The sequence below is a fragment of the Thioclava dalianensis genome, from assembly GCF_000715505.1.
GTDB lineage: Bacteria > Pseudomonadota > Alphaproteobacteria > Rhodobacterales > Rhodobacteraceae > Thioclava > Thioclava dalianensis.
Genome location: NZ_JHEH01000014.1, coordinates 1 through 57,516 on the forward strand (window position 1 = coordinate 1; position 57,516 = coordinate 57,516).

At 63.1% G+C, this 57,516-nt stretch carries 49 protein-coding genes, 1 tRNA gene and 1 pseudogene (1 of these 51 only partly in view); 24 read left to right on the forward strand and 27 right to left on the reverse strand.

The window, feature by feature from the left end; genetic code table 11:
- The 4 genes from DL1_RS11935 to DL1_RS11950 form a co-directional block, all read left to right on the forward strand.
- On the forward strand, window positions 1–485 hold a 485-nt coding region (locus tag DL1_RS11935; protein ID WP_038066466.1), incomplete at its 5' end, for a hypothetical protein.
- A 117-nt stretch (window positions 486–602) separates the two neighbouring features.
- On the forward strand, window positions 603–2,558 hold the full coding sequence (parE, locus tag DL1_RS11940) for a DNA topoisomerase IV subunit B (RefSeq protein WP_038066468.1): 1,956 nt from the start codon (window positions 603–605) through the stop codon (window positions 2,556–2,558).
- A gap of 27 nt (window positions 2,559–2,585) precedes the next feature.
- Complete coding sequence (locus tag DL1_RS11945; protein WP_038066470.1) at window positions 2,586–3,191, forward strand: type VI secretion system-associated protein TagO; 606 nt, start codon at window positions 2,586–2,588, stop codon at window positions 3,189–3,191.
- A 120-nt stretch (window positions 3,192–3,311) separates the two neighbouring features.
- Window positions 3,312–3,818, forward strand: coding sequence for a gamma-glutamylcyclotransferase family protein (locus DL1_RS11950; protein ID WP_038066472.1), 507 nt, complete (start codon window positions 3,312–3,314; stop codon window positions 3,816–3,818).
- Here DL1_RS11950 and pdeM read toward each other — a convergent pair.
- Together pdeM and DL1_RS11960 are read right to left on the reverse strand one after the other, a co-directional pair.
- Window positions 3,791–4,441 (reverse strand): ligase-associated DNA damage response endonuclease PdeM, encoded by a 651-nt coding sequence (pdeM, locus tag DL1_RS11955; protein WP_038066473.1) that lies wholly within the window; start codon window positions 4,439–4,441, stop codon window positions 3,791–3,793. The genes DL1_RS11950 and pdeM overlap by 28 nt on opposite strands.
- Window positions 4,438–6,846 (reverse strand): ligase-associated DNA damage response DEXH box helicase, encoded by a 2,409-nt coding sequence (locus tag DL1_RS11960; RefSeq protein ID WP_038066626.1) that lies wholly within the window; start codon window positions 6,844–6,846, stop codon window positions 4,438–4,440. The genes pdeM and DL1_RS11960 overlap by 4 nt, the downstream gene beginning before the upstream one ends.
- A gap of 195 nt (window positions 6,847–7,041) precedes the next feature.
- Here DL1_RS11960 and ilvD point away from each other — a divergent pair, with 195 nt between their 5' ends.
- On the forward strand, window positions 7,042–8,877 hold the full coding sequence (ilvD, locus tag DL1_RS11965) for a dihydroxy-acid dehydratase (RefSeq protein ID WP_038066474.1): 1,836 nt from the start codon (window positions 7,042–7,044) through the stop codon (window positions 8,875–8,877).
- 89 nt (window positions 8,878–8,966) lie between these two features.
- On the opposite strand, the gene DL1_RS11970 is transcribed toward ilvD, so the two are convergent.
- The 12 genes from DL1_RS11970 to DL1_RS12025 form a co-directional block, all read right to left on the reverse strand.
- Window positions 8,967–10,010, reverse strand: a complete 1,044-nt coding sequence (locus DL1_RS11970) for an FUSC family protein (RefSeq protein ID WP_162178750.1) — start codon at window positions 10,008–10,010, stop codon at window positions 8,967–8,969.
- An 81-nt stretch (window positions 10,011–10,091) separates the two neighbouring features.
- Window positions 10,092–11,807, reverse strand: a complete 1,716-nt coding sequence (locus tag DL1_RS11975) for a thiamine pyrophosphate-dependent enzyme (RefSeq protein ID WP_038066476.1) — start codon at window positions 11,805–11,807, stop codon at window positions 10,092–10,094.
- 1 nt (window position 11,808) lies between these two features.
- Window positions 11,809–13,455, reverse strand: a complete 1,647-nt coding sequence (locus DL1_RS11980) for an FMN-binding glutamate synthase family protein (RefSeq protein ID WP_038066478.1) — start codon at window positions 13,453–13,455, stop codon at window positions 11,809–11,811.
- Window positions 13,456–13,503: 48 nt separating this feature from the next.
- The gene (locus DL1_RS11985; protein WP_038066481.1) at window positions 13,504–13,689 is read right to left on the reverse strand and encodes a PLDc N-terminal domain-containing protein; all 186 of its coding nucleotides are present in this window, start codon (window positions 13,687–13,689) and stop codon (window positions 13,504–13,506) included.
- 134 nt (window positions 13,690–13,823) lie between these two features.
- Window positions 13,824–16,925 (reverse strand): efflux RND transporter permease subunit, encoded by a 3,102-nt coding sequence (locus tag DL1_RS11990; protein ID WP_038066483.1) that lies wholly within the window; start codon window positions 16,923–16,925, stop codon window positions 13,824–13,826.
- Between the two features lie 7 nt (window positions 16,926–16,932).
- A complete protein-coding gene (locus tag DL1_RS11995; protein ID WP_051693516.1) occupies window positions 16,933–18,159 on the reverse strand; it encodes an efflux RND transporter periplasmic adaptor subunit in 1,227 nt (408 codons plus the stop codon).
- Window positions 18,160–18,360: 201 nt separating this feature from the next.
- Entirely contained in the window at window positions 18,361–20,328 is a 1,968-nt protein-coding gene (locus DL1_RS12000) for a bifunctional 2',3'-cyclic-nucleotide 2'-phosphodiesterase/3'-nucleotidase (RefSeq protein WP_038066487.1), read from the reverse strand.
- Between the two features lie 147 nt (window positions 20,329–20,475).
- Window positions 20,476–21,492, reverse strand: a complete 1,017-nt coding sequence (locus DL1_RS12005; RefSeq protein ID WP_074854840.1) for an ABC transporter ATP-binding protein — start codon at window positions 21,490–21,492, stop codon at window positions 20,476–20,478.
- Window positions 21,489–22,463, reverse strand: coding sequence for an oligopeptide/dipeptide ABC transporter ATP-binding protein (locus tag DL1_RS12010; RefSeq protein WP_038066488.1), 975 nt, complete (start codon window positions 22,461–22,463; stop codon window positions 21,489–21,491). The genes DL1_RS12005 and DL1_RS12010 overlap by 4 nt, the downstream gene beginning before the upstream one ends.
- 1 nt (window position 22,464) lies before the next feature.
- On the reverse strand, window positions 22,465–23,367 hold the full coding sequence (locus tag DL1_RS12015) for an ABC transporter permease subunit (protein WP_038066633.1): 903 nt from the start codon (window positions 23,365–23,367) through the stop codon (window positions 22,465–22,467).
- Window positions 23,368–23,390: 23 nt separating this feature from the next.
- Entirely contained in the window at window positions 23,391–24,314 is a 924-nt protein-coding gene (gene oppB / locus DL1_RS12020; protein WP_038066489.1) for an oligopeptide ABC transporter permease OppB, read from the reverse strand.
- 64 nt (window positions 24,315–24,378) lie between these two features.
- Window positions 24,379–25,998 carry a peptide ABC transporter substrate-binding protein gene (locus DL1_RS12025; protein ID WP_051693518.1) on the reverse strand — a complete coding sequence of 540 codons (1,620 nt, stop codon included), beginning with the start codon at window positions 25,996–25,998 and terminating at the stop codon, window positions 24,379–24,381.
- A gap of 577 nt (window positions 25,999–26,575) precedes the next feature.
- Between DL1_RS12025 and DL1_RS21610 the strand changes: the two are divergent.
- Both DL1_RS21610 and DL1_RS12040 read left to right on the forward strand, forming a co-directional pair.
- Window positions 26,576–26,707: pseudogene (locus DL1_RS21610) on the forward strand (DapH/DapD/GlmU-related protein); the annotation flags it as partial.
- 337 nt (window positions 26,708–27,044) lie between these two features.
- Complete coding sequence (locus DL1_RS12040; protein WP_038066494.1) at window positions 27,045–28,157, forward strand: zinc-binding dehydrogenase; 1,113 nt, start codon at window positions 27,045–27,047, stop codon at window positions 28,155–28,157.
- Window positions 28,158–28,185: 28 nt separating this feature from the next.
- Here DL1_RS12040 and DL1_RS12045 read toward each other — a convergent pair whose 3' ends face one another.
- Both DL1_RS12045 and DL1_RS12050 read right to left on the reverse strand, forming a co-directional pair.
- Window positions 28,186–28,869 (reverse strand): SDR family oxidoreductase, encoded by a 684-nt coding sequence (locus DL1_RS12045; protein ID WP_038066497.1) that lies wholly within the window; start codon window positions 28,867–28,869, stop codon window positions 28,186–28,188.
- 66 nt (window positions 28,870–28,935) lie between these two features.
- The gene (locus DL1_RS12050) at window positions 28,936–29,619 is read right to left on the reverse strand and encodes a type 1 glutamine amidotransferase domain-containing protein (protein WP_038066498.1); all 684 of its coding nucleotides are present in this window, start codon (window positions 29,617–29,619) and stop codon (window positions 28,936–28,938) included.
- A gap of 143 nt (window positions 29,620–29,762) precedes the next feature.
- Here DL1_RS12050 and DL1_RS12055 point away from each other — a divergent pair, with 143 nt between their 5' ends.
- Window positions 29,763–30,671, forward strand: a complete 909-nt coding sequence (locus DL1_RS12055) for a LysR family transcriptional regulator (RefSeq protein ID WP_038066499.1) — start codon at window positions 29,763–29,765, stop codon at window positions 30,669–30,671.
- Between the two features lie 37 nt (window positions 30,672–30,708).
- Here DL1_RS12055 and DL1_RS12060 read toward each other — a convergent pair whose 3' ends face one another.
- The 5 genes from DL1_RS12060 to lsrA all read right to left on the reverse strand — a co-directional run bounded on the left by DL1_RS12060 (window position 30,709) and on the right by lsrA (window position 36,534).
- Entirely contained in the window at window positions 30,709–31,950 is a 1,242-nt protein-coding gene (locus DL1_RS12060; protein WP_038066503.1) for a class II aldolase/adducin family protein, read from the reverse strand.
- Between the two features lie 70 nt (window positions 31,951–32,020).
- Window positions 32,021–33,040 (reverse strand): autoinducer 2 ABC transporter substrate-binding protein LsrB, encoded by a 1,020-nt coding sequence (gene lsrB, locus DL1_RS12065; protein WP_038066505.1) that lies wholly within the window; start codon window positions 33,038–33,040, stop codon window positions 32,021–32,023.
- Between the two features lie 35 nt (window positions 33,041–33,075).
- Entirely contained in the window at window positions 33,076–34,059 is a 984-nt protein-coding gene (locus DL1_RS12070) for an ABC transporter permease subunit (RefSeq protein ID WP_038066508.1), read from the reverse strand.
- Entirely contained in the window at window positions 34,056–35,066 is a 1,011-nt protein-coding gene (locus tag DL1_RS12075) for an ABC transporter permease subunit (RefSeq protein ID WP_038066511.1), read from the reverse strand. Before DL1_RS12075 ends, DL1_RS12070 begins: the two co-directional genes overlap by 4 nt.
- On the reverse strand, window positions 35,059–36,534 hold the full coding sequence (gene lsrA / locus DL1_RS12080; protein ID WP_038066513.1) for an autoinducer 2 ABC transporter ATP-binding protein LsrA: 1,476 nt from the start codon (window positions 36,532–36,534) through the stop codon (window positions 35,059–35,061). The genes DL1_RS12075 and lsrA overlap by 8 nt, the downstream gene beginning before the upstream one ends.
- Window positions 36,535–36,738: 204 nt before the next feature.
- On the opposite strand from lsrA, the gene DL1_RS12085 reads away from it, so the two are divergent.
- The 3 genes from DL1_RS12085 to DL1_RS12095 are packed head-to-tail and all read left to right on the forward strand — an operon-like array spanning window position 36,739 to window position 39,539.
- On the forward strand, window positions 36,739–37,677 hold the full coding sequence (locus DL1_RS12085) for a sugar-binding transcriptional regulator (RefSeq protein ID WP_038066516.1): 939 nt from the start codon (window positions 36,739–36,741) through the stop codon (window positions 37,675–37,677).
- Window position 37,678: 1 nt separating this feature from the next.
- Window positions 37,679–39,208 (forward strand): autoinducer-2 kinase, encoded by a 1,530-nt coding sequence (gene lsrK, locus DL1_RS12090; RefSeq protein WP_038066518.1) that lies wholly within the window; start codon window positions 37,679–37,681, stop codon window positions 39,206–39,208.
- Between the two features lie 22 nt (window positions 39,209–39,230).
- Window positions 39,231–39,539: an antibiotic biosynthesis monooxygenase gene (locus DL1_RS12095; protein WP_038066520.1), complete on the forward strand. Its 309-nt coding sequence runs from the start codon at window positions 39,231–39,233 to the stop codon at window positions 39,537–39,539.
- A 294-nt stretch (window positions 39,540–39,833) separates the two neighbouring features.
- Here DL1_RS12095 and DL1_RS12100 read toward each other — a convergent pair.
- Together DL1_RS12100 and DL1_RS12105 are read right to left on the reverse strand one after the other, a co-directional pair.
- Window positions 39,834–39,910, reverse strand: a tRNA-Arg gene (locus tag DL1_RS12100).
- A 97-nt stretch (window positions 39,911–40,007) separates the two neighbouring features.
- Window positions 40,008–41,432, reverse strand: a complete 1,425-nt coding sequence (locus DL1_RS12105; RefSeq protein ID WP_038066523.1) for a sensor histidine kinase — start codon at window positions 41,430–41,432, stop codon at window positions 40,008–40,010.
- A gap of 279 nt (window positions 41,433–41,711) precedes the next feature.
- Here DL1_RS12105 and rpmH point away from each other — a divergent pair, with 279 nt between their 5' ends.
- From rpmH to yihA, 8 genes are all read left to right on the forward strand, one after another.
- Entirely contained in the window at window positions 41,712–41,846 is a 135-nt protein-coding gene (rpmH, locus tag DL1_RS21220) for a 50S ribosomal protein L34 (protein WP_074854838.1), read from the forward strand.
- Window positions 41,847–41,992: 146 nt separating this feature from the next.
- Entirely contained in the window at window positions 41,993–42,436 is a 444-nt protein-coding gene (gene rnpA / locus DL1_RS12110; RefSeq protein WP_074854836.1) for a ribonuclease P protein component, read from the forward strand.
- Window positions 42,433–42,717 carry a membrane protein insertion efficiency factor YidD gene (yidD, locus tag DL1_RS12115; protein WP_051693519.1) on the forward strand — a complete coding sequence of 95 codons (285 nt, stop codon included), beginning with the start codon at window positions 42,433–42,435 and terminating at the stop codon, window positions 42,715–42,717. The genes rnpA and yidD overlap by 4 nt, the downstream gene beginning before the upstream one ends.
- Complete coding sequence (gene ttcA, locus DL1_RS12120) at window positions 42,710–43,591, forward strand: tRNA 2-thiocytidine(32) synthetase TtcA (RefSeq protein WP_038066525.1); 882 nt, start codon at window positions 42,710–42,712, stop codon at window positions 43,589–43,591. The genes yidD and ttcA overlap by 8 nt, the downstream gene beginning before the upstream one ends.
- An 80-nt stretch (window positions 43,592–43,671) precedes the next feature.
- The gene (locus tag DL1_RS12125) at window positions 43,672–45,225 is read left to right on the forward strand and encodes an EAL domain-containing protein (RefSeq protein WP_162178751.1); all 1,554 of its coding nucleotides are present in this window, start codon (window positions 43,672–43,674) and stop codon (window positions 45,223–45,225) included.
- A gap of 188 nt (window positions 45,226–45,413) precedes the next feature.
- A complete protein-coding gene (gene yidC / locus DL1_RS12130; protein WP_038066528.1) occupies window positions 45,414–47,255 on the forward strand; it encodes a membrane protein insertase YidC in 1,842 nt (613 codons plus the stop codon).
- Window positions 47,252–48,022, forward strand: a complete 771-nt coding sequence (locus DL1_RS12135) for an MOSC domain-containing protein (RefSeq protein ID WP_038066530.1) — start codon at window positions 47,252–47,254, stop codon at window positions 48,020–48,022. Before yidC ends, DL1_RS12135 begins: the two co-directional genes overlap by 4 nt.
- Window positions 48,022–48,672: a ribosome biogenesis GTP-binding protein YihA/YsxC gene (yihA, locus tag DL1_RS12140; protein ID WP_038066532.1), complete on the forward strand. Its 651-nt coding sequence runs from the start codon at window positions 48,022–48,024 to the stop codon at window positions 48,670–48,672. Before DL1_RS12135 ends, yihA begins: the two co-directional genes overlap by 1 nt.
- Before the next feature lie 181 nt (window positions 48,673–48,853).
- Here the strand turns inward: yihA and DL1_RS12145 are convergent, their stop codons facing one another.
- The 3 genes from DL1_RS12145 to DL1_RS12155 all read right to left on the reverse strand — a co-directional run bounded on the left by DL1_RS12145 (window position 48,854) and on the right by DL1_RS12155 (window position 51,559).
- Window positions 48,854–50,224: a glutamate--cysteine ligase gene (locus DL1_RS12145; RefSeq protein WP_038066535.1), complete on the reverse strand. Its 1,371-nt coding sequence runs from the start codon at window positions 50,222–50,224 to the stop codon at window positions 48,854–48,856.
- A 79-nt stretch (window positions 50,225–50,303) separates the two neighbouring features.
- Entirely contained in the window at window positions 50,304–50,837 is a 534-nt protein-coding gene (locus tag DL1_RS12150) for a hypothetical protein (protein ID WP_038066645.1), read from the reverse strand.
- Complete coding sequence (locus DL1_RS12155; RefSeq protein ID WP_038066537.1) at window positions 50,834–51,559, reverse strand: 16S rRNA (uracil(1498)-N(3))-methyltransferase; 726 nt, start codon at window positions 51,557–51,559, stop codon at window positions 50,834–50,836. Before DL1_RS12155 ends, DL1_RS12150 begins: the two co-directional genes overlap by 4 nt.
- Before the next feature lie 12 nt (window positions 51,560–51,571).
- On the opposite strand from DL1_RS12155, the gene ubiA reads away from it, so the two are divergent.
- The 5 genes from ubiA to DL1_RS12180 all read left to right on the forward strand — a co-directional run bounded on the left by ubiA (window position 51,572) and on the right by DL1_RS12180 (window position 57,309).
- On the forward strand, window positions 51,572–52,555 hold the full coding sequence (ubiA, locus tag DL1_RS12160) for a 4-hydroxybenzoate octaprenyltransferase (protein WP_038066540.1): 984 nt from the start codon (window positions 51,572–51,574) through the stop codon (window positions 52,553–52,555).
- Between the two features lie 76 nt (window positions 52,556–52,631).
- Window positions 52,632–54,680: an OmpA family protein gene (locus DL1_RS12165; protein ID WP_051693522.1), complete on the forward strand. Its 2,049-nt coding sequence runs from the start codon at window positions 52,632–52,634 to the stop codon at window positions 54,678–54,680.
- Window positions 54,681–54,691: 11 nt separating this feature from the next.
- Window positions 54,692–55,018, forward strand: a complete 327-nt coding sequence (locus tag DL1_RS12170; RefSeq protein WP_038066542.1) for a hypothetical protein — start codon at window positions 54,692–54,694, stop codon at window positions 55,016–55,018.
- A 206-nt stretch (window positions 55,019–55,224) separates the two neighbouring features.
- Window positions 55,225–56,034, forward strand: a complete 810-nt coding sequence (locus DL1_RS12175) for a division plane positioning ATPase MipZ (protein WP_038066545.1) — start codon at window positions 55,225–55,227, stop codon at window positions 56,032–56,034.
- Window positions 56,035–56,145: 111 nt separating this feature from the next.
- Window positions 56,146–57,309: an alpha-hydroxy acid oxidase gene (locus DL1_RS12180; RefSeq protein WP_038066547.1), complete on the forward strand. Its 1,164-nt coding sequence runs from the start codon at window positions 56,146–56,148 to the stop codon at window positions 57,307–57,309.
- Here DL1_RS12180 and DL1_RS12185 read toward each other — a convergent pair.
- A protein-coding gene (locus DL1_RS12185) for an MFS transporter (RefSeq protein ID WP_038066550.1) crosses the window boundary here: on the reverse strand, window positions 57,300–57,516 show its final stretch. It continues 932 nt past the right edge of the window; 217 of the gene's 1,149 nt are visible here — the last part of the coding sequence; its start codon lies off the right edge, out of view; the stop codon is at window positions 57,300–57,302. The two genes, DL1_RS12180 and DL1_RS12185, sit on opposite strands and share 10 nt — an antisense overlap.

Below are 57,516 nucleotides of genomic sequence, written 5' to 3' on the forward strand. Positions count from 1 at the left end.
CGACAGCGGCGGGCGGGACGAACCTGACCTTTTGGTCAGGTGCGCCGCACCCGTCCCGGTGGTTTTCCGCCATCGACCGGGAAATCTGCTTGGTGAAACGCCTTCCGCAGCGTCAATGTGAGCATGTGGTAAAGGTGTGGGGATCGGGCATGTCGGGCCTTCTTGGATATGGGTTTTGTCTTCTTGCGGTGCTTGGGGTGATCGCAAGTCAGGCAGCCTGGGCCCCGGCGCTTGCTCGACGCGGGTCGCTCCCCGGAGCGGCGATCGCCCTTGGTGCCGCCATCCTCGCTGCCATCGCGGCAGGATCGGGCCTGGCCCTGTATCAGGCGTCTTCGGGACAGGACGCGGGTACAGCATCTCTTTTCACGCTGCTGGCGCTCGTCAGCGTCGGTGTTCTTCTGTTCGGCGGCAAACCCGCCTTGCAGGAAGCGCTCGGAATCGCATTGGCCTTGGGATCCATGCTTTTGATGGCGCGCATCGTGTGAGTGTCAGTTACCCGTGGGGTTAGGGCCTACGGTTTTCAGGGGCGGTTGGGGTGTTCTTGCCCCGCCGCCCCTACCTGCTGTATCTGTTGTGTAACCAACCACAAGAGGATGAGCAGCATGGCCGACGATCTCCTGACGCCCAAAACCGACAGCTACGATGCCTCCTCGATCGAGGTGCTCGAAGGGCTGGAGCCCGTGCGCAAGCGCCCCGGCATGTATATCGGCGGCACCGATGAGCGCGCGCTGCACCATCTTGTCGCCGAAGTCCTTGATAACTCGATGGATGAAGCCGTGGCCGGTCACGCCTCGCGCATCGAGGTCGAGTTGCTGGCCGATTATTCCGTCGTGATCCGCGACAACGGGCGCGGCATCCCGATCGACCCGCATCCCAAGTTTCCCGGCAAATCCGCGCTCGAAGTGATTCTGTGCACGCTCCATGCGGGCGGCAAATTCTCGGGCGATGCCTATGAGACTTCGGGCGGTCTGCACGGGGTCGGCGCCTCGGTCGTCAACGCGCTTTCGGACCTGATGGTCGTTCAGGTCGCCAAGAACAAAGAACTCTACGAGCAACGCTTCTCGCGCGGCATCCCCGAAGGCCCGGTGGCCAAGATCGGGGCCGCCCCCAATCGCCGCGGCACGACCGTGACCTTCCACCCCGACGAGCAGATCTTCGGCCATCACCGCTTCAAGCCCGCGCGCCTGATGAAAATGGTGCGCTCCAAGGCCTATCTCTTCTCGGGCGTCGAGATCCGCTGGAAATCCGAGATCGACGATGGCGAGACCCCCACCGAGGCCACCTTCCACTTCCCCGGCGGTTTGTCCGATTACCTGACCGAGACCCTCGGCGGGGCGACCACCTATTCCGAGCGCCCCTTTGCAGGCAAGGTGATGTTCAAAGAGAAATTTGGCGTGCCGGGGCAAGTCGAATGGGCGATCAACTGGACGCCGTCGCGCGACGGCTTCATCCAGTCCTACTGTAACACCGTGCCCACGCCCGAGGGCGGCACGCATGAGGCGGGTTTCTGGGCCGCGATCCTCAAAGGCATCCGGGCCTATGGCGAGCTGGTGAATAACAAGAAGGCCGCCCAGATCACCCGCGACGACCTGATCACCGGCGGCTGCGCGCTGGTCAGCTGTTTCATCCGCGAGCCGGAATTCGTGGGGCAGACCAAGGATCGGCTGGCCACCGTCGAGGCGCAGCGGCTCGTCGAAGGCGCGGTGCGCGACCATTTCGACAACTGGCTAGCGGCGGATACGAAATCGGCCGGCGCCATCCTCGATTTCCTGATCCTGCGCGCCGAAGAACGGCTCAAGCGGCGTCAGGAAAAGGAAACCGCGCGCAAGACGGCCACGAAAAAGCTGCGCCTGCCCGGCAAGCTGGTCGATTGCTCGGCCACCAACCGTGCCGGCACCGAGCTGTTCATCGTCGAGGGCGACTCGGCAGGTGGCTCGGCCAAGATGGCGCGCGACCGCAAGACCCAAGCGCTGCTGCCCCTGCGCGGCAAGATCCTCAACGTGCTGGGGGCGGCCAGCTCCAAGCTCGGCTCGAACCAAGAGATCAGCGATCTGACGCAGGCGCTGGGTGTGGGGCTTGGCACGCGGTTCAATGTCGATGACCTGCGCTACGACAAGATCATCATCATGACCGATGCAGATGTCGACGGCGCGCATATCGCCTCGCTCTTGATGACGTTCTTCTTCACCCAGATGCGCCCGATGATCGATCACGGGCATCTCTACCTCGCCTGCCCGCCGCTCTATCGGCTGACCCAAGGGGCCAAGCGGCTCTACGTCTCGGACGATGCCGAGAAAGACGAGATGATGGCGAAAGGTCTGGGCGGCAAAGGCAAGATCGACATGCAGCGCTTTAAGGGTCTGGGCGAGATGGATGCCAAGGATCTGAAAGACACGACGATGAACCCCGAGACCCGCAAGCTGATCCGGGTCACGATCCACGACGATATGCCAAATGAGACCGGCGATTTGGTGGAGCGCCTGATGGGCAAGAAGCCCGAACTGCGGTTCCAATATATCACGGAGAACGCGCAGTTCGTGGAGGAGCTGGATGTGTAGATAACCCCACCAATACTTGGAGAGAGCATGAATTTTAAACTGATTTTTGCGGCAATTATCGCCGCTTGCGCTGGTCCCGCTCTGGCACAAGAAAACTGCAAAGCCATCAAAGACGATCCCGCACGTTTGGCGTGCTACGATCTAGCCAATGGCGTATCTGAAACGACTAAACTCAGCGGCGCTGGTCTAGGAAAATGGCAAAAGGCAGTAGATACCTCCAAGCTGACAGATGAAAAAAATGTTTTTCTCCATTTGGAAAGTGAAGATCCTCTGCCTGGGCGTTTCGGCGCTGCTGGAACCGCAGAGCTTTGGCTACGCTGTCAAGAAAACAAGACCTCAGCCTTTTTTACATTTAACGACAATTTCATGTCCGATATCCAAGGTTATGGCACGATTGATTATCGAATTGACGATCACCCGATGCAAAAACTTCGGACAAGTGCCAGCACGGACAACAAAGCCTTGGGGTTATGGTCGGGCGGCACCGCAATACCCTTCATCAAGTCTTTGACCAACAGCCAAGAATTGGTTGTACGCGCTACTCCGTTTAACGCCTCTGCGCTGACGATGACGTTCAATACAAGTGGTCTTGATAGCGCATTAAAAGAGCTTCGTGAACCCTGCCACTGGTAAACATTGGCTCGACTTGCCCGGTGTGACCAACACCGGGCCTCAAACCTGCGCTGCATTTTGGCCGATGGCCCCAAGTCGCGCCTCTTCTCAGCCTCGCGCCCTCGCGCTAACCTGCCGCCCATGACCCTGCCCTATTTCGCCTATGGCTCGAACCTGCTCACGGCGCGGCTTGCTGCGCGCTGTCCCTCGGTGCGCGTCATAGGGACGGGGCGCCTGCCCGGTCATCGGCTCGATTTCTCGAAATACGGGCGCGACGGATCGGGCAAGGCCACGATCACGCAAGGCGCAGGCACGGTGCCGGGGGTGCTGTTCGCGATTGCCGCCGAGGATATCCCGGCGCTCGATGCGGCGGAGGGCGCGGGGACGCATTACGACAAGATCGACGTTGTGTTGGAAGATGGCCGCCGCGCCTTCACCTATCGCGCGCTCATGCGGCGCGAGGGGATTGCGCCCTTCGCGTGGTATCTCGCGCTGATCCGGGCGGGGCGGGCCGAGCATGGGCTGGGCGCGCAAGACCTCTGCGCGATCACGGCAGAGCCAGATCCCGAGCCCAATCGCCCCGGCTTTATCGCCGCGCGCACAGCCCTCCAGCAGGCCGGTTACCGCGACTGGCGCGCGGCGCTATAGCCCAAGGGGCGGGTGAGCATTGGCGTCCCGGTCAGCACCGCACGCCCCAGCCCAATCAGCGCACGCAGCTCTGGCCCGTCGCAATCAAGTCCGCCGGTATAGGTCCCGAAAGCGGGCAGGATGAGATGCGTCTGCCCCACGGCAAAGGCCGGACGCGCACGCCGCGCCAGCCGGGCCTTGGGGTGGTAGTGCCCTGAGATATCGGGCCCCTCGGCCTCCGCGATATGGCGCAGCGTGACGGGCCCGATGGGCAGGGCCTCGCAGCTTTGGCCCAAGCCCTGCGGATCGTGATTGCCCGCGATCCAGATCAGCTCCAACCGCCCCGCCAAAGCGGCCAGACGCTCCGCGACCTCGGGCGGCAGCTCGCGCGCGGCGGTGTCATCATCAAACGCATCGCCCAGACTGATCAGACGCGCAGGCGCAAGCCGGGCCACCTCTGCCTCCAGCCGGTGCAGCGTGTCGAGGCTCTCGAAAGGCGGCAACAGCGCCCCGCCGCGTCGCGCGATCCGGCCCGATTTGCCAAGATGCAGATCGGCCACGATCAGCATATCCTGCGCAGGCCAGTAAAGCGCGCCCGAGGGCTGCGCGTGAAACAACGCCCCCGCGAATTGGATCGGTGTCATTCCAGCCCCGCCTCGCGCATCATCGCCTCTGCCTCTTGCTCCATCAGCCGCGCCTCACCCTGCCCGCCGCGAATGCCAACCTGACCGTGTTCCAGCAGCAAGGGCGCGGCCAGAGGCGTGACATGCGGGGCGCGGATATGCACGATCTCATGTCCCTGCGCCAGCATCTCCTCGATCCGGTCGAAATCGACCAGCCCGCGCTGCGCCTCGTGCCGGGTGATGCGCAACAGCAGGTGATCGGGATCGTAGCGCCGCAGCGTGTCATAAAGGATATCCGAGGAAAACGTCGCCTGCCGCCCCGATTTGCGCTGACCCGGCAGGTTGCGCTGAATGAGCCCCGCGATGGTCGCAATCGCACGAAACGCGCGCTTCATCACCGCATTGCCGCCCAGCCAGTCGCGCAAGCCATCGCGCAGCCCCTCGGGAGAGAGCAGCGCGGCGGCATCCTCCACCGGATCGAGCGACCAGATCAGCAGCGCGTAATCGGTGGCCACAAAGCCAAGCGGCCCCAGCCCCGCCTGCTCCATCCGATGGGTCAGCAGCAGGCCCAGCGTCTGATGCGCATTGCGGCCCGCAAAGCCGTAGAGGCAGAAATACCAGCGATCCCCACGCGCGAATGTCTCGCAGGTCAGCGTGTCGGGGCGCGGCAGCGTCGAGATCCGGTCCTGCAGCGCCATCCAGTCGCGGGTCGCGGGCGGCAGCTGATCCCAATCGGCAGGCGTCGAGATCAGCCGCTGCACCCGCTGCGACAGCTCCAGCGAGGTCGCCATCTTGAGCCCTGAGAACACCGCGATGCGCGGCTCGCGCCCGCGTGCATCCGACACTTCGACCACCATCTCGCGCAGCCCCTCATAGCGCACGACCTGCCCGCCGATCAGGAACGTATCGCCTTGGGTGAGCGAGGCGGCAAAGCCCTCCTCGACCTCGCCCAGAGGCGTGCCGCCCCGCCGGGCCTTGCGCCGGACCTTGAGCTTCTCGGTATCGGTGATCGTGCCGATATTCATCCGCAGATCGCGCGCCGTGCGCGGATCGCGCAACTGCCAAAGACCGTCGCGCTCCAGCAGCCGCTGCCAGCGGTCATAGGCGCGCAACGCGTAACCTCCCGTGGCGCAAAAGCTCAGACAGGCATCGAAATCGGCGCGCGGCAGATCGGCATAGGGACCGGCGCGCGCCACCTCGGCATAAAGCGCATCCGCCGCAAAGGGCGCCGCGCAGGCCGTGAGCAAGATATGCTGGCACAGCACATCAAGCGGCCCCGCCCAGCGTCGCCCGCCGCCATCGAGATCGCCTTCGCGCACGGCGGCCAGTGCTGCGGCACATTCCACCACCTCAAAGCGATTGGCCGCCACGATGCGCGCTTTCGAGGGCTGATCGTAGCGGTGATTGGCCCGCCCGATCCGCTGCACCAGCCGCTTGACGTTCTTGGGCGCGCCGACCTGCAGCACAAGATCCACATCGCCCCAGTCGAGCCCAAGATCGAGCGAGCCCGTGCAGACCACCGCGCGCAATGTCCCCGCCACCATCGCCTCTTCGACCCGGTGCCGGGCCTCGCGCGCGAGCGAGCCGTGATGCAGCCCGATGGGCAGGGCCTTGTCATTCACCTCCCAGAGCGCCTGAAAGAACAGCTCGGCCTGCGCGCGGGTGTTGAGAAAGATCAGGCTCAGCCGCGCCCGCTCAATCGCCGCCATCACATCGCGCGCCGCATAGCGCCCGCCGCCCCCGGCCCATGGCGGCGGGCTGGCCGTGGGCAGCATCGCGATATCGGGTGCCGGGCCGGGATCGGCCTCGATCACGCGCGCACCGCCCATGAAGGCGGCCAGCGCCTCGGGGGCCTCCACCGTCGCAGACAGCCCCGCCACCGACAGATCCGGGGCAAGCGCGCGCAGCCGCGACAGCCCCAGCATCAGCTGATCCCCGCGCTTGCTTTCGGCCAGAGCGTGGATCTCGTCGAGAATGACCCGCTTGAGGGTGCCAAAGATCTTCGGTGCCTCGGGGTAGGACAGCAGCAGCGCAAGGCTTTCGGGCGTGGTCAGCAGGATCTGCGGCGGATCGACCCTTTGACGTTTGCGCATCGTGGCGGAGGTATCGCCGGTGCGGTCCTCGATCCGGATCTCCAGCCCGATCTCGTCCACCGGCTGCGAGAGGTTGCGCGCGATATCCTTGCTCAGCGCCTTGAGCGGCGAGACATAAAGCGTGTGCAGCCCGGTATGGCCCTGCGCCAGATCCACCAGCGAGGGCAAAAACCCCGCCAGCGTCTTGCCCCCGCCCGTGGGCGCAATCAGCAGCGTATCGCCCCGCGTCTCGAGCAGCGCGAGCTGATGGGCATGCGGCTGCCAGCCCCGGTCTTTGAACCACTGAGCGAAGCGGGGCGGCAACAGGCCGGGGGGGTGCAGATTATCGGGCATCACCGCAAAGGTATGTGATCGGCGCGCCGGGACAAGCGCGACACAGCGCGCAGACGCGCGCATTTCTGCCTTTCAGTCAATCCATGCACAGCCCGGACGCGGTCCGGCCCCTGTTCAAGGCGCTTTCCATGCGGTATTGAGACGCGACAGGAAATTGCCCGAGTCCCCTCGGGCGCGACAGAAACGGAATACTCCATGGCCTTTTATCGTTCCCGCAGATCCACCCATGGGCGCAACATGGCAGGCGCGCGGGGCCTGTGGCGCGCAACCGGTATGACCGACGATGATTTCGGCAAGCCGATCATTGCGGTCGTGAACTCGTTCACGCAGTTCGTCCCCGGCCACGTCCACCTGAAGGATCTGGGCCAGATGGTCTGCCGCGAAATCGAGAACGCAGGCGGTGTTGCCAAGGAATTCAACACCATCGCAGTCGATGACGGCATCGCGATGGGCCATGACGGCATGCTCTATTCGCTGCCCTCGCGCGAGGTGATCGCGGATTCGGTCGAATATATGGTCAACGCCCATTGCGCCGATGCGATGGTCTGCATCTCGAATTGCGACAAGATCACCCCCGGCATGCTGATGGCCGCGATGCGGCTCAACATCCCGGTGATCTTCGTCTCGGGCGGGCCGATGGAAGCGGGCAAGGTTACGATCGACGATCTGGAGCGCGCCGTCGATCTGGTCGATGCAATGGTGATCGCCGCCGATGACAAATACACCGATGCGCAAGTGGCCGAGATGGAGGCAAATGCCTGCCCGACCTGCGGCTCTTGCTCGGGGATGTTCACGGCCAACTCGATGAACTGTCTGGCCGAAGCGCTGGGGCTTGCACTGCCGGGCAACGGCTCGATGCTGGCCACCCATGCCGACCGCAAGGAGCTGTTCCTTGAGGCGGGCCGCAAGATCGTCGAGATCACGCGCCGTCATTACGAGCTGGAGGACAAGGGCCTGCTGCCGCGCGAGATCGCGACCTTTGAGGCCTTCGAGAACGCGATGAGCCTTGATATCGCGATGGGCGGCTCGACCAATACCGTGCTGCACCTGCTCGCGATTGCCCATGAGGGCGAGGTCAATTTCACCATGGACGACATCGACCGGCTCTCGCGCAAGGTGCCGGTGCTGTGCAAGGTCGCGCCGGCCAAGCAAGACGTGCATATGGAAGACGTCCACCGCGCGGGCGGCATCATGGGCATTCTGGGCGAGATGAACCGGGGCGGGCTGATCCATCAGGACGCGCGCACGGTGCATTCCGACACGATGGGCGAGGCGCTGGCGAAATGGGACGTGATGAGTTCCAATGAAGAGGCCGTCGATCAGTTCTATCGGGCAGCCCCCGGCGGCGTGCGCACCACGCAGGCCTTCTCGACCGAAAACCGCTACAAAGAGCTGGACCGCGACCGGGAGAACGGCGTGATCCGCACGGTCGAGCATGCGTTCTCGCAAGATGGCGGGCTTGCCGTGCTGTTTGGCAACATCGCCGAGCAGGGCTGCATCGTGAAGACCGCAGGGGTCGACGACTCGATCCTGAAATTCACCGGCACCGCCAAGGTCTATGAAAGTCAGGACGACGCCGTGTCGGGCATCCTGACCGGCAAGGTCGAAAAAGGCGAAGTGGTCATCATCCGCTACGAGGGACCGCGCGGCGGACCCGGCATGCAAGAAATGCTCTACCCGACCTCCTATCTGAAATCCAAAGGTCTGGGCAAAGACTGCGCGCTGCTGACCGACGGGCGGTTCTCGGGCGGCACTTCGGGCCTCTCCATCGGGCATGTCAGCCCCGAGGCCGAAGAGGGCGGGCTGATCGGTCTGGTCGAGACCGGCGACACGATCGAGATCGATATCCCGAACCGCACGATCAACCTTGCCGTGGCCGATAACGTGCTGGCCGCGCGCCGCGAAGCCAAGGGCCCGTTGCCGTGGAAACCGGCAGCGCCGCGCAAACGCGCCGTCTCGACCGCGCTCAAAGCCTATGCGCTGCTGGCCTCGTCGGCAGCCAAAGGCGGCGTCCGGGTGCTGCCCGACTAAAGCGCGCGCCGCTGACTGAAACGCGAAAAGCCCTCGGCTCAGGCCGGGGGCTTTTTCATAGCGGCTGGCAGCTGGCCCTCCGGCGCGATTTAGGATGGCAGCGAGCTGCCCATCCCAAGCGCCTCGCGGATCCGATGCGCGAGATAGGAGACCACGAGGGCCGCCCCACCGCCCAGCAAGGTGCCCACGATCCGCCCCCACGCATTCACGACAGGCTCGGCATTGCCCATCGTCACCATGACCACGATCAGAGCCGTCAGGAAGGCCACGAAGCTTGGGAAATGGCGCCCGATGAACAGGATCGAGATCATCCCGAACAGCACGTAGAACACTGGCAGCACCGGATTGGCTGGACCCAGTACAAGCACAAGCACGCTGGCCCCCACCGCCCCTGCCACGGTCGCGCCGGTGCGCAACGCAACCCGCTCCCATGTCAGCCCCGGTCGCGGCCCCAGCATCAAAAGCGCCGAGAGCGGCGCCCAATAGGGATGGTTGATCGCAAGGATCAGCGCGATGCCATAGGACATGCCCACGGCCAGAATGGCCTGCAGCCCCTGCCCGATCACCGCATCGAGCGGTGCAGCCCCCTCCGGTGGCGCCTGCCCGTCGAGCGGCGCGCGATGGTCGGGGCCGAGCCAGCCCCAAGCCACGCGAAGCCCCTCTTCGATGGCAATCACCCAGATCATGGCCAAGGCGACCGTGACCAGCACCACCGCCGGGCTGTCGACATAATGCACGAGAAAGCCTGCAAGCGAGAAGAACAGCCAGCTTTGCAACAAGACCCACCACAGGCTCATGTCGCGCCGGGACAGAGCCCCCACGACAAAGGCCCCGATCAACATGCCCGGAACGGTGAGCGCTACGCCTCCGACATGGAATTGCGCCGCAGCCATGCCCGCCGCAATCCCGAGCATCTTGCCCGCGATATCCATCAGCGTGATCGGCCAGCGGCGGTCGCGAAACCCCTTGCCCTGTCCCGTCGAGGTGGCAAAGCCCACGCCAAGTGCCGCCAGTTCCTGCGCGCGCGGCAAATCGAGCCAGAGCACGCCCATCAAGAGCCCGCTCAGGGCCACGACCGCAGGCAGCGCCCTTGGCCAGTTCAGATCCGCCACGCGGCGCAGAAGATCGATCATCATCGCCCCCGAAAGAGCCAACAACGGCGGGAATGGCGCCTTCGCACCCTCCCCGAGACTATCATGGCACCCGCGCGCGGCCTAGCGCAGGAAGTTGTTGCGCATCAGCTGGACGACCTCATTGGCGCGCCCGTTGAGCACGGCCTTCACGCCAAAGAGCGCGGTCGAGGTGACCTGTGACATCTCGATCTTGGGCGGCATCACCAACTCCAGCCGGTTCACCTTCACATCCAAAAGCGCGGGCCCCGGTGTGGCAAGCCATTGCGCCATCGCGCCTTCCAGATCGCCCATCACCTCAACCTTGGTCCCCGCCATGCCAATCGCCCGCGCCATCGCCCCGAAATCGGGGTTTTTCAGCTCGGTATAGGCATCGAGCATCCCCTCGACGCGCTGCTCCATCTCGACAAAGCCCAGCGAGGAATTGTTGAACACCAACAACTTCACCGGCAAGTTTTCCTGCACCAATGTCAGCAGATCGCCCATCAACATGCTCATCCCGCCATCGCCACATAGCGCGATCACCTGCCGGTCGGGATAGGCCTTTTGCATACCAAGCGCCTGCGGATAGGCATTGGCCATCGTCCCGTGCAACAGGCTGGTGAGGAAGCGTCGCTGGCCATTGGCACTCAGGTGGCGCAGAAGCCATACCATCGGCGAGCCGCCATCTGCGGTGAACACCGCATCGGGGGCCGCGTGACGGTCGAGCAGCTCGGTCAGCGCCTGCGGGTGGATCAGCGTCGGGTCAGGCTCGTTCGTGCTGTCGAGATAGCCTTTGAGATCCTCGGCATATTGCTTGAGCGCCTTATTGAGATGCTTGCCGGACTCGCGCGGCTCAAGCCGGGGTAGCAGCGCGTCAATCGTGCAGCCGACATCGCCCACCAGACCCAGATCGATCGGCGAGCGCCGCCCCAGATGGCTCGCATCGATATCGACCTGCGCGATCTTGGCCTTCGCCGGGTAGAACTGCGTGTAAGCGAAATCCGACCCCAGACAGAGCAGCAGATCGCAATCGCCCACGGCTTCCATCCCGGCGCGATTGCCCAGAATACCTGTCATGCCCACGTTGTTGGGCTGATCGGGTTCGATGAATTCCTTGGAGCGCGTGGTATGCACGACCGGCACGCCCAGATGCTCTGACAATTGCCGGATCTTGGCCTGCGACCCGCGCGCGCCGATCCCGGCATAGATCGTGATCCGGTCGGCCTCTTTGATCATCGCGGCCAGCGCGTTCAGCTCGGCATCCGAGGGGCGCGTGACCGGGGCGGGGCGATGCACGCTCCAATGCAGCGCGTCCGCCGTCTTTTCCTTGAACATATCGCCATTCACGATCACCACCGCGACACCCCCCTTGTTGAGCGCGGCTTGAGCGGCCTGCACAACGATGCGGCGCGCCTGATCGGGGTGGTTGATGCGCTCGCAGAACACCGAGGTCTGCTCATAGACCTTCTTCTGATCGACCTCTTGGGGAAAGCCTAACCCCTCCTCGTGGCGATCAATATTAGACGCAATGAGCACCACAGGCGCCCCGTTGCGATGGCTCTCGAAGATCCCGTTGACGAAATGCAGGCTGCCGGGTCCGGCGGTGCCCGCGCAGACCGACAGCTCGCCGGTCATGTAGCTCTCGCCGCCCGCCGCAAGCGCACCCACTTCCTCGTGGCGCACATGCACCCATTCAAGTGGCCCCTGACGTACAGCGTCTGTGAAATGGTTGATCGTATCGCCCACGATTCCATAGACCCGTTTGGCCCCCGCCTCGACAAGGGTCTCGGCGACAACCTGGGATACTGTCTTGCTCATATTATGCCTCTTTTGCGTGGGAGTTGTGCGTGAGGCTGGCGCGGCGTCGAACCAGATCCGTCCGCGGCTTGAAGCTGTGCGGATCTGCGGCGTGCCACCAGTCGGCGTAGTCTGTGCTGTCGGGATCGTCGTTCAGAATGCCCTCGGGCAGGAACGGATAGACCCGGTCGATCGTGTGGCCCTGCGTGACGCCGATACGGTGCACGATGTGATGGGGTTGCAGATCGGTCGGATGCTTGAGCCCGGCGGAGGCGACGATGTCGGACAGGGCCTCAAGCGTCTTTTTGTGGAACCGCGCGGCGCGTTCGCCCTGCACCTGCGGGATCAGACCGCGCTGACGCGCCTTGTCTTGGGTGGTGATCCCGGTGGGACAGGTGCCCAGATGGCACCGCTGGGCCTGAATGCAGCCAATCGAGAACATGAAGGCGCGCGCGGCATTGCACCAATCCACCCCCATCGCCATCGAATGCGCAAGCCCATAGCCGGAATAGACCTTGCCCGAGGCCGCAAGACGCACCTTGTCCTTGATCCCGGCCCCGACCAGCGCATTGCGCATCAAGATCACCCCGTCGACCATCGGCATGCCGACGTGATCGGACAGCTCCAGCGGAGCTGCCCCCGTGCCGCCCTCCGCGCCATCCACGACAATGAAATCCGGGTAAATGCCAGAGGTCTGCATCGCCTTGACCAAGGCAAAGGCCTCATGCGGCTGGCCGATACACAGCTTGAGCCCCACCGGCTTGCCGCCGGATAGATCGCGCATCCGGGCGGCGAATTCCATCATCTCAACGGGTGTGGAGAAGGCCGAATGACCGCGCGGGCTGAGGCAATCCTGATGCGCGGGAACCTTGCGGGTCTGCGCGATCTCTTCGGTCACCTTGGCGGCAGGCAGCAGCCCGCCATGGCCGGGTTTGGCCCCTTGGCTCAGCTTGATTTCGGTCATCTTGACCTGATCGCGGCTCGCCTGCTCGGCGAAAAGATCGGCATCGAAGCGGCCCGACTTGTCGCGCGCCCCGAAATAGCCAGAGCCCAGCTCCCAGACGATGTCGCCACCATGTTTCGCGTGATAGGGCGAATAGCCGCCCTCTCCCGTGTCATGATAAAATCCGCCGAGCTTGGCCCCGATATTGAGCGCCTCGACCGCATTGCCGGACAAAGCGCCGAAGCTCATGGCGGAAATGTTGAGCACAGAGGCGGAATAGGGCTTGGCGCATTGCGCATTGCCGACGCTCACACGCGGTGAGGTGTCGGGATCGTCGTTCGGGGCAATGGAATGATTGATCCATGCATATTCTTCGCTCTCGACGTCCAACTCGGTCCCGAAAGGATGCGTGTCGGTCTCGCCACGGGCGCGGGCATGAACCAGATTGCGAGCCTCATAGGAAAACGGCTTCCCCTCAAGATCGCCCTCAACAATATAGGCGCGCAGGAAGGGACGAAGGTCATAAAAGAGCCAGCGGAAGCGGGCTGCGACCGGATAGTTTCGCGTGATCGTCCAGCGGGTCTGGAAATAGTCGTAAAGACCAAGCGCGAAAAGCCCGAGACCGACCGCCGCAAGCAGGAGCCACCACAGACTAACAAACGCAAGCCCGAGCCCGATAACTCCCAAGATCAAGGCTCCGAGCGGAAGAATTGTGCGTCTCAACATTTGGACAAATCCTTCCGCTCGAATTGCTTTAGTTCATTTACAGTGCCGCTAGACGACCGCCTGTCCGCCCTTGGGTCCGGCCACCAGCCAGATGATGAAGCCAAGGATCGGCAAGATGATAATCAGCAAGATCCACAGCACCTTGGCGCCCGTCGAGGCACCAGAGCCGATGATCGACACGATGGCCCAGATATCGAGGACGAGGACAACGAGCCCTCCAATCATACTCAGCATTTCTTATCTCCCATGAAATACACTCTTGCACGACTAACCCCCGAGTCTCGTGACTGGTTCCTCACTGACCTTTGCACAGCCCCGTGAACGCGCCTCGCCGGCGCGCCCTTCGCCCATCTGTCTGGCGTGATGGCCTATTTCTGCACAGGTCCGCCGCCCGGTGTGATCTTGCGGATCAGCACGTAGAAGGCAGGCACCATGAACACGCCGATAAAAGTTGCTGCGGCCATCCCGCCCAGCACCCCGATCCCGATCGCGTTCTGTGCAGCCGCCCCTGCCCCGCTTGCGATGGCCAGTGGCACGACCCCCAGCATGAAGGCCAGCGAGGTCATCAGGATCGGTCGCAGGCGCAGGCGCGCGGCCTCCAGCGTCGCCTCGATCAGCCCTTTGCCCTGCGCCTCAAGATTGCGCGCAAATTCGACGATCAGAATGGCGTTTTTCGCCGCAAGCCCAATCGTGGTGAGAATGCCCACCTTGAAATAGACGTCATTGGCCTGCCCGAAGGCCCAGGCAGCCCCCAACGCCCCCAGCAGGCCGACCGGCACGGCCAGCATCACCGAAAGCGGGATCGACCAACTCTCATAGAGCGCCGCGAGACAGAGGAAGACCACAAGCGCCGAGAGCGCATAAAGATAGGGCGCCTGATTGCCCGACTGGCGCTCCTGATAGCTCAGCCCCGTCCATGCGAGGCCATAGCCGCCCGGCAGCTTGCTCACCAGTTCCTGCATCGCATCCATCGCCGCCCCGGAACTGGCGCTGTCCGAGGCTTGGCCCGAAATCTCGATGGCATTGGTCGCATCGTAGCGCGACAGGCGCGGCGCGACGGCGACCCATTTCGTCGATGTGAAGGCCGAGAACGGCACCATCTCGCCCGAGCTGTTGCGCGCATACCAATCGTCGATATTGCCCGGCTGCATGCGATAGGGCGCATCGGCCTGCACATAGACCGGGCGCAGATTGCCGTTGAGATCGAAATCATTGACGTCCTTGCCCGAGAAGATCACCGACAGCATCGAATTGAGACTGCTCAGCGAGAGCCCGTAGCTCTCCGCCTTTTGCTGATCGATATCGAGCTGCAGCGCGGCCTTATCCTCATCCCCATTGACGCGCAGGTTGGTCAGGCGGCTATCGGCCTCCGCCTCTTTAATCAGCGTGTCGGCAGCCTCTGCAAGCGCCTGCGGGCCATTGCCGGCCTGATCGACAAGATACATCTGGAAGCCCGAACTGTTGCCCAGCCCGCGAATTGCGGGCGGTTGCACGAAAAATACCTGCCCGGCACGCAGGCCCGCGAAATGGGCATTGGCACGCGCCGCAATCGCCGCCACATTCTGCCCCGCGCCGGTGCGTTGGTCGAAATCCTTGAGCTTGGCAAAGACCATCGCCGTATTTTGCCCCGACCCGCCAAAGGAAAAGCCCAGAGTGGCGAAGACCGAGGCGACATTGTCCTTCTCGCTGGTCATCAGATATTTGGTGATCTGATCAACGACATCCGAGGTCTGCGCGGTCGTGGCCCCTTCCGAGAGGTTCACAATCGACATCAGAACGCCCTGGTCCTCCTTGGGCAGGAACGAGCTGGGCAAGCGCTGGGACACCCCCCATGCAGCGGCGATCACCAGCACCAGCACCAGCGCCATCAGGAACGGTTTGCGCAAGATCCGCGCGACCGCCGCGCCATAGCCCGACTGGATCTTGCCAAAGCCGGTGTTGAACATGCGCGCGGGCGCAATCGGGGCGCCCTTGGAGGGGCGCAGAAGCTTGGCTGCGAGTGCGGGCGTCAGGATCAGCGCCACAATAGCCGACAGTACCATCGCGGTAATGATCGTGACCGAGAACTGCCGATAGATCACCCCGGTCGAGCCCGGAAAGAAGGCCATCGGTAAGAACACCGCCGAGAGCACCAGCGCCACCCCCACCAGCGCGCCGGTGATCTGCGACATGCTTTTCTCGGTGGCGGCCATCGGGCTCAGGCCCTCTTCCTCCATCACCCGCTCGACGTTTTCGACCACGACGATCGCGTCATCGACCAGCAGACCAATCGCAAGCACCATCGCAAACATCGTCAGCGTGTTGATCGAATAGCCCGAGACCAGCAGCACCGCGAATGTGCCCATCAGCACCACCGGAACCGCAACAATCGGGATCAGCGTCGCGCGCCATTTCTGCAAGAAAACGAGGATCACGATGAGCACGAGAACGATTGCCTCGGCCAGCGTGTGATAGACTTTCTCAATCGACAGCTCGACGAAGGGCGAGGTGTCATAGGCGATCTTGAAGCTCACCCCTTCAGGCAGCGAGGGGGCCAGCCGGTCCAGCGTCGCACGCACCGCCCGCGCCGTGTCGACCGCATTGGCCCCATTGGCGAGGTTGACGCCGAACCCGGAGGCATTCTCGCCGTTGAACTTCGAGTTCGTGCCGTAATTCTCTTGCCCGATCTCGACCCGCGCGACATCGCCCAGATAGACCGCTGAGCCGTTGCTTTCGGTCTTGAGCAGGATCTTCTCGAATTGCTCCACCGTGTTGAGCTGGCTTTGCGCGGTGATCGTCGCGGTGAACTGCTGACCGGGCGTGGTCGGCAGATCGCCCAGCGCCCCCACCGACACGGTGGTGTTTTGCGCCTGCACGGCCGCGGTCACATCGGTCGGGGTCAGCTGGAACTGCTCGAGCTTATAGGGATCGAGCCAGACGCGCATCGCATAGCCCGAGCCAAAGACATTGAGCCCGCCCACGCCCTGCGTGCGCTCCACCGCGCCCTTGACCTCGGTATCGAGCAGGTTGCCGAGCTCAACGGTCGAATATTTGCCATCGCTCGACACCAGAGCGCCGACCAGCAAGATATCGGAGGACGAGCGCGAGACGCTGACGCCTGAGGTTTGTACCGCATCGGGAAGCTGGCTTTCGACCTTGCGGATCTTGGTCTGCACCTCGTTCTCGGCATCAATCGGATCGATTGAGCCATCAAAGGTCAGCGTCACTCGCGCGGAGCCCTGATTGGACGTGCTCTCCATGTAGATCATGCCGTCGAGCCCGGTCAGCGCATCCTCGATCGGGGTTGTCACCGAGTTCTCGACCGCCTGCGCCGTGGCGCCCGAATAGCTGGCCGAGATACGGATCGTCGTGGGCGCGACTTCGGGATATTGCGACACCGGCAATTGCGTATAGGCATAGCCCCCCGCAAGCATCGTCACGAGCGCCAGCACGATGGCAAAAACGGGGCGGTGAATAAAGAAACGGATCATGTGCGCTTCACTCGCTCTTCTGCGGCTTGGCGGCACTGGCGGCCTGCCCGCCCCCGGCTGCGGCATCCGCCTGCGGCTTCACGTCTTCGACGACGCCCTGATCGTTGATCGTCACCGGAACGGTCTTGATATCGGCGTCATCGCGCAAATCCTTCAACCCATCGAGGATCAGCGCATCGCCGCTTTGGATTCCATCGGTCACGATCCATGCATTCTTATAGGTGCCCGCCGAGGTCAGCACGACCTGGTGCGCCTTGCCATCGGTTGCGACAAAGGCCGTGAGCGCGCCATCGCCGCCGCGCGAGGTCGCGCCTTGCGGCACCAAAATCGCCTGCGTCTCTCCCAGCGTCAGGGTCACGCGCAGGAATTGACCGGGCAGGATCATCCGGTTGGGATTGTCGAACTGAAAGCGGAAATCGACCGAACCGGTCGTTGCCGACACCGTCGCGCCGGGGCTGATCAGGGTGCCGGTGCCATCATATTGCTCCCCGGTCTCCAGCTGCACGGAGGCCTTGATCTGCGAGCCCGGTTTCAGCGTGCCCTGACGGATGCGCTGGCGGACCTTCATGATCCGGGCCGCACTTTCGCTGACATCGACATAGATTGGGTCAAGCCGCGTCACCGTGGTCAGCGCATCGGCCTGATTTGAGGTGACCAGCGAGCCCACCGAAACCGTCGCGACATCGGGAATCCCGTCAATCGGCGAGCGGATGACGGTGCGGTCGAGATTGAGCTGGGCGGTCTGCAAATCGGCCTTGGCGGTCAGAAGCGAGGCCTTGGCTTTCGCAAGCGTCACCTCTGCCGTCTCCAGATCGCTGATCGACACAGAGGTGGACTCGAGCTTCTTGTAGCGGTCGACCTGCGCCTGCGCGGCCTCGACATTGGCCTGCGCGCTGGCCTGCTCGGCCTCGGCGGCACTCAGCGAGGCCTGATAGGTGTCATCATCGATGTGAAACAGCGGATCGCCCGTCGCGACCTTATGGCCCGCCCGATAGTCGATCGACTTGATCAGACCATCGACGCGAGGGCGGATATCGGTCTGCTCAAACGCCACGGCACGCCCCGGCAAGGTGACCTCATAGGGCACGGCCTCGGTCTTGACCGTCATCACGCCCACTTCGGTCGGGCCGCCGCGCGCGCCGCCACGCATGCCCTGCGCCTGCGCCTGAGCCCCAAACAGTCCCAGCGCCAGCAGCAGCGCGAGAACGCGCCCTTGTCCCAACTCCGACATCATCCCTGAAATCCTCTGTCCCGATAGTCCTGCCGGACGGGACGACCCGTTCCGGACACCGTAAGGTCTTTCTACGCGGAAAGACGCGTTTTCCGACGGCGAAAATTATCTGCAGGCCGCGCGCCGTCTCGCCCGAAAGCCGCAGGCGCATCATGCAAAAAGAAGGGGCGCAAAGCACCCCTTCTTTTATTGTTTTACGGCCTCTTAGAGCGAAATACGGTAGCGCGCAAAGCCGCCCTCGCCGCCTGTGACCGGCTCAATATCGAGCCCGCGCGACTTCACGTCTTCGAGATAGGTCTGCGCCTTGGGCCCGGTCTCGAACAAGACCGTCGTGCCCTTCGCGGGCGCAAAGCTCCAATTCGCATCGGCCTGCGGGCTGACCGTGCCTTTGTCGTGGATGTAGCGCACGATCACGTCGCGGTTGGTGTCGGGGGCGCGGTAGAGCACAGTCGATCCATCGGCACCGGGGAAATTCCCGCCGCCCCCTGCGCGGTAATTGTTCGTAGCAATCACGAACTCGGCCTTGGGGTCGATCGGCTTGCCCTCGAATTGCAGATCGACAATCCGGTTCGTCTCGGGGTTCACAACGGCCCCGTCCTTGTCGAATTTCGCAGGCTGCGTGATGTCGATCTTATAGGTCACCCCGTCGATCACATCGAAATTGTAGCTCGGGAAATCCGGATTGAGCAGGAGCGCATCGCTTGATCCGGCAGGAACATGGTTGAACATGCCCGCCGAACGCTCCAACCAGTCTTTGACCTGCGCGCCCGTCACCTTCACCGCCTGAAGCGTGTTGGGATAAAGGTAGAGATCGGCCACGTTCTTGATCGCCAAAGGCCCTTTGGGCACATCGGTATAGTAATCCGGGCCGCCGCGCCCGCCCGCCTTGAACGGCGCCGCCGCCGACAGAAGCGGCAGCTTGCCCTCGGGCGTATCCTCAAGCAGCTTCTTCACATACCAAAGCTGCGCATTCGACACGATCTGCACGGACGGGTCATCAGCCACCAGCGCGAAATAGGAATACAGCGGGGCGGAGGTCTCACCGACTTTCGCGCGCACATATTTCAGCGTCGCCTCATGGACCTGATCGCTCGAATGCAGGACCGGTGCGTAATCGGTGGTCAGCGCGGTGATCGAGCGATCCTCGCCGCGCTTGAAGATCGGACGAATCTCGGAGCTGTGGGTCGCGATTTTCCAGGCGTTGCCGTCATGCTCGAGCATCAGGTCGATCAGGCCCATATGGTTGCCCCAGAACCCGGCCTGCACGGCGGGCTTGCCCATCAAAGTGCCCTTGTCATTGTCGATGCCGGGGCCTTCGAAATCCTTGCCGGGGAAGTTCAGGTGCTGGTGGCCGGTGATCACGACATCGATCCCCTCCACGCCCGCAAGATAGAGGGCTGCATTCTCCATGCCCTCGCTTTGGCCGCCCGCGTCGATCCCGGTATGGGCGAGCGCCACGACGATATCGGCCCCCTCTTCGCGCATCTGCGGCACCCAAGCCGCGCCGGCCTGCACGATATCACGGGTGTTGTACTTGCCCTCCAGATGACCTCGGTCCCATTCCATGATCTGCGGCGGCACAAAGCCGATCACGCCGACCTTGATGGGCAGCTTGTTGCCCGCGCCATCGGTCAACTCGCGGTCGAGAATGATATAAGGGTCGAGATAGAGATCATCCTCGCGCGGGCTGGCGCCCAGCTTATGGGCGAAGTTGGCGCAAACCAGCGGGTAGCCCGCCTTCGCATTGACCAGCCCGAGGAAATCCATGCCGTAGTTAAACTCGTGGTTGCCCAGCGTCCCGCAATCATAGCCCAGCACGTTCATCGCCGCGATCACCGGATGGGTATCGCCCTCTTTCATCCCCTTGGAATAGGCGATGTAATCGGCCATCGGATTGCCCTGCATGTAATCGCCATTGTCGAATGTCATGGTGTTCGTGGCCTCGGCCCGCACCCCCTCGATCAAATTGGCGGTGCGCGAGAGACCCACCGTGTCGACGGGCTTGTCGGCATAGTAGTCATAGGGCCGGATATGGCAGTGAAGATCGGTCGTGCACAGCAGACGCAAATGCGCCTGACCAGCGGCTGCGCTGGCGGAAAACGGATGAACCATCACCAGCCCACTTGCGGCGGTGCTGGTCAGTAGAAACTGACGACGGGACAAAATCGACATGGGAAAACCTCCGAGAGACTGGCGCCTTGCTCAGGCGCTCTATCGGAGGAACGTAACAGCGTTTTGACTCTTTGGACAAACCACGTCTGAGCCAGATGCGCACATCCGCGTGAGCGGGCGATGTGGCCACCGCCCGCGCCGCAATTTTCAGCTTTCCGCCAGCACCGCTTGCAGCTCTGGCGCGGGTCCGGGATGGTGGCAGAACACGGCGCGCCCCTCGACCTGCTCGGTGGGCGGCGTGCTGGCACATAGCTCGGTCGCACGCGGGCAACGGTTGCGCAGCGGGCAACCCGATGGCGGGTTGAGTGGGCTGGGCAGATCGCCCTCAAGCGCGATGAGCTTCTTGCGCCGCTCGACTTCCGGATCGGGGATCGGGACCGCCGACAGCAGGGCCTGCGTATAGGGATGCTGGGGCGCTGCAAACAGCTTCTCAGTCGGGCCCGCCTCCATCATCCGGCCAAGATACAGCACCATCACCTCGTCGCAGACATGGCGCACGACGCTGAGATCGTGGGCGATGAAGATGATCGTCAGACCCAGATCGCGGCGCAGATCTTCCAGCAGGGCAATCACCTGAGCCTGAATCGACACATCGAGCGCCGAGACCGGCTCGTCGCAGATCAGAAGCTTCGGCTCGACAACCAGCGCGCGGGCAATGCCGATGCGCTGACATTGGCCCCCCGAGAACTCATGCGGGTAGCGATTGATCTGGTTGGGCAGCAAGCCCACCTTCTGCATCACCTCGCGCACTTTCTCCTTGCGCTCGCGCCCGCCCATTTTCGGGCGATGCGTGCGCAAGGGCTCGGCGATGATCTCGCCGACCGTCATGCGCGGATCGAGCGAGGCCAGCGGATCTTGGAAGATCATCTGAATATCCGAGCGGTATTTCAGCATCTGGCGCGGGTTGAGCGGCAAGAGATCGGTCTGCCCCTGCCAGATCACCTCGCCCTCGGCGGGCAGCATCCGGATCAGCGCGCGCGCCAGTGTGGACTTCCCGCACCCGGATTCGCCCACGATCCCCAGCGTCTTGCCCTGCTCCAGCGCGAAACTCACACCATTGACCGCGCGCAGCTTCGGCGGCTCCTGCCATGGCAGATCCGAGCCGCGGCGGATTTCGAAAGTCACCCGCAGGTCGCGGGCTTCGATCAGAGCGGTGCCCATCATGCAGCCTCCTCGATGAAATCGACCGAACGGTGACAGGCCCGCAGCCGGCCATCGGCAAACCCTTCGAGCGGCGGCATCGTCCTGTGGCAGATATCCTCGACGAAATCGCAGCGCGGGCAGAACGGGCAGCCCGTGGGCGCGCCGGTCATGTTGGGCGGATTGCCCCGGATCGGGGTCATCTTGCTGTCGTGGTCAAGCCGCGGCAGCGCGGCCAGAAGTCCGCGCGTATAGGGATGGGTGGGCTGCGCAAAAAGCGGATCGATGGGCGATTGCTCCATCACCTGCCCGCCATACATGACGATTGCGCGCTCGCAAAAGCCCGCCACAACACCCAGATCATGGGTGATCAGCACCGTGGCCATGCCCAGTTCGCGGCGCAGATCGCCCAGCAGATCCATGATCTGCGCCTGCACCGTCACATCGAGCGCGGTGGTGGGCTCATCCGCGATCAGCACATCGGGTTTGCACAACAGCGCCATCGCGATCATCACGCGCTGGCGCATCCCGCCCGAAAACTCATGCGGGAAAAGCCGCACCCGGTTTTTCGCGTCGGGGATCTTCACCGCATCCAGCATGCTCACCGCTTGCGCAATCGCGTCACGCTTGGAGAGCCCCTTATGCAGCATCAGCGTCTCGGCCATCTGATCCGAGATCCGCATATAGGGATTGAGCGCAGTCATCGGATCTTGAAACACCATCGCGATCCGGTCGGCGCGGATCTTGTTGAGCGCGCTCTCGGGCAGGTTGAGGATCTCGCGCCCATCAAAGCGGACCGATCCCGACGCCTTGCCGTTCGGCGCCAGCAGGCCGAGGATCGAGAAGCTGAGCTGGGATTTGCCCGAGCCAGACTCCCCCACGATGCCCAGTGCCTCGCCCTTTTCCAGCGCGAAGCTCACCCCGTTGACGGCATGCACCTCGCCCTCTTGCGTGTCAAAGCGCACATTCAGGTCTGTTACGTCCAGCAATGCCATATCAGCGCTCCTTCGGGTCGAGCGCATCGCGCAGCCCGTCCCCTACGAAATAGAAACCAAACAAGGTGATGATGAAGAAGAAGAGCGGAAACGCCAATTGCCAAAGCGTGCCGTAATTCATCGTCCCCGCCCCTTCCGAGATCAGCGCGCCAAGCGACGTCATGGGTTCTTGCACGCCCAGCCCGAGGAAAGAGATGAAGCTCTCGGTCAGGATCATCAGCGGCACCAGCAGCGTCGCAAAGACGACCACGACTCCCACGAGGTTGGGCAGGATATGGCGGCGGATGATCGTGGCGCTCGGCACCCCGATGGCGCGTGCGGCCTCGACATATTCGCGGTTCTTCAGCGTGAGCGTCTGGCCCCGCACGATCCGCGCCATCTCAAGCCACGAGATCAGCCCGACCCCTACGAACAGCATCCCGATCGAGCGCCCGTAGATCACCAGCAGCAAGATCAGAACGAACATGTAGGGGATCGCCAGAAGGATATCGACCAGTCGCATCATGAAGCCGTCGATCCGGCCGCCGAAATAGCCCGCAATCGCGCCGTAAAGCGTGCCCACGGTGACGGCGATCATCGTCCCGATCACCCCGACCAGCAGCGAGATCTGCGTGCCCTGCACCGTGCGCGCGAAGAGATCGCGGCCCAGATCGTCAGCGCCGAAATAGTGCCCGTCGGCAAAGGACGGCGCAGAGGCCACCCGGTCGCCCATCACGTTGTAATCGATGTCGGAATTGTTCCAAGCCGCCAGCCAGTTGCCAAACAGCGCAAACGCCACGACGAAGATCAACAGGCACAACCCGAAGATCGCCGCCTTGTTCTGGAAGAACCGCCGCCGCGCATTTGCCCAAAGCGACCGGCCCGCCACGTCTTCGCGCGATGTTGCTTCGGCCAGAGAGGCCATCTTGCGTTCATCTATGACCATGATCAGTACCGGATTTTTGGGTCGATCCATCCGTAGATGATATCGACGACAAGGTTGAAGAAGATGGTCAGCGTGCCCAGCAGGATCGTGATCCCCATCATCACCGCGTAGTCGCGATTGAGCGCGCTATCGACAAAGCTTTTGCCGATGCCGCCGGTGGTGAAATAGACATCCACGATCACCGAGCCGGTGATCATCGAGACAAAGGCCGGTCCAAGATAGGAGATCACCGGCAACAGCGCAGGCTTGAGCGCGTGGCGCAGGATGATCTTGCGCGACGGCAGCCCCTTGGCGCGTGCGGTGCGGATATGGTTCGAGCTGAGCACTTCGAGCATCGAGGAGCGCGTGATCCGCGCAATCGACGCCATATACGAGGTCGAGAGAGCCACGACCGGCATGATCCAGAACCGCGGATCGTCAAAGCTCCAGCCGCCACCGGGCAACCAGTGCAGCGTCAGTGTGAAGATCAACACGAGGATCGGCGCCATCACGAAATTCGGCAGCACCTGCGCGCCAATCGAGATCCCGACGGCGATATAGTCAAGCAGCGTGTTGCGCTTGATCGCGGCGGTCACGCCCAGCGAAACCCCCACCAGCACTGCGGCGATGAAGCTGAGAAACCCGTAGGTCAGCGTCACGGGGAAGCCTTGGGCGATGATGTCATTGACCGAGCGGTCCTTATAGGTGAACGACGGCCCGAAATCGAAATGGGCAATGATGCCCCAGAGATAGGTCACGATCTGGCGCCAGAGCGGCTGATCGAGCCCGTATTTCGCATTAAGATTGGCAAGAACTTCCGGCGGCACCTGGCGCTCGGATGTGAAAGGGCCACCGGGCGCTGCATGCATAAGCATGAAACTCGCGACGATGAGCACCAGCAGCGTCGGAATGGCAATCGCCAGACGCTTGAGAATATAAACGATCATGCGGATATCCCGAAATGGCTTAGGCGGGCCACCAAAGGTGACCCGCCCGGGCTGTCAGCGCAGCTTATTGCGCCGTGCGGTACATGTTCTTCGCGTACCAATTGAGCTGAACGTTATCGAAGGGATAGCCCTTGATATGCGCGTTCAGAAGCATCGGCAGCGAATAGGCATAGATCGGCGCGAGCGGCATGTCCTGTGCGAGGATCTGCTCGGCCTTGGTGTAATCCGCTTCCGGATCTGCCGCCGTTTTGGAGTCTTTCATCAGCTTGTCATACTCGGCGTTCTTCCACTGACCCGAGTTCTGATCGGACCACGAGGTGTTCACGTCGAGATAGGTCGAGGCCTCGTTATAGTCGGCACACCAAGCGGTACGGGCCACGTCGAAGTCATGCTGCGTGTTGAGCTTGTCGAGATAGACCTTCCACTCGAAATTCTCGAGCGTCGCATCCACACCGATCTGTTTCCAGAACTGCTGCACCGCAATCGCGATCTTCTTGTGATCGGAAGAGGTGTTGTACATGATCCGCAGCTTGAGCGGGTGATCGGGGCCGTAGCCTGCCTCTTTGAGAAGCTCCTTGGCCTTGTCGGTCCGCTCTTTGTCGGTCCAATCCGCATAGGCGATATTGGGGGCTTTGAAGCCAGCGGTCGCCCAATGGGTCCAGCTATAGGCCGGTTTCTGACCGCCCTTGAGGATCTTGTCGATGATCACGTTGCGATTGATCGCATAGGACAGCGCCTGTCGCACTTTCACGTCCTTGAGCGCTTCGGGGCCGTTCGGCCCGACATTGAAGCGATAGGCGTAAACGCAGGAGCGCGGCGGAGCATGCGCCTGATCAGGATACTCTTTCTTGAGGCGCGGATACTGCCCGGCCGGGGTCTGAACGAAGTCCAGCTCGCCCGCCTGATAGCGCGTCAGAGCTTGGTTGAGATCCTGAATCGGGATGAACTTCAGATCGGTCAGCGTCGTGTTCGCCGCATCCCAATACTTGTCGTTCTTAGTCATCTCGATGCTTTCACCGATCTTCCAGCTTTTCAGCGTGTAAGCCCCGTTCGACACCATGTTTTCCGGCTTGGTCCAGTCGGAACCGTATTTCTCCACCACCTTCTCGGGCACCGGGAAGGTCGAGGACAGCACCAGCATCTGGCGGAAGTACGGGATCGGCGTTTCCAGCGTGACCTGCAAGGTGTGGTCATCCAGCGCCTTCACACCCAGATCGGTGACCGGCTTGTCGCCTTGGATCACGTCATGGGCGTTCTTGACCTGCATCAGCTCGATATACCAAGCGTATTCCGAGGCGGTCTTGGGATCGGCTAGGCGACGCCACGCATAGACGAAGTCCTGCGCCGTGACCGGATCGCCGTTCGACCAGTTCTCGTCGCGCAGATGGAACGTATAGGTCAGCTTGTCGTCGGAGACCTCAAAGCTCTTGGCCATCGCGGGCACGAGATTGCCGTGATCGTCTTGCTGATAAAGCCCGTCGAACATCTGCTGGAGGACGTCATTGCCGTCCTTGGACGTGCTCAGATCGGGATCGAGCGTTTTGAGGTCGTCCTGCAACCAGTAGGTGAATGTCTGGTTGGCGGCCAGTTTCGTACCGGGCGGCACATGGTCGGATTGAGCGAGCGCGGGCGCTGCACTGCTCAGGCAAAGCGCCAAGGCAGAAATGGTGGCAAAATACTTCAAGGATAGACCTCCGTGTTTCCGGGTTCACATCCGCATCTTTTTCGGCAGTTTCGCACGGCGCGGATGGCCCTGTTTCTTGTTTGAAGCCGCAATCAAAGGCAACGCGGCACGCGAGCGCAAGAATGACGCAGCGGTGGTCACGACGATGTGAGAGGCGATTGCCAAAACGCCATGGACTTTTCGCGAAACTTGCGCAAAAGCCGCGCCCACCGCAACGAACGAACGCAGGGAACATCCGCAGCCCATCTCGCCTCTCCGGCACGCCGCAAGAGAGCCCCCAAGATTCGACGAATGCCCCGCAATCCTGCCCTCGACGTCAAGCAGGCTGCCCCGGACCGCCCGGTCTCCTTAAAGTAGATCGAGGGCCACCGAGCGGACGCGTCAGGCGATCCTCCGACTTGCCACAGCGGATCGCCGAGAGTCTCTCTCCCTACGTTGAACACGGCAAAGACCAGATGAAATCTGCAGACCGAACTCTCTGAATACAGCCCCGCGCCAAAGCTCGGGGCATCCGCGTGCCGCCCATCTGCGGTCACGCCCAGTTTGTAGATCCGCAGACATCCCGATCATTCAGAGGTTTCGTCCCGCCGGGGACACGGTCATCGGACATGATGTCTGGATTGGGTCGGAAGCCATCATCATGCCGGGCGTGAAAGTCGGGGATGGTGCCATCCTCGGGACGCGCGCCTTGGTGACGCGCGATGCCGATATTGACCAGCGGCGATATCGAAGCGCTACACACGCATTGGCGCACGCAGATCCGCACAGCCTGAACCCAAGCGCTCGCCATCCGGCTTTTGGCGCCCGCCCAATCAAGGCGGGGTGGGCGCGCGAGGTGCAGGCCGAGGCTGCATGACCCGGACGCCGGATCACAACCGATCCGGCACGCCAAACGCTCCGCGCCGTGGCGTCACCGCCCGCGCTTTATGGTCGTTTTGAGCGCGGGCGGCCCTATCTGAGAGCGCAGCAGCCATCGGGTCAAAAGTGCGCTCGCACCCGGCCCCGATGGCAGAGCTTCACAGCGATACCGAGATCAGGAGATCGACATGGCAACCACCGGCAAACAACTGTTCACGACGCTGGAGGCAGACGGCACGCTCACCGTCGCCCTTGAGGACGTCAGCTTCCCCGACCCGACTGGCAATCAGGTGCTGGTGAAAATGGAAGCGGCGCCGATCAACCCGTCGGATCTCGCCATCCTCGTGGGGGCCGCCGACATGGAGAACGCGACCTATTCGCCCGGCAAATTCGTGGCCACTGTGCCCGAACCCTACAATGCGGGCTCAAAGGCGCGTCATGGGCTCAAGCTGCCCGCAGGCAATGAGGGCGCGGGCACGGTGATTGCGACCGGCGACAGCGACGCGGCCAAAGCTTTGATGGGCCAGCGCGTCTCTTGCGTGCCGGGCAATGCCTATAGCCAATATTGCACCGCCGATGCGGGCATGTGCCTGCCGCTGGGCGATCATAGCACTGAAGAAGGGGCGAGCAGTTTCGTCAACCCAATGACCGCGCTGGGATTTGCCGAGAATGCGAAAATGGACGGGCAGGACGCGATCCTGCACACGGTCGGGGCATCGAACCTTGGCCAGATGCTGACCCGCATCTGCCAAGAAGACGGCCTCGGTCTGGTGAATATCGTGCGCAAGGACGATCAGGTCGAACTGCTCAAGAAGATCGGCGCCACTCATGTCGTCAACTCGTCGCAGGATGACTTCATGGCGCAACTCACTGCTGCGATTGACGATACCGGCGCGTTCTACGGCTTCGATCCGATCGGCGGCGGCACCTCGGTCGACACGGCCTTCAAGGCGATGGAGCGCGTCGCCGTGAGCCGGATGTCCGAGTATTCGCGCTACGGCTCAAACCAGCCCAAGCGGATGTTCATCTACGGACGGCTCGACACTGGCGCGACCACGCTCTCTCCGAGCTACGGATTTGGCTGGACGCTTTCGGGCTGGCTGCTGTTCCCGTTCCTGCAATCGGCCGGGGCAGAAACTGTCGCGCGGATGCGCAAGCGCGTGCGCGACAATCTCACGACCACCTTCGCCAGCCACTATAAGAAACGCGTCAATCTTGAAGAGATGCTGACCAAAGAGGCCGTGAGTGATTACCGGACCATGAAGACGGGCGAGAAATACCTCGTCACGCCTTGGTCGTGATCGCCACGCCGAGGCGGCCCTGATCGGATCAGGGCTGCTTCGGTTTTGGATAGACCGGCAGATGCGGGATCAACACGTATTCGGGCTGCTCGATCGCGAAGAGGAACGCCCGCGCCACATCTTCAGGGCGCAGCGCATCGGGTTTCGCCTCATCAAAGAAGGGCGTGTCGACCATGCCCGGATGCAGACAGGTGACGCGCCCCCCGGCTGCGCCCAGTTCCTCGCCAAGATTGTCGGCATAGCCCCGGATGAACCATTTGGTTGCCGAATAGACCGAGCCCCACATCGGGCCTTGCGAGGCTTTGGAACCGGTCAGCACCATATGCCCTTTTGACGCGCGCAGATGCGGCAGGGTGAATTTCGCGGTATAGGTCACCGCAAGGCAATTCAGCTCGATCATCTCGCGCAGGCTCTCGACCGGGGCGGCCTCGGTCCCGCGCGCCGATGCGCCGACACCTGCATTGGCCAGCACCACGTCGAGCCGACCGTAATGTGCAACCGCACGCGCCACCATGCGCTCCTGCGCCTCGGGATCGGTCACATCGGTCGGCAGCGCCAGCGCGTTCTCAGCGCCCAGCTCCGTGACGAGCGCCTCCAGCTTATCGCTCGACCGCGCGGCCAAGGCGACCTTGTGGCCCGCCGCGACCGCATGGCGCGCGCAGCTCTCGCCGATGCCAGAGGAGGCACCGGTGATAAGAATGATTTTCGACATCTCAGCCTCTTTGAAAACAGTGTGAACGAAAAAAGCGCCCCCCGATCCGGGAGGCGCCCTGTGTCGTCAGCTCAGCAGAGCCAGCACTTTTTCCGCTGCCGCCTCAGAAGAGGCCGGGTTCTGGCCCGTCACCAGCCGCCCGTCGACCACCGCATGGGGCTGCCAGTCGCCCACGCTTTCAAACTGCGCGCCCAGCTCGCGCAGGCGGGTTTCCAGCAGGAAGGGCACGGCATCGGCAAGGCCCACGCCACGCTCCTCGCTGTCGGTGAAGGCCGAGACCTTGCGCCCTTTCACGATGGACACGCCATCTTTGTCCACGACCTTCGCGAAGGCCGCCGGACCGTGACAAACCGAGGCAACCACCTTGCCGCCATCCCAAGCAGCGCCAATCGCCTTGGCGGCGACATCGCTCTCGGCGAGGTCGTACATCGCGCCGTGACCGCCCGGAATATAAAGCGCGTCATAAGCGGTCACGTCCTCATCCTCGAGGCGGCCAGGGTTTGCCAAAAGCGCCGAGGCCACCGGATCTTCGCGGAAACGGGTGACAGATGCGGGCGCGTCATCGCCCGTCACATCCGAGTTCGGATCAATCGGGACCGGTTTGCCCGCGAGCGTGACGAGTTTGACCTCATGCCCGGCGTCAAGGAAGGCGTAATACGGAGTCGCCAGTTCCTCATACCAGACGCCTGTGGATTTGCCGGTGTCGCCGAGGGCCTGTGCCGCGGTCGAGAGAATAAGAATGCGTGCCATTTTTTGGCCTCCTTCATGTCTGCGGTTCAAGGCGTCTCCGGCCCTGTCTGTCTCGGGCCATCAACGCGTCTAGGCAAAGATAGGTTGCATTTAACAAACGAGAAATTGATGCAGGCCACGTCAGAAATCGATATATTGGATATATGACACCCGATATCTCGCTTCTGCGCGTGTTCCATGCCGTCATGGAAGAACGCAATGTCACCGCCGCAGCCCAGAGGCTCGGTCAATCCCAAAGTACCGTGAGCGCGGCGCTGTCGCGGCTGCGCGCGGTGCTGGGCGATGAGCTGTTTCTGCGCGCGCGCTACGGCGTGGAGCCGACCGAGAAGGCCCTTGAGATCGCGCCCGACATCGCCGCCGGGCTGGAGCGGCTGGAACAGGCCTTCCGCGCCGCCGAACCCTTTGACCCGGCACGCACCACGCGCCGCTTCCGGCTGTTGCTTGGCCCCTATGCCGAAATCGTGCTGGCCCCGGAACTGGCCGCCGCCTTCGCACAAGAGGCCCCGTCGGCACGCCTCGAAATCTCTCCCATCGGCCCGGATCTCGACCCGCGCGTCCTTGCGGGGCATGCGTTTGATCTGGCCGTCGGGCGGTTTCACGCACCGCCCGAAGATCTCGTGGTCTCAGAGCTGATCAATGACGGGTTTCGCTGCATCGTCGCGCCGCAGGCCTTGGCCGATGGCGCGCCGCTCGACCGCGCGCTCTATGAGACGCTCCCCCATGTCGTCATCGCCCCGCCCGGCAAATGGCGCACGGGGGTTTACAAGCGCACCGAGGCGACCGGGCTGCGCCGCAACACCACGGTCGAGGTCACGCATTTCCTGACAGCCGCCCCCACGGTCGCGCGTCTGGGCGGGATTGCCACGGTGCCCGCCCGGGTGGCCGCCATGACCGCAGGCCCCTATGGGCTGCGCAACCTGCCCGTTCCGATCGATCTTGGCACGTTTCCCAGCCAGATCGCGTGGCACCCCCATCTGCGCCGTGATCCGGGCCATGCTTGGCTGCGCGGGCTGATCGCAGGGCTCGCGGCCAGATTCACGGCAGCGGGCTAAGGCGGGCGGAGGCCCTCTCAAGGCGAGACGCGCGGTCTCAATTCTTCAGCTTGGCCTGTTCGAGCGACCAATATTCCATATCGAACAGCTCGCCCTCGGAGATCGGCGCGAACCGGCCGTAATCCTCCGCGGCATTCACGATGCGCGCCGTTTGCTCCAGCAGATCGCCCGCGATCCGCGACGCCTTGTCATTTGCGCCCAAACCGAACAGCCCCACCCCCGGCATAAGCACCACGCGCGGCGCGGGATCGAGCATGGTTTTCGGCTCCGAAGCATTGGGCGCGTTGCGCGCGAAATAGGCGGCGTAACGATCGGCATATTCGGCCAGCTTCCGCGTGATCGCGGCGGCATCATCGCCGGCCTCAAGGATCATCGGAAACGGCTTGATGCGGATCACATGGTCCGGGGTCGCAGTGCCGCGCATCGCCAGTTCCGCCAGATTTTCGCGCCCAAGATAGCGCCGGATTGCAGGCGTCGAGCGGAAATCGACCGCAGGCGCGGTGCCCAGCGCCCCTTGCGCGGCCAGTGCCTCGATCAGAGCTGCGGCAAGTTCTTCGGGCATCGGCGCGTCATTGGTCTGCGGGGCCTCGACCTCGATCCCTTTCGCCGCCAGAAACTCTTCGGCGGCGGTGACGAACTCAATCATCAGCTCATAGCTGTCGCGCGCGGTCTCCGCAAAGGTGAAAAGCCCGTGTTTCTCCAGCCAAAGCCCCTCGACCTTCGGATCGCGCGCGAGCGCATCATTACAGGCATGGCTGAGCGCGTAGCCGGGCATGACATAGGGCACGAAGCCGACCCGACCGCGATAGATCTCGCGCACCACCGGCTCCATATCCTCCTGATCGGCCAGCGCGAGGATGGCCGTGGCGTGGCTGTGATCGACGAAAGCCTGCGGCATATAGGCGTGCAGCAGCGCCTCAACAGAGGGGTTTGGCGCGGTCGGATCAAGAAGATGGCGGCGCAAAAAGGCGACCATCTCTTCGTCCGACATATGCGCAATCGCGCGGGTCTCCAGCAGCGGCTCCAGCCACATCGCAGGCAGCCCGGGCGCCTCGATATCGCCCAGATCCCAGCCCGAACCCTTCACATGGATGATCTGCTTGCCCGGCGCATCGGGGATCTTGACCGAGGTATTGCCCCCCCCGTGCAGCACCAGATCGGGATCCTGTCCGATCAGGCGCGAGCTATAGACCCGCAGGCCCAGCGCTGCGGGTTGTCCCGCCGCTTCGGCGGCCTCGGCGAATTTGCGGGCGTCGGCGTCATTCCAGCGCGATTGCATCAGCGGCTCCTCTCTCAACATATTTGCGAGGGCGCATCTCCACGCCCTCGCCAGATCACGTCACCAGAGATCAGAAATCGAAGTTGTCGATATTGTCCTTGGTGAAAACGGCACGCTCGGGCAGCAGGACGATGCCATTATCCTTGGCCTCGTAGTTGTAGCCCTGCACCGAGTTGGGCGAGACCTTCACCTCACCCACGCCGGGCACGTTCATCGTATCGCCAACCTGAAGCGGGCCGTCTTTCAGCACGTGATCGGCCACGGCCACCGAAATCGCGCCTTGCTTGGTCACGTCCCACAGGCCGAACCGCTTGACCGTGCCGCGCTTGACATAAGGGCGCATCACGTTGGGCGTCGAGAAGCCGACAATCGTCACCTTGCCCGCCTTACCAAGGTTTTCGGCGGCCTGAGCAGCTGCGGGCAGCGCATTGGCATCGGGCGCGATGATCGCATCGAGATCGGGATAGGCGCTCAGGATACCCTCAGCGGTCTGAAGCGATTTCTGCGCGTCATTATAGCCGTATTGCGTGGTCACGATCTCCCAGCCGGGATGCTCCTTGGCGATCTTTTCCTTGGCCGCCGCGACCCATGCATTCTGATCGGTCACCGTGGGCGAAGAATAGAAGAAGGCGACCTTGGCCTTATCCTTGCCCTTCAGACCATCCGAGGCCATGTCCACCAGCATGCCGCCCAGCTGCGCCGGCGTGCCTTGGTTGATGTAGTAGGAGCGACATTCCGGGTTCACATCCGAGTCCCAAGTCATCACCAGAACGCCGCGTGCCATTGCCTGCTTGAGCGCCGGGCAGAGACCATCAGGCGAGACTGCGGCAACGATCACGGCCTTATAGCCCTGATTAACGAAGTTATTCACGAACTGAACCTGCCCCGAAACGCTGGGCTCGGTCGGGCCGTCATAGGTGACTTTGTCGCCAAGCTTCTTGCCCATCTCGACGGCCCCCTTGCCGCCCGATGTGAAGTAGCCCACCCCGACAAGCTTCGGAATGAAGGCGATATCCGCGGCCGAGGCCGAATTGGCCATCAGCATCCCCGCCGCAAGGGTGCTCATCATCCATTTGGTCGTTTTACGCATTTCAGTTCTCCTCCTCTGAACTCTTTGGGCGCGCGTCATTCTGACGGACGCGGCCGCACCGGAATGAACTCGCGCAGCAAGGGCGCCCCGTGGCGCATTGCGACGACGACAACCAGCAGCGCTCCGGACAACGCGCTGGAAACCTGACTGGGAACTCCGCTCATCTGCAGGCCCTGCTGCAGATAGCCGATGATAAACGTGGCGATGATGGTGCCGATCACCGAGCCCTGACCGCCATAGATCGACGCCCCACCAAGGACGGCTGCCGTGATCGCGGGCAAAAGCGTGGCCTTGCCCAGATCCACCCGTGCCGAGCCGAAATAGGCCGAGAGCAGAAGCCCTGCCAGTGCAGCGGCGAGCCCGGTGATCACATAGGTCAGCATCTGAACCCGCGCGACGGGCATCCCCGCATGGCGGGCGGCGGATTCGTTCTGGCCGATCTGGAACACCAGCCGCCCGAAGCGCGTGACATGCAACAAAACCAGCATCACCAGTGAGAAGGAGAGGAACACGAAAAGCGGCATCGGCAGGCCGAAGATCATCTGATAGCCAAGCCCGGTGAACGCAGCCGGAAAGCCGCCGATCCCGTCAAAGCCATTCGCGCCGACCACGCCCGAGAGCACAGTTGCCGCCCCCGAGAACATGTAAAGCCCGCCCAGCGTGACCACGAGCGGTTGCAACCGCGTCAGCCGGATAATCGTTGCGTTGAGCAGCCCCGCCAGCGCGCCCGTCGCAAACCCGACGCCCAGCGAGACGGCCAGCGGCATGCCGAAGAAATTCGCGATCCCGAACGTGATTGCGCAAAGACCAACCGTGGAGGCAAAGCTCACATCGATCCCGCCTGCGATGATCACCAGCGTGAGCGGCACTGCCACGATACCCACCTGGACGAAATCCGAGGTGCCATAGAGCAGTGAGCCGAGATTGAGAAAGCGCGGGTTAATTGCTCCGAAGACCGCCAGTTCAAGAACCAGAATGCCGAGCAAAAGGACTTCCCACCGCATCATGAGACGCTTCATGCCGCTTCCTCCAGATCACGGGATTTCGATGGCTGCGTTCCGCCTCGGCGGTAGCGCGCGGCCCGATCTCGGGCCTCGAGCGCAATCCGTAACCGACCGTCGATCAGCAGCACCGCAAGCAACATCGCGCCGCCGATAAGGTCGTTCCAATAGGCCGGGATCTTGAGGAAGACGAGCGCGGTGTCGATCGAGGTGAAGAAGATCACGCCGATCACCACCCCCGCCACTGAGCCGACCCCGCCCAACAGGCTGATACCGCCTAACACAAGCGCCGCGATCGCTCGCAGTTCCAAGCCAGAGCCCGCCTGATTGGGCACAAACCCGATCTGCGCCGCAAAGGCGATGCCCGCGATTGCATACATCAAACCTGCCCAGACGAAGGCGAAGAACTCGATTCGGCGCACCGGCAGGCCCAGATGGCGCGCGGCCTCCCGGTTGTCGCCCACCGCAAAGATCCAGCGTCCGCGCCGTGTCCGCAGCACCAGCCAGACCACGACGATCACGGCCAATGCCACGATCCCGATTGCCGACAGTCCAAAGAAACCTTTATCCGCGAGGTCTTTGACGCCCTGCGGCAGCTCCTCGATCCACTCGCCGCCCGTGGCGATCAGCATCACGCCCCGGAACAGGCCAAGCGTGCCAAGCGTCGCCACGATAGAGGGCACACCGAGCAACGCCACGAGCCCGCCATTGAGCGCGCCTGCCGCAGCGCCCGCGCCAAGCGCCGCCGCGATCCCGACCGGCAGCGGCGCCCCGGCATTCACCGTCAGCCCAAGCGTCACCGCAGAGAGGCCAAGCACCGACCCGCCCGAGACATCGATATTGCGCGTAAGGATCACCGGGAAGATCCCGAGTGCCACGAGCATGAGCACCAGACCGTTCGACCAGATGATCGACGCCGTGCGCGCCGACAAAAAGCCGGGTGCGGCCATGCCGACCAAAAGCAACACGATCACGGTCACAAGAAACAACGTCGCGACTCGTTCGCGGGCGATCCGTTCAAGCATGGGCGGCCTCCTTGGATTCGAAGGCGAGCTGCGCGATCTCGTCCGTGCTGCTGCCGCCCGCAAGCGCACCAACGAGATGCCCGCCCGCCATCACCGCGATCCGGTCGGACAGGCGCACGACCTCGTCGAAATCGGACGAGATCAGCAACACCGCCGTGCCCGCATCGGCAAGCTGTTCGATCAATTCGTAAATATCGTTGCGCGCGCCGACATCGACACCGCGCGTGGGCTCGTCGAGGATCAAAACCCGTGGCTTGGCCGCGAGACATTTCGACAGCAGCACCTTTTGCTGGTTGCCGCCGGAGAGACTACGCACCGGCTGATCCGCCGTCTCGCATTTGATGCCAAGCGTCTTGCGATAGCCCTCAAACCGCGCCCGCTCCGCGCTGGGACGCAGCACGAAGGGCAACAGGTAATGAACGAGCGACGAGGTATTCCAGAAAAGGGGCGCATCGAGGAACAGCCCGTATTGCTGCCGATCCTCCGACAGGATCACGACATTCTGGCGCACGGCCTCGCGCGGCGTGCGGGCCAGAAAGGGCCGCCCCTCCAGCGCGATCTTTCCGCCAGCGCGCGGCCGCAGCCCGACAAGCGTTTCGGCCAGCTCGGTGCGCCCTGCCCCGACCACACCGGTCAAGCCCAGCACCTCTCCATGATGCAGATCGAAGGAGATATCGACGAAGCCTTCGCCGCAGAGCCCTGTGACCTCAAGCGTCTTGCGCTCGGCCCGGGCGCGGTCGGCGCGCCGCTCACGCAGGGCTCCGACGCCGGGGCTCATCGCGGCCAGGATCTCGGCATCGCCGCTCTCTGACATCTTGGCGCTATGCATCACATAGCCGTCACGCAGCACGGTGATCCGGTCACTGACCGCGCGCAGCTCGTGCAGCTTATGGGAAATGAAGACAAGACCATGGCCCGTTTCGCGCAAGGCCCGCATCCGCTCGAACAGCGTCTCTACCTCATGCGGCGTCAGCGCCGAGGTCGGCTCGTCGAGGATCAACACTTTCGCCTCGCGCACGAGACCCCGCAGAATCTCGACGACCTGACGGTCGGCGATCTCGAGCGTCGAGGCCTTGGCATCAGGCGAGAGCGCCACGCCCAGCTCTGCGATCAGATCACGGATACGGGTGCGATAGGCCTCCGCCCGGCGTGGCAGGCCGATGCAGATATTCTCGAGAACGCTTTGATTTGGGAAGATATGCGCCTCTTGCGGCACCAGATAGAGCCCCATCGCCTGCGCCTGAGCGGGCGTTGCCGGAGACAGCGGCGCCCCGCCAATCGAGACGCGCCCGGCACTGGGCGCGATCAGACCGGCAAGGATCTTCATCAAGGTGGATTTGCCAGCCCCATTGCCGCCCAGAAGCGCATGAACCTCTCCGGCACGCACCTCGAAATCCACGCCCTTGAGCACAGGCACGTTGCCGTAGCTTTTCGAAACCCGGCCAAGCTCTGCGAGCACAGATGTCATAGCGTCTCCTTCGCCCAGCACCCCAAATCCAGATTGTTCATCTGTTTTACGTAAAAACATCTGTTCACCTGGAATGCGTCCTGTCAACATTTTTTAGCTCATTTTTTACGCTGCATCGCGGCAAAATTGAGCGGTTGACTTGTTCAAATGATTTTGTAACGAGTTATTTGAACAGTGACTGACTGCCTCGGAGGATCGATCACCATGGAAGAGCTTGCGTTGAATGAAGCGGACGACGCCCTGCTCGCGCGGGTCGCTTGGCTGTATTACAATGACGGCCTGACGCAGAGCGAAGTCGGCCATCAACTCAACCTCTCGCGGATCAAAGTGTCGCGGCTGCTCGATGCGGGGCGCGCCTCCGGGCTGATCGAGGTGCGGATCAATTCGCGCCAGCAGGGCTGCCTCGAGATCGAGACGCGGCTGCAAGAGCGGTTCCGCCTCAAGGATTGCCGCGTGATCCCCGACAGCACCGGCGCAGATATCGACGCACGGATCGGGCAGGCCGCGGCGACCTTCCTGATGCAGAAACTCAATCCGGGCGACAGCCTCGCGGTTGGCTGGGGCGCGACCGTATCCAACGCGATCCGCGTGCTCGGCCATGTCGTGCATGAGCGCCGCATCGAGCTGTTTTCCCTGACCGGCGGCGTGCAGACCTATGTGCAGGGGATGCGCGAGGCGCATTGGGATCGCACCCCCAACATCATCCCCGCGCCGCTCGTCGTCTCAACCCCGGAACTGGCCGCCGCCCTGCTGCGCGAGCCTGCGATCTCGTCGCTGCTCAATCAGGCGATTGCAGCGGATTACAAGCTCGTAGGGATCGGCGGCATCTCAGAGCAAGCGACCGTCGTGTCGCAAGGCTACATCACCGCGGGCGAGATCGAGCCCTTGCGCCGCAGCGGTGCGCGCGGCGATGTGCTGTGCCGGTTCTACGACCGGACCGGGCAGGACATGGAACTGCCACTGCATGAGCGCGTGATCGGCGTCGACCTCGTCCAATTGCGCGATTGCGAGCAGGTGATCGGCGCGGCGGGCGGGCCGAACAAGGTGACCCCGATCCTCGCCGCGTTGCGCGGCCAAATTCTCGATATTCTGGTGACAGATGAGGCAACTGCGCTGTCCCTTCTCGATGCCGCGGAGGACTGATATGCGCTATTTCCTCGCTTTTGATGCCGGAACCGGGAGCGGACGCGCCGTCCTCTTCGACGAGACCGGCGCCGAGATCGCAACCGCCGGACAGGAATGGTGGCACGCAAGCGATCCACGCTATCCCGGATCGATGGATTTCGACACGCAAGGCAATTGGACAGCCCTGGCGCGCTGCTGCCGCGAAGTGATCACCAAATCGGGTGTCGACCCCAAGGCCATCGTCTCGGTCAGCGCCACTTCGATGCGCGAAGCCTTCGTGCTTCATGATGAGAGCGGTGCGGAAATCTGGGCCTGCGCGAATGTCGATGCGCGCGCCGATGCCGAGGTCCGCGAACTCAAGCGGGACTATCCGGGGCTGGAGGAAGACATCTATGCGCGCTCGGGCCAGACCTACGCGCTTGGCGCCCTGCCCCGGCTGATCTGGCTGCGCCGCCACATGCCGCAGATTCTGGAGCGGACGCGGGCGCTGACGATGCTCTCGGATTGGGTGCTGTATCGGCTCTCGGGAGAGCTGACCTCCGAGCCCTCAAATGCCGGGACAACCGGGCTGATCGGACTTGCCGATCGCCGGGTGCTGGCCGATGCGATGGACAAACTGGGGCTGCGCTCCGATATCTTCCCGCGCAGCGTGGTGACGGGCGAATGCGTGGGCACCGTAACCGAAGCTGCAGCCGAGCAGACCGGACTTGCGCCGGGCACGCTGGTTGTGGCGGGTGGTGGGGATTGCCAGATCGGCGGGCTGGGGCTGGGCATCGTTGAGGATGGCGATTGCGCGGTGCTGGGCGGGACGTTCTGGCAGCAGGTGGTCAATGTGCCGCTGACCCTCACCGATCCCAGCATGAAGCTGCGGATCAACCCGCATGTGGTCCCTCACCTCAATCAGGCCGAGGCGATCAGCTTTTTCACCGGAGCCGCGATGCGCTGGTTCCGCGATGCCTTCGGGCAAGGCCGGGGCTATTCCGAGCTGGAAGCCGCTTCGAAAGACATACCGCCCGGCGCGCATGGGATCATCCCGATCCTGTCCGATGTGATGCGCTACAACGAGTGGATTCACGCAGCACCGTCGCTGCTGAATCTCTCGCTCGATCCCGAGAAATCCGGCCCCGCCGCGATCTTCCGCGCGCTTCAGGAAAACGCGGCAATCGTTGCGCATCGCAACCTTGAGGCCGTGTTTGACCTGACCGGCCAGCGCCCGGCGCGCATCGTCTTTGCCGGGGGCGCGTCGAAATCCCCGCATTGGTCGCAGATCCTTGCGGATGTGACAGGCCTTCCGGTCGTGACCTCCAAGGTCAAGGAAGCCACCGCATTGGGTTGTGCTGCAGCCGCTGCCACCGGAGCGGGCCAATTCGGCTCGCTGATGGAAGCGGGGGCTGCATGGTCTTGCATCGAGGATAAATACGAACCGAACCGCGCCTTGCGCGATCTCTACGACGCAGCAGGCACACGCTGGGCGCGCGCCTATGCCGCGCAACGCGAATTGGTTGCCGAGAGCGTGACCCAATCCATGTGGCGTGCACCGGGCACGTAAGACAAAATGAGAGGATTTCTGAATGCTGATTCAACTGGTGAATATCAAAGTGCAGCCGGGCACCCGCGAGACGTTTCTCGAAGCCTTCAAGATCAATTGCGACGGCACCCGCGAAGAGCCGGGCAATCTGCGCTTCGACCTGCTGCACGACCCCGAGGACGCGAATAATTTCTTCGTCTATGAAATCTTCAAAAGCGATGACGCGCTCGAAGATCATCGCAAGACCGCCCATTATCAGAAATGCGTGGCCATGATCGATCCGATCACCATCGGCGGTCGCTCGAAGACCTATTTCGAGCCGGTCCTGGTGCAGGGCGTCGCGCAGGACTAACTCCGAGACCCGACGGCCAAGCCACGCGAAGCGCCGCGACGATGTCAAACCCGATATCGTCGCGCAAGCGCGCGCGCATCTCCCCTCACGCCGCTTCTGCGGGCCGCTCGACGCACAGCCGCGAGACGGCCCTTGTCGCGTTGGATAATGGCAGGGCGGCGCAAAACGTAGGGGGAGCTGAGGCGCGACCAGTCCGCCCTTTGCGACCTTTCACAGCTGCGTCCGGCGCGCTGTCGCAATCACGACTGACCCAAACAGATCAACGCTGTCCGCCGCATCATAGAAAGAAGGAAATGGCGGACCCGGAGCGATTCGAACGCCCGACCCCTTGATTCGTAGTCAAGTGCTCTATCCAGCTGAGCTACGGGTCCGTTGGGGGCGATTTAGCGGGCGTGGCGGGGCGTTGCAAGGGCAAAAACCCGCGAATTCCGAAAATCGTCGGGAAATGTCGCTCTGGGCGCGGCGCGCTCAATCCTCGTGGGGGGGATGCTTGTCCGTGCTGCACAGCAGACCCTCGGCGGAGGGCAGAAACAGCCGGAACTCGGTCCCCGTCTCATCGGTCCGCACAAGATCCAGACGACCTCCGTGACCGCGGATCAGCTCGGCGGCGATGGCCAGACCCAGCCCGGTCCCACCGCGCCGCACACCGCCGGAGAAAGGCTTGAAGAGATGCTCGCGAGCCCGCTCGGGCAGGCCCGGCCCTGTGTCCTGCACCCGGATCCACCAGCCTTCTACGGTTTCCCCCGCTCCGACCTCGATCGTGCCGGGCTTGCCGGTGGCCTCGATCGCCTGACGCGCATTGCGCACAAGATTGTTGAGTACGCGGTAGAGCTGCTCGCGATCCGCCCGAATCACGAGATTCGGCGGTACATCGGCGAGCAGATCGACCAGCGGGTTCTCTGCCGGGTGCTCCTCATTCTCAAGCACCTCCTGCGCCAGCTCCGCCAGCATGAAGCGTGACAGCGTCGGCGGCGGCTCCTCGGCCTTGCCGAAGGCGAGCGTGGTCTCACACAGGTTGATCGCGCGCTCGATGGAGCCGGTCAGCTTGGGCGCCGCCCGTTTCACGCCGGGATCGTCCGAGCTTTCCATGCGATCCGCGAAAAGCTGCGCGGTCGTGAGGATATTACGCAGATCGTGGCTGATCTTGGCCACCGCTTGCCCAAGCTGGGCCAAGCGCTCTTTCTGGCGCAGCGAGGCAGTGAGCTGCTTTTGCATCGAGGCCAGCGCCTCTTCGGCCACGCGCAACTCTTCCACGCTCGCCTCGGGCGAAATGATGCGCCGCGCATCCTCGGGCGCCTCGGCGTAAGACGCCATATGCGCCACCAGCCGCTTGATCGGCACCACCATCAGGCGGCGCACCAAGAAGAACAACAATAGCGCCGTGATCACCGAGAACACCGCCGAGATCGACAGCAGCCGCAGCCCGTATTCGACCATCGCAATGCGCATCGGCTCTGTGGCCAGCGTCACCTCGATCACGATCCCACCCTGCTGCACGGGTTCGCCCAAAACCCGGATCACATTGTTATCCGAATCAAAGAGCGCATGGACTGCGTCTCGTATCCGAGTCCACTCGGTCGAATTGCGCAGATCATAGGTTTCGGTGACCGGCGAGGGAATCGGGGAGGACAGAACAAGCTGGCGCACGGCATTGCGCCGCAACACAACGTTGAACACACCTGCGTTCGACAGCAGTTCTTTTTCCAGATTGGGCTCGATCGTGGTGTTGGTGGTCAGCAGCGCAAGCGACGCGATCTGCGCACGCTCAAGGCGCGTGAGCAGGTAATCCTCGCGGAAATTTGCCAAGCCGGGCAGCAGAATCAATGCCTCCGCCAGCACGACAAACACCGTCGTCAGGATGAGAAAACGCCCGGAAAGTGTATTTACCGCCATCCGCCTATCACTTGTACAAGCCCCCAAGGCCACCAGTTCTATGCATCTTTACGCCTCACACTGCCGGTGACGCAACCGCAAGCGCCCGGAGGCGAAATTAAGCGCCTCTCGCAAAACGCAAAACCCCGTGACGCATCACGTTTTGACCCGCAGACGCAAAAAGGCAAAAAAAAGCATCCGCAGAATTGACTTGCAGGGACCGGGTCGCTAGAGACCGGGCTTCGAATAACAGCAGGTCTCGAATCCACGCATTCAGGGGCCGCAACCGGAGTGACCAGGATGAAACGCACGTTCCAGCCGTCGAACCTCGTTCGCGCACGCCGTCACGGGTTCCGTTCCCGTATGGCGACCAAGGCCGGCCGCAAGGTTCTTAACGCCCGCCGCGCCAAGGGCCGTAAATCTCTGTCGGCATAAGCCGACGAGAGCTTTAAACTGGCTCGATGACGCCGCCGGAGGCGCTCGTGGCCGATCTTCAGGATCGGTATGCGGGTCGCATCCCGGCGGTTTGCTCATGTCGGGGTGTCGAATGTCTTGCGTTGCGCTGCTGAGGATCTGAACCGATGGCCGCAATCCGCTCGCATCTCCCGGACCGTCCAATCGCGGTTCTGCGCCAGCGCAGTGAATTCTTGCGCGCGGCCGTGACCCAGCGCAAGGGCATGCCGGGCTTTTTGCTGCAGGCGCGCCTGCGCGATCCCGCGGAACCGGTCCCGCCCGGCCTGATCCGCATTGGCTTTACCTGTTCGAAGAAGCTCGGCAACGCTGTGGCCCGCAACCGGGCGAAGCGGCGGCTTCGCGAGATTGCGCGCGCCGTCTTGCCAGAGGCTGGTCGCCCGGGCTGGGATTACGTACTCATCGGACGCCCCGAAGCCACTGCCACCCGCGATTTCGCAGCGCTCTGCACCGATCTGGGGGAAGCGCTGAACGTGATCCACGACCTGCCCATCGAGCCGCGCCGTCCCCGAGGCCGCAAACCGGGCGCCAAACCGCGCAAGGTGGCCTCATGAGCCCTCTCGCCCATATCCTATCGCTGCCCGTGCAGGCCTATCGCCTGTTGCTGAGCCCTTGGATCGGACATGGTTGCCGCTTCCAACCGACCTGCTCGGCCTATACGCTGGAGGCGCTCGAGCGCCATGGCGGGCTGCGCGGCAGTGCGCTTGCCCTGCGGCGCATCGCCCGCTGCAACCCTTGGGGCGGGCATGGCTATGACCCGGTGCCCGGCGCCGACCCGCAATTCGACGCGACCCATCGTTGCGACGCTCACCGCAAGGACGACCCCGATGCTTGACGACGAAGACAGCCCGATCCACCCGCTCTTCGCAGGCGCCCCCGCGAGCACGGAGTTCAAGAAGCTGCGCAAGCGCATCGTGCGCGAGACCCGCGAGGCGATTGAGCAATACGGGATGATCGAGCGCGGCGCGAAATGGCTCGTCTGCCTGTCGGGCGGCAAGGACAGCTACACGTTGCTCGCGGTGCTGCACGAGCTGCAATGGCGCGGGCTTTTGCCGGTCGAGCTGCTGGCGTGCAACCTCGACCAGGGCCAGCCGGGCTTTCCTGCGACCGTGCTGCCCGAGTTTCTGGACAAGATGGGCGTGCCGCACCGGATCGAGTATCAAGACACCTATTCGATCGTGATGGACAAGGTGCCTGCCGGCCGCACCTATTGCGCGCTCTGCTCGCGGCTGCGGCGCGGCAATCTCTATCGGATCGCGCGCGAAGAAGGCTGCTCTGCGGTCGTGCTGGGTCATCACCGCGACGACATCCTTGAGACCTTCATGATGAACCTCTTCCACGGCGGCAGGCTGGCGACAATGCCGCCCAAGCTGGTGAACGAAGAGGGCGATCTGTTCGTCTATCGCCCGCTCTCTTTCGTGGCCGAGGCCGATTGCGAGAAATTCGCCCGTGCGCTGAATTATCCGATCATTCCCTGCGATCTGTGCGGCAGTCAGGACGGGCTGCAGCGCCAACAGGTCAAGCAGATCCTCGACGGCTGGGAAAAATCCGCTCCGGGCCGCAGACAAAAGATGTTCCGGGCGCTGATGAACACCCGTCCCTCGCATCTCTGCGATACCGGGCTGTTCGATTTCGCAGGGCTGACCCGCCGCACCGCCGAACCCGAAGACCTTAGCGACAAATGTCCGGATTTACGCCAGCTGGATTAACCGCTCACTGACATATTCCCTTTAGCCTGCAGCGCAATCGGCCCCTTGGGGCCAGTCTGTGCGAGGTGGGAACGATGGCGATGAACCAAGGAATGCGGCTGTCTGGGCGCGGCGCATCGTCCAAGCCTGCGGCGGGGCCCGTGCTGCTCCGCCGGGAATTGGTGGTATTCCTGCCCGCCGTGGCGCTCGCGGGGCTTTGGTTCGGGCTTGAGGGCCTGCTGCTGCTGGGCCTGACCGCGCTGCTTGTGGCGTGGATGACGCGGCCCTTGCCCCCGCCCGCGCTGACGCCAGAGGCCGCGCGCGATCCCGTCACCGGGCTGCCTCTGCGCGCAGAGGCCGAGGCGATCATGGAAAGCTATCTCACTGAGGCCATGGTCACTGAGCGCCGCACGGCCTGCATCGTTGTGGGCTTCGATGCGCCAGAGCTGCTGTTGCGCCAAATGCCCCGATCCAGCTTCGAGGACGTCATGCAACGCAGTGCCGAACGGCTCTCAGGCATGCTGCGCGACTCCGACCGGCTGGCCTGGCTGGAGGAAGCCCGCTTTGCGGTGATGCTGCGCCCCTCGCCCGCGCTGGATCAAGAAGCACTGATCCAGCTTTCCGCCAAGCTACAGACCGCGTTCGAGACACCGATTTCGCTGGGCTCCCATGCGGTACAGCCGACCTGCCACATTGGCTTTTGCCGAATGGATCTCGCCCCTTCCGCAGGCGGATCCGCCCTGATCCGTGCCGCCTGCACCGCTGCGAGCGAAGCTGCGCGCAACGGCCACAGCGCCATCCGCTCCTACTCGCGCGCGATCCAAGACGCTGCAAAACGACGCTCAGAGCTGGAGCGAGAGGTGATCGGTGCGCTGGAAAACGGTCAGATCCGCGCGTTCTTCCAGCCCCAACTCTCGACCGATACAGGCGCAATCTCGGGGCTGCAGGCGATCCCCCGCTGGCTGCACCGAAAACGTGGGATGCTGACCGAAAACGACATTCTGTCCGCCGTCAAAGCTGCGGATCTGGAGACCCGCTTCGCCGAGGTGATGCTGTTGCAGGCCCTCAGCGCGCTGCGCGATTTCGACAGTGCAGATGTCGATTACGGCCCGGTTTCGCTGCCGCTTTGCACCGGGCTGCTGCGCAATCCGAAACTCGTCGATCGCTTGAAATGGGAGTTCGACAGGTTCGAAATCGGTGCCCAGCGGATCTGCTTGATCGTGCATCAGGACGCTTTGGCGCAGCACGACGACGCCACAATCGCCGACAACCTTGCCCGGATCGACGCCCTGGGCTGCCGCATCGAGCTGGCGATGGGCTGCGACGGCCCGATCTCCGCGCCCATGATTCGGCGCGCCAAGGCGCATCGCCTGTGCATCCACCGTGCCTTCATTGCCCGGATCGATCAGGACCCCGAACAACAACGCATCGTCGCCGCTATAATCGCGCTCAGCGAAGGGCTGGGGGTGCAAACCGTGGGTGATGGCACGAAAAGCCTTGGCGAACATGCGCTGCTCGGTCAGCTCGGCTGCAATCTTGTCCAAGGACCGGCCGTTGCCCCGCCAATCCCGCTTGAAGAGCTCGGTGACTGGTCCCGGCAGCACCGCACCAAGCTCGATGCGACTCCCCGCATCGACAGCTCGGGACGGATCTGATCGCACCCGCCCCAGCGCCGCTCCCGACGCCGCGGGCGCCATCCACCCCGCCAAACGACAGAAGAAAAGGACCTCAAAGCGCCTCATTCGGCCCTCGCCCTGCGAATTGACCGGAAAATGGCTTGACCTTTGGCCCCCCCTTCTGTTGAACCTCCCCATCTTTGGGCAGGCTGGTGGATTCCGTCTTCATGGACAATCAGAATAAGAACCTTCTTCTAACTCTCGTGCTTTCGGCAGTCGTGATTGCGGCTTGGGCTTTCTTCTTCCCGCCCGAGCAACAGCAGCCGGCACCGAATGCCGGACAGACGACGCAACAGGCCAATGCGCCCGGTGCAGCGTCTACCTCGGCAAGCGCGCCGCAGGCCAGCCCGGGTACCGCGCCCGCAACAGCCGCCGCCACGCTGGGCAGCAACGTGCAGAACGCACCGCGCATTCGGATCGAGACGCCCGAAGTCGAAGGGTCGATCTCGCTCGCAGGGGGCCGGCTCGATAACCTGTCGCTCAAGAAATACAAAGAAACGCTGGCCAAAGATTCGCCCGATGTCCGCCTTCTGACCCCGATCGGTGGCGTCGACGGCAGCACGACCAAGCCCTATTACGTCGTCTATGGCTGGTCGCCCGCAGGCGACCTGCCCGCCAATCAGGTGCCCGGCCCAGACACGCTCTGGAGTCAGGTTGGCACCGGCGAGCTGACGCCCTCGACCCCGATTACGCTGCAATGGGACAACGGCCATGGCCTGACCTTCCAGCGCGAGATCTCGGTCGATGACAAATATCTCTTCACCATCAAGCAATCGGTGAAAAACGGCACCGACAAGCCGGTGAAGTTGGCGCCTTACGGCATTATCGCGCGGCACGGCATCCCCGAGGAACGTCGCGTCTACGTCCTCTTCGAGGGCGCTGTGCGGATGACCGATGGCGAGCTGGAAGAGGTGAAGTACAAAAACATCACCAAGCTCGACAATCAGGGCGCCGAAGGTCAGGCGCAGGTGCTTCAGGCCCAGAAAGCGGGCTGGATCGGCTTCACCGATAAATACTGGCAGACGATCCTCGCGCCGGTCTCGGGGCCCTTCACCTCGGTCGTGAAATATTCGGGTGAAGCGTCCAATATCTACCAGACCGAGTCGCGCCTGCCCGTAATCGACGTGGCCCCCGGCGCAACGGGCGATGCCTCGACGCATCTCTTTGCGGGTGCCAAGGAATGGGAAACCCTGCGCGACTATCAAGACAATGTTCCAATCCAGAACTTCGTCGACTCGATCGACTGGGGCTGGTTCTTCTTCCTGACCAAGCCGATGTTCCGCCTGCTGCATTTCCTGCATGACGCGATCGGCAACATGGGCTGGGCGATCATCGCGCTGACCTTCATCATCAAGCTGATCGTCTTCCCGCTGGCCCGCAAATCCTACATCTCGATGGCGCGCATGAAAGAGCTGCAGCCCGAAATGGAGAAGATGAAGGAAGCCGCAGGCGGCGACCGCCAAAAGATGCAGCAAGGGATGATGGAGCTCTACAAGAAGCATAAGGTGAACCCCGCTGCGGGCTGTTTGCCGATGCTGATCCAGATCCCGATCTTCTTCTCTCTCTACAAGGTGATCTACGTCACGATCGAGCTTTACCACGCCCCGTGGCTGGGCTGGATCCATGACCTCTCAGCGCCCGATCCCAGCTCGATCCTGAACCTGTTCGGCCTGCTGCCCTACGCAGCTCCCGCCATCACCTCGCCGCTGCACATCATCTCGCTCGGCATCCTGCCGATCCTGCTGGGCGTGTCGATGTGGTTCCAGCAAAAGCTCAACCCCGCGCCGACCGATGCGACGCAGGCGATGATCTTTGCATGGATGCCGTGGGTCTTCATGTTCATGCTGGGCAGCTTTGCCAGCGGTCTCGTGCTGTACTGGATCACCAACAACACGATCACCTTCATGCAGCAGTACACGATCATGTCGATGCATGGAAAACGGCCAGATCTGTTTGGCAACATCAGGTCGAGTTTCAAACGTAAGAAAACGGCTACCGACGGGAAATGACCGGTCACCTGGCCCATATCTTTCGCCACCCGATCAAAGCCATCGGATGGGAAGAAATCAAAAGCGCGCCCCTCGAAAGGGGGCGCGCCTTGCCTTTTGACAGGGTCTGGGCCGTGGCCCATGCGAAGTCCAAACTCGTACAGGACGGCCAGGGGGGCGCTGCCGAATGGGCGCGCAAGATCAACTTCCTGACCGGAGCCTCCTGCCCTGCCCTGATGGCCGTCACTCTGCACAGCCGCGAGGATGGGCGGCTGATGCTCGAACATCCTGACCTGTGGCATATCGAAATCGACCCGACCCGCCCGGAAGATGCCGACAAGCTCTTCGAATGGCTGCGCCCGATCTGGCCGTTCGACAAGCCACAGCCAACCGCCCTGCTGCGAGCACCCGACGACCAGCCGCTGATGGACCAGTCCCGCCCGCTGATCTCGCTGATCGGCGCGGCCTCTCTTGAGGATCTCGGCGCCAAACTCGGCCAGCCGCTGGCACGCCCGCGGTTTCGCGCCAACCTGTGGGTCGATGGCTGGGCGCCTTTCGCCGAGTTCGACCTGATCGGAAAGCATCTGCGCATCGGCGAGGCCGTGCTGGAACCGGTCGCACGGATCGGTCGCTGCCGGGCCACGGATGCCAACCCATCGACGGGCCTGCGCGATATCGACATGCTCAAAGCTCTTGAGACCCATTATGGCCACACAGATCTTGGGGTGTTCTGCTCCGTGATCGAGGCTGGCGACATTGCCCGGGGTGACCCGGTGGAGGTGATCTGATGGCACTGCCATTCCCGCTGGCTGAAGAACCCGACGAGTTCTCCCGCGAGGCCGGGCGCATGATGTTCGCCAACCCGGTCGAATTCCTCAAAGGCGTGGTTGCGATGTCAGGCCTGCCGCCTGCCGACCGGCTGGAGGTCTGCTTTGCGGGCCGCTCCAATGTCGGCAAGTCGAGCCTTATCAATGCGCTGACAAACCGCAAGAACCTCGCACGGGCCTCCAATACCCCGGGGCGGACGCAGGAGATCAACTATTTCACGACGCAAGACGGCCCCTATCTGGTCGACCTTCCGGGCTATGGCTTTGCGCAGGCCCCGGTGGCCGTGGTCGCGAAATGGCAAGCGCTTCTGAAAGAATATCTCTCGGGCCGCGCCACGCTGCGCCGGGCCTTCGTGCTGATCGACACGCGGCACGGCGTGAAAGCCGTCGACGAAGAGATCCTCACCCTTCTCGACCGTGCCGCCGTGACCTTTCAGGTCGTCATGACCAAGGCCGACAAGGTGGGCGTGAAAGACCGTGAAAAGGCGATCGAACAGGTGCGCGGGGCACTCGCGGCGCACCCGGCCGCCTATCCCGAGATCATCGTTACCTCTTCCGAGAAAGGCGACGGCATCGCCACGCTACGCGCCATCATCGCAGGACTTGCATAAACTCCCGAACCCAAAAGCTTGGAGGCTCTGCCCCCGCAGCCAAACCCTGCGGCTTTGACTACTCCCCCGGGATATTTGGATCAAGCGGAAGAGAGGCGTGGCTGTTCTCTTCATCTTGGCCAAAATACCTCAGGGGTGAATTCGGCACAGCCGAAGAGGGGGCAGCGCCCCCTGCCCGCTCTCAGTAGCTATAATCTTCGTAGATCCGGCTCAGGTCGCCTTGCCATGCACCGTGATATTTCTCCAACAGCTCGTCTGCCGGGGTGCGGCCCGATTCAACCGTCTCCTCAAGCGTATTGAGGAAATGGGTCTCGTCGGGGATCAGGCCACCGGCGCCGGGACGGGCGCGTGCGGCGAGGCCTGCCTTAGAGATCGCCACGGTTTCACGTGCCAGATCATGCAGGCGGATCCCGTTGAACTCGCCTTGCAGCGCATCGCGGGCCGCAGCCACGCGTAGCCCGTCGCGGGTCTCGGCATCCCAGCCCCGGATCAGATCATGGGCCGCGTCTAGCGCGGTCTCGTCATACAAGAGGCCCACCCAATAGGCCGGGAGCGCGCAGAGGCGGCGCCACGGTCCGCCATCGGCGCCACGCATCTCGATATATTTCTTTGCGCGCGCTTCGGGGAAGACCGTCGTGAGGTGATCCGCCCAATCACTCAGCGTCGGCTTTTCGCCGGGCAACGCAGGCAGTTCGCCCTTCAGGAAATCGCGGAACGATTGGCCCAGAGCGTTGATATATTTCCCATCGCGGTAGACGAAATACATCGGCACATCGAGCACGTAATCCACATAGGCATCATAGCCCGCGCCGTCCTCGAACATGAAAGGCAGCATGCCGGTGCGCGCGTCATCAAGGTTTTGCCAGATATGCGCACGCCAGCTTTTCATGCCATTGGGCTTGCCGTCCAGAAACGGCGAATTGGCGAACAGCGCGGTGGCAACGGGCTGAAGCGCCAGCGCGACACGCATCTTGCGCACCATGTCCTGCTCGGAGGAGAAATCGAGATTCACCTGAACGGTGCAGGTGCGATACATCATCTGGGTGCCGAGCGTGCCCACATCTTTCATGTAATCCGTCATCAGCCGGTAGCGCCCTTTGGGCATCATCGGCATCTGCTCTTGGCTCCAGATCGGGGCCGCACCGAGGCCGATGAAGCGCGCGCCGATATCATCGGCCACGCTTTGCACTTCGCGCAGATGGGCGTTCACCTCGTCGCAGGTCTGGTGTATCGTCTCGAGCGGTGCGCCCGAGAGTTCCAACTGGCCGCCCGGCTCAAGGCTGACATTGGCACCCTCGCGTTCCAGACCGATCAGCTTGCCCTGCTCTTCGACCGGGCTCCAGCCGAAACGGTCGCGCAGCCCTGTGAGCATCGCCTCGATCGAGCGCGGGCCTTCATAGGGCAGCGGGAGTTGCGCATCGGCGCAATAGCCGAATTTCTCGTGCTCGGTCCCGATGCGCCACGCCTCGCGCGGCTTCTCGCCAGCGGCGAGATATTCTGCCAGCTGCTCGAACTTTTCGATCGGGCCGCCGCCCTCTTGCGGAATGGACATCAAACCCTCACACGCTCGTTTTCCGGGGGGAAACAGGTGGCGCGGCAGGCGCGCCAAGTCAAGCGCGAAACCGTTGTGCTTATTTGCGACGCCAAAGGGCTTGCATCGCAAGCGCGCGGCCCGGTGCGGCCGAGAGCTCACCCATATCGATGCCGGGCAGGCTTGCGAACGCGTCATAGAGCGCCTCGGCCCCTGCCGCATCGAGCGGGATCATGATCGCCTCGCCCTCGCGCGTGCGCAGCCGCCAATATTGGCGGCCCGACAGCCGCAAAAGCCGGATCTCGACCAGCTCGCGCAGCGCGACCTCTCCGCCAAGCCCCTGCGGTGCCCCGCCCCCCGGAGCGGGCAGAGCTTGGGCGCGCGAGGCGGCGAAATAGGAAATGCGCCCTTCCACGACATCGACCAGCCCCGGCGCGCTGATCGCGCGGGCAAAGCGCAGCCTGCGCCAGCCGATCACCGCCCAGCCAAGACCGATGGCAATGACAAGCGCGCCCAGTGGCATCAGAAACCAGCCACCCAACCAGATCAGCCACAGGCCGAAGACGCAGACGCCGCCCGCCGCGATCACCTCACGCCAACGTGAGAGCACAGCGCTGATCTCGGGACGGATCACGTCCAGTCCCCGATCGCCGACTGCCACAGGGTGATCGCCGCGCACACAGCCGTGTCGGCCCGCAAGATCCGGGGACCAAGGCTGATCGGGGTCACGAAGGGGAGCGCACGCAAGCTGGCGCGTTCGGCGGGGGAAAAGCCCCCCTCGGGGCCGATCAGGATGGCCCAAGGTCCGGGTGGCAGGTCCGCCAGCGTCTGAGCCGGGCCAACCAGCGCCTCATCGGCCCAGAGGATCCGGCGCGACGGATCCCACCCCTCAAGCAGCTTTGCGAGCGGTTGCAGATCCTCGACCGGTGGCACGAAGGTGCCAAGGCATTGCTCGGCGGCCTCTTTGGCATGGGCTTGCAGCCGGTCCTGACGGATCCGCGCGGAATTGGTAAAGGCGCTTTGCACCGGGAGCACCCGCGCGCAGCCCAGCTCGCAGGCTTTCTCGACGATGAAGTCGGTGCGCTCCTTCTTGATCGGCGAAAACAGGAGCCACAGATCGGGCGGGTCGAGCTGAGGGGCCGCCTGCTCGACACAGGCAAGGATGCCCCGCTTTTTATGGGCCTCGACGACCTCTGCGGTCCATTCACCATCGCGCCCATTGAACAGCGCGACACGGGCGCCGACTTCGAGTCGCATCACCGCAAAAAGATAGTGGGCCTGATCGGGTTCAAGCGGCACCGCTTGCCCCGGACCCAGTGGGTGCTCTATTGAGAGCCTGATCTTGGCACGTTCCATGAGGCGGACTTTATGAGCGGACATCCCGAAATGCCAGAGGCTCAAACCTCCGATGATGGCGGCACTGTGGCCGATGCTTATGACGGCAACTGGGTGGACCGGATCGCCCCGCCATGGGCGCGCCCCTATCTGCGGCTGAGCCGGGCGGATCGGCCCATCGGGACGTGGCTGCTGTTGCTGCCCTGCTGGTGGGGCGTGGCGCTGGCGGCGGCCTCAACCGGCGGCTTTCGCTGGTTCGACCTGTGGATCGCTGCGGGCTGCGGGATTGGCGCAATCTTGATGCGCGGCGCGGGCTGCACATGGAACGACATCACCGATCGCGATATCGACGGCGAGGTGGCACGGACCCGCTCACGCCCGATCCCCTCGGGGCAGGTCACCACCCGGCAGGCCTTGGCCTGGGCTGTGATCCAATCGCTGATCTCATTCGCGATCCTGCTGACCTTCAACCTGCCCGCGATTGTCCTTGGGATCGTCGCTCTGGCCCCCGTCGCCGTCTACCCATTTGCCAAGCGCTTCACGTGGTGGCCGCAGATCTTTCTTGGCATCGCATTCAACTGGGGCGCGCTTCTGGCGTGGGTTGCCCATACCGGGAGCCTCGCTTGGCCGCCGGTGCTTTTGTATTTCGCAGGGTTGGTCTGGACGCTGTTTTACGACACGATCTATGCCCATCAGGACAAAGAGGACGACGCGCTGATCGGGGTGAAATCAACCGCGCGTCTGTTTGGCGATGATAGCGCGAAATGGCTGGGCGGTTTCCTCATCGCCTCGGTCGGGCTGATGAGCCTTGCGGTGCTGGCGGCGCTTTTGCCCGGTGCATCGCCGTTGCGCCTTGCCGTGGCGCTGTGTGCGCCCGTGGCCATGGCCCTTCACATGCTGCGCCAGATGCGCAGGCTCGATATCGACAACCCCGATATCTGCCTCTCGCTGTTCCGCTCAAACCGCGACACGGGGCTTCTGGCCGCGCTGTTTCTTGCCATTGGCGCATTCGTGTAGAGCCGTGACGATTGATCCCCGGGCCCCCGCACCGTAAGGAAGGGCTGCCGAGTCCACCGGGGAGGATCCCAGACCCATGCGCGCGCGCAGCACACTCATAACCATCGCAGCCTTCGTCCTTGCCCTGATCCTGTCGGTGGTGATCGCGGGAGGGGCCGCCACTGTAATCGAGAAACGCTCGCGCAGCGAAGTCCGCGTGGCGATGGAGACGCAGGGCCATGACTGGGTTCAGGTGCAGACCGACGGGTTGCAGGTGATCCTCAACGGCACCGCGCCCACCGAGGCCGAGCGCTTCCGTGCCGTCTCGCTGGCCGACAAATATGTCGACAGCTCGCGCGTCGTCGACAACACCGATGTGGAGCAGGCCAAGGATATCAGCCCGCCGCCCTTCTCGATGCAAATGCTGCGCAACGAAAACGGGATCTCGCTGATCGGGCTGGTTCCGGCTGCGGTCGACCGCGACGCGATTGTCGCCGAGCTGAAGAAATCGGTCTCTGACGAAAGCATCACGGATATGCTTGATACCGCCGATTACCCCACGCCAGCGGGCTGGGATGAAGCGATGAAATTCGGCCTGACGACGCTTGAGACGCTGCCGCGCTCCAAGGTCTCGGTCGTGCCGGGCAAGGTCTCGGTGCAGGCGATCACCGACAGCCGCGCCGAGAAGGGCCGCGTGGAGACGTCTCTCACGCGCCGCCGGCCCTCCGATCTCAAGCTCGATTTCGACATCTCCGCACCGCGCCCCGTGATCACGCCCTTCACGCTTCGCTTCCTTGTGGGCACGGATGACGATGGCGAAGGACCGCATTTCGATGCCTGCTCTGCCGATACCGAGAAAGCCCGTAACGAGATCCTCGCCGCCGCGCGCGCCGCAGGCGCCAAGGGCACTCTGAGCTGCACGATCGGGATGGGGGTGCCCTCCCCCGACTGGTCGAAAGCCGCCGTGATGGCGATCAAGGCGGTGGGTACTCTGGGGGCGGCGTCGGTCACCTTCTCGGATGCCGATATCGTACTGAACGCGAAATCGAGCGTGCCGCAGAAAACCTTCGACGACGTGGTGGGCGAACTGGAATCGAACCTGCCGCAGGTCTTCTCGCTCAAATCGACTTTGGAGCCCAAGGCAAATGCCAAGGCCGAAGAGGCCGTCTTTACCGCAACGCGCGACGGCAAGGGCTCGGTCGATCTTAAGGGGCGTGTGCTTGATGCCCGGCAGCGCGAAGCGGTCGAGAGCTATGCCCGCGCGCAGTTTGGCCATGATAAGGTGCATGGCGCCACCCGGATCGACAAGACGCTTCCGGCGGGCTGGACGGTGCGCACGCTGGCAGGCCTCGAGGCGCTAGCATTGCTGCATGACGGAACGCTGACGGTGACGCCCAAGGATATCACCGTGACGGGCAATACCGGGGATCCGCAGGCTTCTGACGCAATTTCGCGCATCCTAACCGGTAAAATCGGCGAGGACGTGAAAATGGATCTCGAGGTGAAATACGACAAGCGTCTGGATGCCTCGCTTGCCCTGCCCGATGGCAAGGAATGCGTGGCACGGCTCAATGGCTCACTCAAGACCGCCAAAGTCAATTTCGATCCCGGCTCCGCGCAGGTCTCCTCGGACAGCCTCAAGGCGCTCGACGCGCTGGCAGCTGCCATGAAGAACTGCACCGATTTCCGCATGGAGGTGGACGGCTACACCGACAATCAGGGCCGCGCCGAAATGAACCTGCAGCTCTCGCAAGAGCGCGCGCAGGCCGTCATCTCGGGGCTTTTGTCGCGCGGCGTTCTGATCGGGAACCTCGTGGCCAAGGGCTATGGCGAGGCACAGCCGATCGCGACCAATTCCACGGAAGACGGTCGCGAGCAAAACCGCAGGATCGAGTTCGTTCTGCTCGACGAAACCCCGGTCGGGGATGACAGCGACTCCAGCGCGGAGGGCACGCCCAACTGGACCGGCCCGATCACCGATGATGGCGCTGCGGCAAGCGATGATGGCGCGGCCACGGATAGCGATACCCAAGCGGCCCCCGATGCGGATAGCGCGCCGCAATCCGACGCGATCCCGGTGGAAACGCCCAAGGACGGCACGCCACGTCCAGCCGACCGCCCGCAAGATCTTCAGACCAAAGGCTAAGAGGACAGGCCATGAACAGAACCGAATTCGTCATCGCCACCGCGATCATCCTCTTCGTCGCTTTCGCCCTTGGCTGGTTTGCCTCTTGGCTGATCCACCGCCTGACCCGCGTCAGCCGCGCCGATATGGGCGAGCTGGAGCAGATGGCGCAGGCGCTGCATGAGGCCGAGGAAAACCGCGATCAAACACTGAGCTATTTCGAGCAGCGCGAAGCCGAGCTGACCAACCAGCTCAGCCAGTCCGAGGCCGAGCTGCGCGCCGCGATGGAGGGGCTGCGTGATGCCCGCCACGAGGCCGAGGAACTGCGCGCCTATATCGACCGGATGCAGCAAAGCTGAGTTTCACGCCCGGTGAGCCGCCTCACCACCGCGATCCCGATGCCCATTTTGCGCCAATCGCGGCGCAAAACGCCCCGCCTGTTGCCAAAACACAGTGTTTCCTCCTGTCGTGGCATGCGGCCCTTTACATAGTCTTCCACCGTGTCTTGTGACAATCTATAGTGTCTGCCAAGGGACGAAACACAAGACAGGGCGGGGATTGGAACGTGGCGCATATCATCGTGATGGGCAATGAAAAGGGTGGCTCGGGGAAATCCACCACTTCGATGCACGTGGCCACCGCGCTGGCTCGGATGGGCTGGCGCGTCGGTGCGCTCGATCTCGACCTGCGCCAGCGCAGTTTCGGGCGCTATATCGAGAACCGGCTGGCCTTTTGCGCCCGCGAGTCCCTCGATCTGCCGACCCCCGATTACCGCGAGCTGCCCGAGGTCGACACGGCCAGCCTCGATCCCGGCGAGAACCCCTTCGATCACCGCCTGTCCACCGCGGTCGCCGAGATGGAGCAAAGCTGCGATTTCATCCTGATCGACTGCCCCGGCTCGCATACCCGGCTGAGCCAGGTCGCCCATTCGCTGGCCGATACGCTGGTCACGCCGCTCAATGACAGCTTCATCGATTTCGACCTGCTCGCGCGGATTGATCCGGTGACCTCGAAGGTGATCGGCCCCTCGATCTATTCCGAGATGGTCTGGTCGGCGCGTCAGTTGCGCGCCAAGGCCGGGCTCAAGCCGATTGACTGGATCGTGCTGCGCAATCGCGTGGGCGCCCAGCAGATGCACAACAAGCGCAAGGTCGGCGCGGCGCTCGAACAGCTCTCCAAGCGGATCGGTTTCCGCGTCGCTCCGGGCTTTGCCGAGCGGGTGATCTTCCGCGAATTGTTCCCGCGCGGGCTGACGCTGCTCGACCTCAAGGATCTGGGGATCGAGAACCTCAATATCTCCAATGTCGCCGCACGGCAGGAATTGCGCGATCTTCTGAAGGAACTCGATCTGCCGGGCGTCTCCGTCGACTTCTAAGGCGCGCCCGCCGCGTCTTCCCGACGCGACCGCATGCCGCCCGCGCTGGCCAATTGCACAGGTGTCAGCCAAGCGCTAAGAACGACGGGAGCAAGAGGGGGAGGAAAACCCATGCCCGTGATCACCTGCATCGACGATCTCAAGCGGCTGCACAAACGCCGCACCCCCAAGATGTTCTACGATTACGCCGAGAGCGGTTCGTATACCGAGCAGACCTTTCGCGAGAACACGACCGATTTCGCACAGATCCGGCTGAACCAGAAAGTCGCTGTGGATTTGACGGGCCGCTCGACCGCAGGGCCGATGCTGGGCGAGAACCGCGCGATGCCGGTGGCACTCGCGCCGGTTGGGCTCACCGGGATGCAGCGTGCCGATGGCGAGATCAAGGCTGCGAAAGCCGCCGAGAAATTCGGCGTGCCCTACACCCTGTCCACGATGTCGGTCTGCTCCATCGAAGATGTGGCCGAACACACAAGCGCGCCGTTCTGGTTCCAGATCTACACGCTGACCGATGACGATTATAACCGGCGGGTGCTGGAGCGCGCGCGGGCGGCAGGCTGCTCGGCGCTGGTGATCACCGTCGATCTGCAACTGCTGGGGCAACGCCACAAGGACCTCAAGAACGGGCTGACGACGCCGCCCAAGCTAACCCCGGCAGTCCTAGCCGATCTCGCGACGAAATGGCGCTGGGGCCTTGAGATGCTGCAAACCAAGCGGCGGTTCTTTGGCAATATCGTCGGCCATGTCGAGATGGAGGGCGATACTTCCTCGCTGGCGGCTTGGACAGCGGCGAAATTCGATCAAAGGCTCGATTGGGACCGGATCAAGCACTTGATGGATATGTGGGGCGGCAAGGTGATCTTGAAGGGTATCCTCAACCCCGAAGACGCCGAGCTGGCCGCCGCGACGGGCGCTGATGCGATCGTGGTCTCGAACCATGGCGGGCGCCAGTTGGACGGGGCTTTGTCCTCGCTGCGCGTGCTGCCCTCCATCGTGCAGGCTGTCGGCAACAAGACCGAGGTCTGGATGGATAGCGGCATCCGCTCGGGGCAGGATGTGCTCAAGGCGCTGGCGCTGGGGGCGAAAGGCGTGATGATCGGACGGGCTTATATCCACGGGCTGGGCGCGATGGGCGAGCCGGGCGTGACCCGCGCGCTCGAGGTGATCCAGAAAGAGCTCGACACGACGATGGCGCTGTGTGGCGAGACAACCCCCGCAGCGCTCGGCCGTCACAACCTTCTGGTGCCCAAGGACTTCTTCGACAGCTATTCCTGAGGCGCTTTCAGCAAGCGGAGCAATCCCGGCACGATGGCCGCCATGATCACGGCCACGACCCCAAAGGCCCAGCGAAGCCCCACGCCTTCGGCAATCGCGCCCATCGCGACCGGCCCGATGAAAAAGCCGGTGAACCCGATCAGCCAGGCCCGCGACAGGGCCAGCGGTCGGGCGCGGGGCTTTACTCTGCGCCCCAAGAGCGAATTG

Excerpts from the sequence above, each read along its gene's own strand:
- parE (WP_038066468.1), top strand. The coding sequence starts at position 603 with ATGGCCGACGATCTCCTGACGCCCAAAACCGACAGCTACGATGCCTCC.
- DL1_RS11945 (WP_038066470.1), top strand. The coding sequence starts at position 2,586 with ATGAATTTTAAACTGATTTTTGCGGCAATTATCGCCGCTTGCGCTGGT.
- DL1_RS11950 (WP_038066472.1), top strand. The coding sequence starts at position 3,312 with ATGACCCTGCCCTATTTCGCCTATGGCTCGAACCTGCTCACGGCGCGG.
- pdeM (WP_038066473.1), bottom strand. The coding sequence starts at position 4,441 with ATGACACCGATCCAATTCGCGGGGGCGTTGTTTCACGCGCAGCCCTCG.
- DL1_RS11960 (WP_038066626.1), bottom strand. The coding sequence starts at position 6,846 with ATGCCCGATAATCTGCACCCCCCCGGCCTGTTGCCGCCCCGCTTCGCT.
- ilvD (WP_038066474.1), top strand. The coding sequence starts at position 7,042 with ATGGCCTTTTATCGTTCCCGCAGATCCACCCATGGGCGCAACATGGCA.
- DL1_RS11970 (WP_162178750.1), bottom strand. The coding sequence starts at position 10,010 with ATGATCGATCTTCTGCGCCGCGTGGCGGATCTGAACTGGCCAAGGGCG.
- DL1_RS11975 (WP_038066476.1), bottom strand. The coding sequence starts at position 11,807 with ATGAGCAAGACAGTATCCCAGGTTGTCGCCGAGACCCTTGTCGAGGCG.
- DL1_RS11980 (WP_038066478.1), bottom strand. The coding sequence starts at position 13,455 with ATGTTGAGACGCACAATTCTTCCGCTCGGAGCCTTGATCTTGGGAGTT.
- DL1_RS11985 (WP_038066481.1), bottom strand. The coding sequence starts at position 13,689 with ATGCTGAGTATGATTGGAGGGCTCGTTGTCCTCGTCCTCGATATCTGG.
- DL1_RS11990 (WP_038066483.1), bottom strand. The coding sequence starts at position 16,925 with ATGATCCGTTTCTTTATTCACCGCCCCGTTTTTGCCATCGTGCTGGCG.
- DL1_RS11995 (WP_051693516.1), bottom strand. The coding sequence starts at position 18,159 with ATGATGTCGGAGTTGGGACAAGGGCGCGTTCTCGCGCTGCTGCTGGCG.
- DL1_RS12000 (WP_038066487.1), bottom strand. The coding sequence starts at position 20,328 with ATGTCGATTTTGTCCCGTCGTCAGTTTCTACTGACCAGCACCGCCGCA.
- DL1_RS12005 (WP_074854840.1), bottom strand. The coding sequence starts at position 21,492 with ATGATGGGCACCGCTCTGATCGAAGCCCGCGACCTGCGGGTGACTTTC.
- DL1_RS12010 (WP_038066488.1), bottom strand. The coding sequence starts at position 22,463 with ATGGCATTGCTGGACGTAACAGACCTGAATGTGCGCTTTGACACGCAA.
- DL1_RS12015 (WP_038066633.1), bottom strand. The coding sequence starts at position 23,367 with ATGGCCTCTCTGGCCGAAGCAACATCGCGCGAAGACGTGGCGGGCCGG.
- oppB (WP_038066489.1), bottom strand. The coding sequence starts at position 24,314 with ATGATCGTTTATATTCTCAAGCGTCTGGCGATTGCCATTCCGACGCTG.
- DL1_RS12040 (WP_038066494.1), top strand. The coding sequence starts at position 27,045 with ATGGCAACCACCGGCAAACAACTGTTCACGACGCTGGAGGCAGACGGC.
- DL1_RS12045 (WP_038066497.1), bottom strand. The coding sequence starts at position 28,869 with ATGTCGAAAATCATTCTTATCACCGGTGCCTCCTCTGGCATCGGCGAG.
- DL1_RS12050 (WP_038066498.1), bottom strand. The coding sequence starts at position 29,619 with ATGGCACGCATTCTTATTCTCTCGACCGCGGCACAGGCCCTCGGCGAC.
- DL1_RS12055 (WP_038066499.1), top strand. The coding sequence starts at position 29,763 with ATGACACCCGATATCTCGCTTCTGCGCGTGTTCCATGCCGTCATGGAA.
- DL1_RS12060 (WP_038066503.1), bottom strand. The coding sequence starts at position 31,950 with ATGCAATCGCGCTGGAATGACGCCGACGCCCGCAAATTCGCCGAGGCC.
- lsrB (WP_038066505.1), bottom strand. The coding sequence starts at position 33,040 with ATGCGTAAAACGACCAAATGGATGATGAGCACCCTTGCGGCGGGGATG.
- DL1_RS12070 (WP_038066508.1), bottom strand. The coding sequence starts at position 34,059 with ATGAAGCGTCTCATGATGCGGTGGGAAGTCCTTTTGCTCGGCATTCTG.
- DL1_RS12075 (WP_038066511.1), bottom strand. The coding sequence starts at position 35,066 with ATGCTTGAACGGATCGCCCGCGAACGAGTCGCGACGTTGTTTCTTGTG.
- lsrA (WP_038066513.1), bottom strand. The coding sequence starts at position 36,534 with ATGACATCTGTGCTCGCAGAGCTTGGCCGGGTTTCGAAAAGCTACGGC.
- DL1_RS12085 (WP_038066516.1), top strand. The coding sequence starts at position 36,739 with ATGGAAGAGCTTGCGTTGAATGAAGCGGACGACGCCCTGCTCGCGCGG.
- lsrK (WP_038066518.1), top strand. The coding sequence starts at position 37,679 with ATGCGCTATTTCCTCGCTTTTGATGCCGGAACCGGGAGCGGACGCGCC.
- DL1_RS12095 (WP_038066520.1), top strand. The coding sequence starts at position 39,231 with ATGCTGATTCAACTGGTGAATATCAAAGTGCAGCCGGGCACCCGCGAG.
- DL1_RS12105 (WP_038066523.1), bottom strand. The coding sequence starts at position 41,432 with ATGGCGGTAAATACACTTTCCGGGCGTTTTCTCATCCTGACGACGGTG.
- rpmH (WP_074854838.1), top strand. The coding sequence starts at position 41,712 with ATGAAACGCACGTTCCAGCCGTCGAACCTCGTTCGCGCACGCCGTCAC.
- rnpA (WP_074854836.1), top strand. The coding sequence starts at position 41,993 with ATGGCCGCAATCCGCTCGCATCTCCCGGACCGTCCAATCGCGGTTCTG.
- yidD (WP_051693519.1), top strand. The coding sequence starts at position 42,433 with ATGAGCCCTCTCGCCCATATCCTATCGCTGCCCGTGCAGGCCTATCGC.
- ttcA (WP_038066525.1), top strand. The coding sequence starts at position 42,710 with ATGCTTGACGACGAAGACAGCCCGATCCACCCGCTCTTCGCAGGCGCC.
- DL1_RS12125 (WP_162178751.1), top strand. The coding sequence starts at position 43,672 with ATGAACCAAGGAATGCGGCTGTCTGGGCGCGGCGCATCGTCCAAGCCT.
- yidC (WP_038066528.1), top strand. The coding sequence starts at position 45,414 with ATGGACAATCAGAATAAGAACCTTCTTCTAACTCTCGTGCTTTCGGCA.
- DL1_RS12135 (WP_038066530.1), top strand. The coding sequence starts at position 47,252 with ATGACCGGTCACCTGGCCCATATCTTTCGCCACCCGATCAAAGCCATC.
- yihA (WP_038066532.1), top strand. The coding sequence starts at position 48,022 with ATGGCACTGCCATTCCCGCTGGCTGAAGAACCCGACGAGTTCTCCCGC.
- DL1_RS12145 (WP_038066535.1), bottom strand. The coding sequence starts at position 50,224 with ATGTCCATTCCGCAAGAGGGCGGCGGCCCGATCGAAAAGTTCGAGCAG.
- DL1_RS12155 (WP_038066537.1), bottom strand. The coding sequence starts at position 51,559 with ATGGAACGTGCCAAGATCAGGCTCTCAATAGAGCACCCACTGGGTCCG.
- ubiA (WP_038066540.1), top strand. The coding sequence starts at position 51,572 with ATGAGCGGACATCCCGAAATGCCAGAGGCTCAAACCTCCGATGATGGC.
- DL1_RS12165 (WP_051693522.1), top strand. The coding sequence starts at position 52,632 with ATGCGCGCGCGCAGCACACTCATAACCATCGCAGCCTTCGTCCTTGCC.
- DL1_RS12170 (WP_038066542.1), top strand. The coding sequence starts at position 54,692 with ATGAACAGAACCGAATTCGTCATCGCCACCGCGATCATCCTCTTCGTC.
- DL1_RS12180 (WP_038066547.1), top strand. The coding sequence starts at position 56,146 with ATGCCCGTGATCACCTGCATCGACGATCTCAAGCGGCTGCACAAACGC.